This is a genomic window from Crenothrix polyspora, assembly GCF_900163755.1.
Taxonomy (GTDB): Bacteria; Pseudomonadota; Gammaproteobacteria; order Methylococcales; family Methylomonadaceae; genus Crenothrix; species Crenothrix polyspora.
Map to the genome: position 1 here is coordinate 1 of NZ_FUKI01000148.1, position 45069 is coordinate 45069.

45 protein-coding genes are annotated in these 45069 nt (G+C 43.8%); 19 read left to right on the plus strand and 26 right to left on the minus strand.

Annotation, left to right across the window (positions count from 1 at the left end; all coding sequences use genetic code 11):
- Positions 1-125 precede the first annotated feature (125 nt).
- The 3 genes from CRENPOLYSF2_RS15115 (at position 126) to CRENPOLYSF2_RS15125 (ending at position 1139) form a co-directional block, all read left to right on the plus strand.
- On the plus strand, positions 126-434 hold the full coding sequence (locus CRENPOLYSF2_RS15115) for a nucleotidyltransferase substrate binding protein (protein ID WP_087144786.1): 309 nt from the start codon (positions 126-128) through the stop codon (positions 432-434).
- Between the two features lie 175 nt (positions 435-609).
- Entirely contained in the window at positions 610-804 is a 195-nt protein-coding gene (locus tag CRENPOLYSF2_RS15120; RefSeq protein WP_087144787.1) for a nucleotidyltransferase substrate binding protein, read from the plus strand.
- The gene (locus tag CRENPOLYSF2_RS15125; RefSeq protein ID WP_087144788.1) at positions 801-1139 is read left to right on the plus strand and encodes a nucleotidyltransferase family protein; all 339 of its coding nucleotides are present in this window, start codon (positions 801-803) and stop codon (positions 1137-1139) included. The genes CRENPOLYSF2_RS15120 and CRENPOLYSF2_RS15125 overlap by 4 nt, the downstream gene beginning before the upstream one ends.
- 312 nt (positions 1140-1451) lie before the next feature.
- On the opposite strand, the gene ubiB is transcribed toward CRENPOLYSF2_RS15125, so the two are convergent.
- The 9 genes from ubiB to CRENPOLYSF2_RS15170 all read right to left on the minus strand — a co-directional run bounded on the left by ubiB (position 1452) and on the right by CRENPOLYSF2_RS15170 (position 7957).
- Positions 1452-3002: a ubiquinone biosynthesis regulatory protein kinase UbiB gene (ubiB, locus tag CRENPOLYSF2_RS15130; protein WP_087144789.1), complete on the minus strand. Its 1551-nt coding sequence runs from the start codon at positions 3000-3002 to the stop codon at positions 1452-1454.
- Between the two features lie 54 nt (positions 3003-3056).
- Positions 3057-3689, minus strand: a complete 633-nt coding sequence (locus CRENPOLYSF2_RS15135) for a ubiquinone biosynthesis accessory factor UbiJ (RefSeq protein ID WP_087144790.1) — start codon at positions 3687-3689, stop codon at positions 3057-3059.
- Position 3690: 1 nt separating this feature from the next.
- Positions 3691-4437 carry a bifunctional demethylmenaquinone methyltransferase/2-methoxy-6-polyprenyl-1,4-benzoquinol methylase UbiE gene (ubiE, locus tag CRENPOLYSF2_RS15140; protein ID WP_087144791.1) on the minus strand — a complete coding sequence of 249 codons (747 nt, stop codon included), beginning with the start codon at positions 4435-4437 and terminating at the stop codon, positions 3691-3693.
- An 8-nt stretch (positions 4438-4445) separates the two neighbouring features.
- A complete protein-coding gene (locus CRENPOLYSF2_RS15145; protein WP_087144827.1) occupies positions 4446-4835 on the minus strand; it encodes a gamma-butyrobetaine hydroxylase family protein in 390 nt (129 codons plus the stop codon).
- Positions 4836-4879: 44 nt separating this feature from the next.
- Positions 4880-5689: a tetratricopeptide repeat protein gene (locus tag CRENPOLYSF2_RS15150; RefSeq protein ID WP_087144792.1), complete on the minus strand. Its 810-nt coding sequence runs from the start codon at positions 5687-5689 to the stop codon at positions 4880-4882.
- A 57-nt stretch (positions 5690-5746) separates the two neighbouring features.
- Positions 5747-6028, minus strand: a complete 282-nt coding sequence (locus CRENPOLYSF2_RS15155) for an antibiotic biosynthesis monooxygenase (RefSeq protein WP_087144793.1) — start codon at positions 6026-6028, stop codon at positions 5747-5749.
- A 99-nt stretch (positions 6029-6127) separates the two neighbouring features.
- A complete protein-coding gene (locus CRENPOLYSF2_RS15160) occupies positions 6128-6463 on the minus strand; it encodes a hypothetical protein (RefSeq protein ID WP_140396880.1) in 336 nt (111 codons plus the stop codon).
- A 133-nt stretch (positions 6464-6596) separates the two neighbouring features.
- Positions 6597-7091 carry a YqiA/YcfP family alpha/beta fold hydrolase gene (locus tag CRENPOLYSF2_RS15165; RefSeq protein WP_087144795.1) on the minus strand — a complete coding sequence of 165 codons (495 nt, stop codon included), beginning with the start codon at positions 7089-7091 and terminating at the stop codon, positions 6597-6599.
- Positions 7092-7117: 26 nt separating this feature from the next.
- Positions 7118-7957, minus strand: a complete 840-nt coding sequence (locus tag CRENPOLYSF2_RS15170) for a M23 family metallopeptidase (RefSeq protein ID WP_087144796.1) — start codon at positions 7955-7957, stop codon at positions 7118-7120.
- Between the two features lie 316 nt (positions 7958-8273).
- Between CRENPOLYSF2_RS15170 and CRENPOLYSF2_RS15175 the strand changes: the two genes are divergently transcribed.
- Positions 8274-8669 (plus strand): glycine zipper family protein, encoded by a 396-nt coding sequence (locus tag CRENPOLYSF2_RS15175; protein ID WP_087144797.1) that lies wholly within the window; start codon positions 8274-8276, stop codon positions 8667-8669.
- Positions 8670-8728: 59 nt separating this feature from the next.
- Here the strand turns inward: CRENPOLYSF2_RS15175 and CRENPOLYSF2_RS15180 are convergent, their stop codons facing one another.
- The 4 genes from CRENPOLYSF2_RS15180 to CRENPOLYSF2_RS15195 form a co-directional block, all read right to left on the minus strand.
- Entirely contained in the window at positions 8729-9568 is an 840-nt protein-coding gene (locus CRENPOLYSF2_RS15180) for a PHP domain-containing protein (RefSeq protein ID WP_087144798.1), read from the minus strand.
- A complete protein-coding gene (locus CRENPOLYSF2_RS15185; protein WP_087144799.1) occupies positions 9565-11403 on the minus strand; it encodes an ABC transporter ATP-binding protein in 1839 nt (612 codons plus the stop codon). Before CRENPOLYSF2_RS15185 ends, CRENPOLYSF2_RS15180 begins: the two co-directional genes overlap by 4 nt.
- A gap of 55 nt (positions 11404-11458) precedes the next feature.
- The gene (locus tag CRENPOLYSF2_RS15190; RefSeq protein WP_087144828.1) at positions 11459-12343 is read right to left on the minus strand and encodes a carbon-nitrogen hydrolase; all 885 of its coding nucleotides are present in this window, start codon (positions 12341-12343) and stop codon (positions 11459-11461) included.
- 131 nt (positions 12344-12474) lie between these two features.
- Entirely contained in the window at positions 12475-14109 is a 1635-nt protein-coding gene (locus CRENPOLYSF2_RS15195; RefSeq protein ID WP_087144800.1) for an alpha-D-glucose phosphate-specific phosphoglucomutase, read from the minus strand.
- Between the two features lie 75 nt (positions 14110-14184).
- Here CRENPOLYSF2_RS15195 and CRENPOLYSF2_RS15200 point away from each other — a divergent pair, with 75 nt between their 5' ends.
- The 3 genes from CRENPOLYSF2_RS15200 to CRENPOLYSF2_RS15210 all read left to right on the plus strand — a co-directional run bounded on the left by CRENPOLYSF2_RS15200 (position 14185) and on the right by CRENPOLYSF2_RS15210 (position 15374).
- Positions 14185-14727, plus strand: coding sequence for a L,D-transpeptidase family protein (locus tag CRENPOLYSF2_RS15200; protein ID WP_087144801.1), 543 nt, complete (start codon positions 14185-14187; stop codon positions 14725-14727).
- Between the two features lie 81 nt (positions 14728-14808).
- Complete coding sequence (locus CRENPOLYSF2_RS15205) at positions 14809-15066, plus strand: Lpp/OprI family alanine-zipper lipoprotein (RefSeq protein ID WP_087144802.1); 258 nt, start codon at positions 14809-14811, stop codon at positions 15064-15066.
- A gap of 50 nt (positions 15067-15116) precedes the next feature.
- The gene (locus tag CRENPOLYSF2_RS15210; RefSeq protein ID WP_087144803.1) at positions 15117-15374 is read left to right on the plus strand and encodes an Lpp/OprI family alanine-zipper lipoprotein; all 258 of its coding nucleotides are present in this window, start codon (positions 15117-15119) and stop codon (positions 15372-15374) included.
- A 152-nt stretch (positions 15375-15526) separates the two neighbouring features.
- On the opposite strand, the gene CRENPOLYSF2_RS15215 is transcribed toward CRENPOLYSF2_RS15210, so the two are convergent.
- The 11 genes from CRENPOLYSF2_RS15215 to CRENPOLYSF2_RS15265 form a co-directional block, all read right to left on the minus strand.
- Positions 15527-16324, minus strand: a complete 798-nt coding sequence (locus CRENPOLYSF2_RS15215; RefSeq protein WP_087144804.1) for a TSUP family transporter — start codon at positions 16322-16324, stop codon at positions 15527-15529.
- 37 nt (positions 16325-16361) lie between these two features.
- The gene (locus CRENPOLYSF2_RS15220; protein WP_087144805.1) at positions 16362-17306 is read right to left on the minus strand and encodes a Gfo/Idh/MocA family protein; all 945 of its coding nucleotides are present in this window, start codon (positions 17304-17306) and stop codon (positions 16362-16364) included.
- Between the two features lie 245 nt (positions 17307-17551).
- A complete protein-coding gene (locus tag CRENPOLYSF2_RS15225; protein WP_087144806.1) occupies positions 17552-20365 on the minus strand; it encodes a bifunctional diguanylate cyclase/phosphodiesterase in 2814 nt (937 codons plus the stop codon).
- Positions 20366-20858: 493 nt separating this feature from the next.
- Positions 20859-21647, minus strand: coding sequence for an acyl-ACP--UDP-N-acetylglucosamine O-acyltransferase (gene lpxA, locus CRENPOLYSF2_RS15230; protein WP_087144807.1), 789 nt, complete (start codon positions 21645-21647; stop codon positions 20859-20861).
- Positions 21648-21654: 7 nt separating this feature from the next.
- Complete coding sequence (xerD, locus tag CRENPOLYSF2_RS15235) at positions 21655-22539, minus strand: site-specific tyrosine recombinase XerD (RefSeq protein ID WP_087144808.1); 885 nt, start codon at positions 22537-22539, stop codon at positions 21655-21657.
- A gap of 217 nt (positions 22540-22756) precedes the next feature.
- Positions 22757-23488: a type III pantothenate kinase gene (locus CRENPOLYSF2_RS15240; RefSeq protein ID WP_087144809.1), complete on the minus strand. Its 732-nt coding sequence runs from the start codon at positions 23486-23488 to the stop codon at positions 22757-22759.
- The gene (gene birA / locus CRENPOLYSF2_RS15245) at positions 23485-24483 is read right to left on the minus strand and encodes a bifunctional biotin--[acetyl-CoA-carboxylase] ligase/biotin operon repressor BirA (RefSeq protein WP_087144810.1); all 999 of its coding nucleotides are present in this window, start codon (positions 24481-24483) and stop codon (positions 23485-23487) included. Before birA ends, CRENPOLYSF2_RS15240 begins: the two co-directional genes overlap by 4 nt.
- Positions 24484-24656: 173 nt before the next feature.
- A complete protein-coding gene (locus CRENPOLYSF2_RS15250; protein WP_087144811.1) occupies positions 24657-25232 on the minus strand; it encodes a hypothetical protein in 576 nt (191 codons plus the stop codon).
- The gene (locus CRENPOLYSF2_RS15255) at positions 25219-25887 is read right to left on the minus strand and encodes a Bax inhibitor-1/YccA family protein (protein WP_087144829.1); all 669 of its coding nucleotides are present in this window, start codon (positions 25885-25887) and stop codon (positions 25219-25221) included. The genes CRENPOLYSF2_RS15250 and CRENPOLYSF2_RS15255 overlap by 14 nt, the downstream gene beginning before the upstream one ends.
- A 132-nt stretch (positions 25888-26019) precedes the next feature.
- Positions 26020-26910, minus strand: a complete 891-nt coding sequence (locus CRENPOLYSF2_RS15260) for a hypothetical protein (protein WP_087144812.1) — start codon at positions 26908-26910, stop codon at positions 26020-26022.
- 39 nt (positions 26911-26949) lie between these two features.
- A complete protein-coding gene (locus tag CRENPOLYSF2_RS15265) occupies positions 26950-27483 on the minus strand; it encodes a hypothetical protein (protein ID WP_087144813.1) in 534 nt (177 codons plus the stop codon).
- A 470-nt stretch (positions 27484-27953) separates the two neighbouring features.
- Here CRENPOLYSF2_RS15265 and CRENPOLYSF2_RS15270 point away from each other — a divergent pair, with 470 nt between their 5' ends.
- From CRENPOLYSF2_RS15270 to CRENPOLYSF2_RS15285, 4 genes are read left to right on the plus strand one after another with little or no spacing between them, the layout of a single operon-like run.
- On the plus strand, positions 27954-30038 hold the full coding sequence (locus tag CRENPOLYSF2_RS15270) for a TonB-dependent receptor plug domain-containing protein (protein ID WP_087144814.1): 2085 nt from the start codon (positions 27954-27956) through the stop codon (positions 30036-30038).
- Between the two features lie 2 nt (positions 30039-30040).
- Positions 30041-30598 carry a YfiR family protein gene (locus tag CRENPOLYSF2_RS15275; protein ID WP_087144815.1) on the plus strand — a complete coding sequence of 186 codons (558 nt, stop codon included), beginning with the start codon at positions 30041-30043 and terminating at the stop codon, positions 30596-30598.
- Between the two features lie 2 nt (positions 30599-30600).
- Positions 30601-33357: a response regulator gene (locus tag CRENPOLYSF2_RS15280; RefSeq protein WP_087144816.1), complete on the plus strand. Its 2757-nt coding sequence runs from the start codon at positions 30601-30603 to the stop codon at positions 33355-33357.
- Positions 33358-33369: 12 nt separating this feature from the next.
- Positions 33370-35109, plus strand: a complete 1740-nt coding sequence (locus tag CRENPOLYSF2_RS15285; RefSeq protein ID WP_087144817.1) for a putative bifunctional diguanylate cyclase/phosphodiesterase — start codon at positions 33370-33372, stop codon at positions 35107-35109.
- Between the two features lie 150 nt (positions 35110-35259).
- On the opposite strand, the gene CRENPOLYSF2_RS18885 is transcribed toward CRENPOLYSF2_RS15285, so the two are convergent.
- Positions 35260-35427, minus strand: a complete 168-nt coding sequence (locus CRENPOLYSF2_RS18885) for a DUF7230 family protein (RefSeq protein WP_176371135.1) — start codon at positions 35425-35427, stop codon at positions 35260-35262.
- A 61-nt stretch (positions 35428-35488) separates the two neighbouring features.
- Here CRENPOLYSF2_RS18885 and mnmG point away from each other — a divergent pair, with 61 nt between their 5' ends.
- The 8 genes from mnmG (at position 35489) to CRENPOLYSF2_RS15325 (ending at position 42981) form a co-directional block, all read left to right on the plus strand.
- The gene (gene mnmG, locus CRENPOLYSF2_RS15290; RefSeq protein ID WP_087144818.1) at positions 35489-37360 is read left to right on the plus strand and encodes a tRNA uridine-5-carboxymethylaminomethyl(34) synthesis enzyme MnmG; all 1872 of its coding nucleotides are present in this window, start codon (positions 35489-35491) and stop codon (positions 37358-37360) included.
- Complete coding sequence (rsmG, locus tag CRENPOLYSF2_RS15295) at positions 37360-38001, plus strand: 16S rRNA (guanine(527)-N(7))-methyltransferase RsmG (protein ID WP_087144819.1); 642 nt, start codon at positions 37360-37362, stop codon at positions 37999-38001. Before mnmG ends, rsmG begins: the two co-directional genes overlap by 1 nt.
- Positions 37994-38773: a ParA family protein gene (locus tag CRENPOLYSF2_RS15300; RefSeq protein WP_087144820.1), complete on the plus strand. Its 780-nt coding sequence runs from the start codon at positions 37994-37996 to the stop codon at positions 38771-38773. Before rsmG ends, CRENPOLYSF2_RS15300 begins: the two co-directional genes overlap by 8 nt.
- Position 38774: 1 nt before the next feature.
- On the plus strand, positions 38775-39041 hold the full coding sequence (locus tag CRENPOLYSF2_RS15305) for a hypothetical protein (protein ID WP_087144821.1): 267 nt from the start codon (positions 38775-38777) through the stop codon (positions 39039-39041).
- Positions 39042-39168: 127 nt separating this feature from the next.
- Positions 39169-40023, plus strand: coding sequence for a ParB/RepB/Spo0J family partition protein (locus tag CRENPOLYSF2_RS15310; RefSeq protein WP_087144822.1), 855 nt, complete (start codon positions 39169-39171; stop codon positions 40021-40023).
- Positions 40024-40260: 237 nt separating this feature from the next.
- Positions 40261-40488 (plus strand): IS66 family transposase, encoded by a 228-nt coding sequence (locus CRENPOLYSF2_RS15315; RefSeq protein ID WP_087144823.1) that lies wholly within the window; start codon positions 40261-40263, stop codon positions 40486-40488.
- Positions 40489-40976: 488 nt separating this feature from the next.
- Complete coding sequence (locus CRENPOLYSF2_RS15320; RefSeq protein WP_087144824.1) at positions 40977-42032, plus strand: OmpA family protein; 1056 nt, start codon at positions 40977-40979, stop codon at positions 42030-42032.
- A gap of 181 nt (positions 42033-42213) precedes the next feature.
- A complete protein-coding gene (locus CRENPOLYSF2_RS15325) occupies positions 42214-42981 on the plus strand; it encodes an inositol monophosphatase family protein (RefSeq protein WP_087144825.1) in 768 nt (255 codons plus the stop codon).
- An 84-nt stretch (positions 42982-43065) separates the two neighbouring features.
- Here CRENPOLYSF2_RS15325 and CRENPOLYSF2_RS15330 read toward each other — a convergent pair whose 3' ends face one another.
- Positions 43066-44640 (minus strand): DUF11 domain-containing protein, encoded by a 1575-nt coding sequence (locus CRENPOLYSF2_RS15330; protein ID WP_087144826.1) that lies wholly within the window; start codon positions 44638-44640, stop codon positions 43066-43068.
- Positions 44641-45069: the final 429 nt, after the last annotated feature.

Sequence of the window (45069 nt, forward strand, 5' to 3'; positions counted from 1 at the left end):
AGCAAGTTCATGCTTCGACAGGCTCAGCACGAACGGTGGTGGCGTTTAAGTTGTTCAAGTTATTTCATGCACGTTCCTAAGCTTGCGCTATATTGCTGGCAAGCCCACCTGAACTGAGCATTTCTATGAACCTTGATTTTTCACCACTGGCAAACGCCATCGGCCAATTGGAAAAAAGCCTTGCTTACGCCACCTCAGACATAGCAAATAACGATCATGATTTATTTGAGCAATTCCGTAATTCCGTTATCCAGTGTTTTAAATTTACTTATGAACTGAGCCATAAAATGCTCAAACGCTATTTGGAGGAAACGGCAGCAAACCCAGAAGAAATTAATTTAAGTACATTTCAAAACATTATTCGCATAGGTAATGAAAAACACTTGTTGCGTTCTGACTGCCGACATTCCGCACCCCTATTCATAATTTTATGATTAAATTTAATTTAATAATTTCAGTATGTTATAAACTTGTCGAATTTTTGGCGTATTTTCAAAGTCATTTATATCAGCTTATATTTAACAAAAAACAAACGAGAGATGAATTTTTCTTGTTTTAACTCGAAAGTCTAAAATACTAAAATTCATTAAATATCAATATTTTGCTTAAATGCTGAATTTTTATTTAGGGGTGCGGAATGTCGGTGACTGGACAGTATGGCGAGATTACCGTCATGCGCGTAGCAACAGCAGCCATACCTATAACGGTAACAAAGCTGAGGCAGTGTATCAGATCGCCGCTGATTTTTTAGCCGAGGCAAGCTATTTGTATCAACGCTTAATCGACAAAAACCAGCCAACGTGAAGGTAAACAAGCTACCCAAAATTGATCTAGCGCCGCAAGATTGGCAAGAAGTCAACCTCATATTAAAAAACCATATCCCCGAATACACCGTATGGGCATTTGGTTCACGGGTAAAGGGCACAGCTGAAGTTTATTCTGATCTTGATTTAGCTGTCATCACTCAACAACCGTTGTCGATAACCCAAATGGCACGCCTTCAAGAAGCGCTTGATGAATCTAATTTGTCTATTCGTGTTGATGTGGTTGATTGGGCCACAACCAGCGAGGTGTTTCAGAAAATTATTGCGCAAGATAAAGTGATTATTCAACAAGCGCAGCAAGCGCAAGCCACATAAACCATTAAAAACAATCTAACATTTTTGTTCGGTTATATATACAGAGCATATCATACAGCGTTTTCACAGCTCAATAGTTACAGCGTAACCGTTCGCACTGAGCTTGTCGAAATGTGCCGTTCATGCTTCGACAAGCTCAGCACGAACGGTGGCTGTAACTGTCCTAAGTTGAAAACGCTGTAGCTCAATTCAGTAAGGTGTAATTCGGCTTGTCTAAGATCGAACACACCAAAATAATGTACACGGTGCTCTAAAAATACCTTTTACAGCTCACTCTTTTAAATCATCCTGAATCGGCTTGCTACCGTAGGTTTACTGAAAAAATATCGCCCCACCCACCACCAAAGCACTGAGTAACATCGCCCACAATGTCAACTTATGATTACTGTCAATTTGTTGGCGTAATAGTTCCAGTTCTTTATTATGCGCTTCGGCGCGGTGTTGCGCGTTAGCTGCATTATCCAGTGCATTAAACAGCAAACCTGGAATTTCCGGAAAATGCTCAGCAAAGTGCGGAAACTGTTTCATGATTTCCGTGATTTTAGCTTTGGGGCCTAAACGCTCATGAAACCATTTTTCCAGAAACGGTTTGGCGGTTTGCCATAAATCCAACTCAGGATAAAGCTGTCGCCCTAAGCCTTCAATATTCAGCAGCGTTTTTTGCAGTAACACCAGTTGTGGTTGTACGTGCATATCAAACTGACGCGCGGTCTGGAACAAGCGTAACAGCAATTGCCCGAAGGAAATATCTTTGAGCGGCTTTTCAAATATCGGCTCACAGACACTGCGGATGGCCGATTCAAATTCTTCTATGCGCGTAGAGCGATGCACCCAGCCAGATTCAACGTGCATTTGCGCCACTTTACGGTAATCGCGGTTAAAAAACGCCAAAAAATTTTCAGCCAAATAACGTTGATCTGACAGCGACAATGAGCCGACGATACCGAAATCAATGGCAATGTATTTACCCGGTAGATCAACAAAAATATTGCCTGGGTGCATGTCGGCATGGAAAAAATTGTCCCGGAACACCTGGGTAAAAAAGATTTCTACCCCGCGTTCGGCCAGTAATTTAAAATCCGCGCCACCGTCTTTAAGCTGATCTATATTGCCAACGGGTATGCCATGCACCCGCTCCATGACCATGACTTTTTGCCGCGTTAACGCCCAATGTACTTCGGGGATATACAAAATATCCGAATTCTCAAAGTTGCGGCGTAACTTAGAAGCATTAGCGGCTTCACGGACTAAATCCAGCTCGCCCAACGTGGTTTTTTCAAATTCAACCACCACATCCATCGCCGATAAACGCCGCGCATCCGACCAAAATTTTTCAGCAAAACGTGCCAGCTCATACAATAAACCAATGTCGGAACGGATACGTTCTTCAATATTGGGTCGTAACACTTTAACAACAACGTGCTCACCCGTATGCAACACAGCGGCATGGACTTGTGCGATGGAAGCCGATGCTAAAGGTTGTGGGTCAAATTCGGCAAAAGCCTCGGCTATCGACATCTCCAAGGCTTTTTCGATGATACTGATAGACACATCGTTAGGAAACGGCGGTACGCGGTCTTGCAACTTGACCAGTTCATCGGCAATATCCAGCGGTAGCAAATCACGCCGTGTTGATAAAGCCTGGCCAAATTTAACATAAATCGGCCCCAGGTCTTCTAAAGTACGACGGATTCTGACTGCGCGTGAATCGGTATTGGCTTTACGCCAGTAATGCGGTGACAGTGCGGCCAGATAGCGAATCGGCTTAAATAATGGGGTATTGAAGGCAATTTCATCCAAACCGTGTTGGATTAGAACCCAGTTAATATGAAACAGACGCAGCAATAATTTAGGACGAATCACGAGTTACCTTTAGGGTGCAAAAAAATAGTCAGTGCAAGCTGAGATGACAGATAGTTACGGTGCAGTGGTGGGCGGCAGACTCAAAAAGGCTTCCAAACGTGCCAACCGACTGTGCAATCTATCGGTGCTAGTACGTAGCGCATCAATGTGGCGAAAGAAAATATCCAGCTCAGCACCTGGCGGCAGGTCGCGGGTTTCTTCTTGCAGAAATTCCGCTGTGTTTAATCGCAGGGTTTCCAGTGTTTCTGTACTCCAGCTTTGGCTAACATGCACCATGTGAGCAATATCATGGGCAATTTTATCCCCTGCAACACGCGCCAAATGCGCTTCCAGATTAATGTCTAACTTGGCAAATAATTCCTGAAAACGTCGACCGGCGTGCATATCGCCTTCAATTTTCACTTGGCCAGAAAATACCGTGCGCATGGGATTTTTACTCAAACCCATCAAACCAAACGCCCACAATGAGCCGGTTAACGTGGTATCGGCAGGTTCAGTCACTTGATCCAGTAATTGGATAGCATCTGCCGAGCAGCACAAATACGCGGTTTCGTTAAACGGCTGTACGGTAATGGCGATGACTTTTCCGGCCAGCGGCGTTAAGACCGCGTCACGGTTGTCGCCCAGTGCCAAATAGTGGTTTAAAGCCGTTTCCAGTACACTGAATAGCAAGGGTTTAATGGCCATGCTAAATCTTGTAACCTCGGTGGATGGCGACAATGCCTTGGGTCATATTGTAATATTCACAGCGCTCAAAACCGGCGTTGACCATCATGTTTTTCAGCTCATCTTGCTTGGGGTGCATGCGAATGGATTCGGCCAGATAACGGTAGCTGTCTTCATCTTTGGCAACAAATTTGCCGATTTTGGGCAGTAATTTGAAGGAATAAAAATCGTAGACTTTTTCGGTGATTTTGTCGGTCGGGTGGGAAAATTCCAGCACAATCAAACGACCACCGGGTTTTAGCACCCGATACATGGAACGCAAGGCGGCATCTTTATCGGTAACATTACGCAAACCAAAACCGATACACACGCAATCAAAAGTATTGTCTTCAAACGGCAAGCATTCGGCATTGACTTGCGCGTAACGCACGTTGCCCACCAAGCCTTTGTCGATCAAACGGTCACGGCCAGTACGCAACATTTGCGCGTTGATGTCTGCCAATACCACTTGGCCATTTTTACCAACCCGTTTTTCAAACAGTGCAGTTAAATCGCCAGTACCACCGGCCAAATCTAACACGGTTTCATCTTTACGGACATTGCTGAGTTGCACAGCAATACGTTTCCAGATACGGTGGATACCAACCGACATCAAATCATTCATAACATCGTAGCTATCAGCGACCGAATCAAATACGCCGCGCACCAGTTTGACTTTGTCTTTGCTGTCAACCTGTTTAAAACCGAAATGGGTGGTGTTTGTTGTCATGGTTTACCTTAGTTTTTTAGGGATTGTTTGCGCGTATAGCCCGCAGCATCCAGTTTATTTAAGTAGTCTGCCCACAGTGTAGGATATTCTGCGCCTAATTTATAGAGCAAATCCCAGCTATAAATGCCACTGTCATGGCCATCACTAAACGTAGGCGCGATACCGTAATTACCGATGGGACGAATTTCGGTAATGGTAACCTGTTCTTTACCGGTTTGCAGCACTTCTTGCCCTGGGCCGTGGCCGACGGCTTCTGCTGATTGGGTGTAAACGCGCAGGTATTCACAAGGCAACGTGTAGGTGTTGCCATCATCAAAGCTGACTTCCAACAGGTTGGATACCTGGTGTAACTTGATTTCGGTCGGGAAAGTTTGGATGGGTTTTACAGGTAAGCGCATAAAAAAGTAGAGGGAGGGTCTTATAAGTGAATGAAAAAAACAGGCTAACGTTTTGGTTTCCATGCCTGGGCTAATTTATGCGCCTTGCTGATTTGCGTGTCGGTCATGGTTGCCTCTACTTGACTCAGGCTGTTTCGAGCCAGTGCATTACCCAATGCGGCAGCAATGAAAAACCACATATAGGCAGTCACTTCATCTTGCACTACGCCTTCACCGGCGACATAACAACAGCCTAAGTTATATTGAGCTTCAGGCAGTCCTTGCTTAGCCGCCTTGCGATACCAGGTAACAGCCTCCGTATTATTTTGGGAGACACCCTGCCCAGCCTTATAGAGTGTACCCAAGTTAAATTGTCCGTACACATTGCTTTGTTTAGCCGATTTTTTATACCAGTTTATGGCTTCGGCATAATCTTGCGTAGTGCCATTACCCGATTCGTAACACAAGGCCAGATTGCATTGTGCGGTCGCATTGCCTTGCTTTGCAGCCAGTCTATACCATTTAAACGATTCATTATAATCTTGCGCGACACCGACACCTTCTGAATACAACGCGCCCAGGTTATTATGCGCATCAAGGTCGCCTTTTTCTGCTGCCAGACGATACCAATGGATAGCTTGCACGTAGTCTTGTAATACGCCGTTGCCGTGTTCGTAGCACAGGCCAAGACTGTACTGCGCCAATACATTTCCCTGGTCAGCCGCTTTGCGATACCAATTAACTGCCTCGGTATAATCTTGTGGTACACCCTTGCCATTAGCATAATAGTAGCCAAGATTATATTGCGACATATCATGGCCTGTATTAGCTGCCGTGCGATAAAATTTAATGCGTAAGTTTGATACAAATTTCATAGGGAATAACGTTAAGGTATGAGAGGTGTGCCTGCTGTTGGCTACACAATACAGGATTTACAGCACGCCTTCTTCCAAAAGTTGCAGATACATAAATTCTGGCGCTTTTACACCGGCTTGTTTTCTTATCTCAACTAATCTATCAGATTCAAAAAAGGCTTTGGCGTTGGCGATGGATGTCCATTTAGAAAAATGCACGATTTTGTTAGCATCGCTGTCAAATTTTAAAACCTGATAACTGAGTTCACCGGCTTCTTTTCTGATGGTTGCAGCAGCATCGAAGACTTTTTTCCAGGCTTCGTAATTTTCTACTTCGTGAATGATGAGTACGTGTTGCATTTTTCCGTGTATTGTTAGGTGGTTTTCTTTAACGTGTTTGCTTTCATAAGCATAATGGATCGGATGTTTGTGATACAGAAAAATTCGCCCAATTTCCGTTTATCTTTTATGGCATAATTTATAGTCGTTTTTACATTTTTTCTGTGCCATCTTGTCAGGAGTTGGTGTTGCAAGACAATTGGCTAATACTATCTCGCAAGCTGATGTTTGAGACAGCTGGGTATGGTTCGATATATCTGAATACGGATTTCTGGGACGTACAACAGGTTTTTGCAAAACGTCTATTTCCTTAGGTACATCATTAATCTGATCTTGGTATTTCATATACTGACCATAAAAATATATTTGTTTTTCAGCGTCGGCTTCCTGATCGTTTTCTTTAGTGCAGCCTGTTATAAGAATTAAAGCCACAGCAATATAACTTTTAGTATTCATTTTAAATTTATTTTTAATGTATGAAAAAATATTGATATTCTTTAAAATCGTAATGAAAAGCTTGTCCAGCAAAGACTTTAAAAATCGGAAAAAAATCCCATATATTTTCAAATACTTGAAAAATCATCACCGTCTAAATCGCTTCCAAGAAACGATCAAATTCTTCAGCTAATCTGGGCAAATGACTAATTAAACGATGGTCGCCATCCAACATCAGCAATTGGCTATGATATTGTTGACAAAAACGCCACGCATTAGCGGGAGGCACAATATCATCTTGCCAGCCATGTATAACCAAAGTATGTGCCGGTGGCAAAAACGCCTTACACGGATAACCAGGCAAATAAAACGCCGGTGCTAATAAAAATAAATGCTTGGCACCCAACATTGCCGCCGCTACTGTGGCAACATAAGCCCCCATACTGGAGCCTACCAATACAAGCTTGTCATAGCCGGACAAATCCAGTGCAAGCAACTGCTTTACGCGTATATCAGGGTCGTTACTCGCCGTATAGTCAGGACTAATAACATCATAGCCGTAACGTTTAGCCACCTGTGCCATTGCCAGAGCTTTTTCGCCCCACGGTATACTGTCTTTGCCATGATTGTAAACCATCAATTTTTTCATGTGTATTTCCGTTTTTCAATGAATTATTAATGGTGCGCTTTCAGTCGCGGAATGTCTCTGGCAATAAATAACGCGGGGTCAACCTTGGTGTTATTCAGATAAATATTCCAATGTAAATGCGGCCCCGTCACGCGACCAGTTTTTCCAACCGTACCTAACACATCACCCTGTTTTACTTGCTGTCCTGGTTTAACATGAATATCGGTCATATGAAAATAACCCGAAATAAGCCCTTGACCATGATCCAGAAAAACCGTGTTACCGTTATAGTAAAAATTGCCGGTATCAATAACCCGTGCCACAGCAGGGGCTTTAATTAGTGTGCCCGCAGAAGCCGCAATATCCAAACCGCCGTGTGGGTCTTTAGGTTGCTTATTAAAAAAGCGTTTTAAACCAAACAAACTACTCAGCCGACCGTCAACTGGCGCACTAAAATCTGTCTCTACATTCGCCTGCTCTGTCCATGTCGATAGTGCTTTATCGATCACCCCCCGTTCATTACTGATGCGTTTTTCATCGGCAGGATTAGGATTAACCATGCGCTTATTTTTAAGCTTTAAATACTGTGCCGGATATTTTTTATCGCTGATCTGAAAGCTAATGGGCGTGTCACCTTTTGAGGTTTTTACGCTAATATTTTGCTGCCCCACTGTGGCATCCAGCGGAATTCCCACTACTGCCAGCCATTTTAGGTCGTGCTGTACCACGAGTACGCGATGATTTTGGTAAAAGACCTGTGGTAAAGACGTTTTTGTGTCACCCAGTGCAATATGAACGATACCACCCGGTACAGCTAACTGTTCAGGCAAGGTACCTGCCGTAACGCAAACAGGCACAGACACAAGCAACAACAGGCGTTTAAGCATGATTAATATCCTTAATTTGATCAACGTGAAGCACAATTTTAACATTTGCCTATTGTGGCCTGTTCGCTCATACGAATCAACTTTGCAAAGGGATAAAAAATAAATTAGGGGATCACACGAATAACGGAGCAACAAAAGTGTCTACAGATGATGTGTGCTAAATGACTGTGTGATGGTCATTTATTACAAAAAAGGTGTTTAAGAAAGTTAAAAATTCGATGCGATAATATTGTTAATAGCATTCACGCAGCATTCATAAATAATCAGCTAAACTAATCACAACATTTAAATTCTAACTATTATTGCAGGTAACACCATGAAAAAATTAACCAGCAGTGCAATTTTAATCAGTGGCCTTATTTTATCAGGTTGTGCTAGTCAAACGGGCTGGACACCAACAGTAGACGGCTATAACGATCCGAATGCGTATAACATTAACCGCGATATGGCTGAGTGCAAGCAACTTGCAGGTCAATCATCAGGAGGTACTGCAACACAATCTGCTATCGGAGCCGGTGTGGGCGGCTTAGTAGGCGCTGCCGGTGGTGCTATTGTGGGTGCGTTTACCGGCAATCCTGCTGCGGGTGCTGCAATAGGTGCGGCAGCAGGCGGTTTTGGGGGCGGTACTCAACAGGGCTTTAGTGCTGAACAAAAATACAAAAATGCTTACAGCAATTGTATGAGTGGTCGTGGCCATCGCGTTGTAAGATAACACTTTAACGCTGTAGTTAGCGACACAAGGACGTGTTGCTAACGCTGTAGTTTTATCAGTTAATTCAGTAAGTCCCACACGGGTTTAAGCTTATCTGGAAACGGCGCAAGCCGCCCTAACTCCACCCATTGATTAGCCGGATTATGAAAATCCGAACCCATAGAGCCTGCTAAATCAAACTGGGTAGCGTAATGAGTCGCAAGCTTGATGTCATCGGCACTCATACGGCTGACCACCACCTCAATTGCCTGGCCACCGGCTTCTTTAAAAGTGGCCAGCACCCGTTTCATCCACGCGGCGGTTAATTTATAGCGCAGCGGATGCGCTAATACCGCCACCCCACCTGCCGCTGTAATCCAGCTAATGGCTTGCTCCAATTCCGGCCATTCGGTAGCAACAAACGCGGCTTTGCCTTTGCCTAAATACCGGTCAAAGGCTTCTTGCTGGCTATCAACATGGTGCTGCGAGACCAGGAAATCGGCAAAATGGGTACGGGTAATCATGCCGTCACCGGCTTTTTGTTGCACATATTCCAAAGCGCCAGGAATACGTTTTTTGGCCAATTTATCAGCAATTTTAGCAGCACGTTGATCACGGGTTATTTGCATGCTTTCCAATGATGCCAATAACGCGGGATAGCGGGGATCAATACCCAGCCCGACAATATGAAAACAGTGACTTTTCCAGTTTGCTGATAACTCCATGCCATTGATTAAAGTCATACCAACGCTATCCGCGCACAAACGTGCCTCAGCAAGACCTGCCACGGTATCGTGATCAGTTAAAGCCAGCGTAGTCACACCGTGCAGATGGGCGCGTTGCACCACCTCAGTGGCAGATAAAACACCATCCGATGCTCTGGAATGGCAGTGCAGGTCATAGACCTCAGGGCTAATCATTGGTATTCTCCGTACAGTTTTGCATATAGACCGTTATTTTGGATTAACGCCTCGTGTCGGCCTTGTTCACAGATTCTACCACCTTCAAACACATACACATGATCAGCTTGTTTAACGGCGCTTAAACGGTGCGCAATAATAATAGTGGTACGGCCTGTTAAAAAATCGTTGAGTGCAACATGAATATTGCGTTCTGTTTCACTGTCCAAAGCAGAGGTGGCTTCGTCTAAAATCACCACTTTAGGGTCGGCGACTATCATACGAGCAATAGCCATGCGTTGACGTTGCCCGCCCGATAAGCGCATGCCCTGCCGACCGACAACCGTATCCAAACCGGTATCTATGTTTTTAACAACATCGGCCAATTGCGCAATAGCAAGTGCGTGCCAACATTGCTCATCAGTGGCAACGCGTCCTAATGTTAGATTAGCACGGATGCTGTCATTAAACAGTATGGGGTGTTGCAGCACGGTAACAACATTTTCTCTGACTACATCAAGCCCTATCTGTTCAATACTCACGCCGTCAAAATAAATCTGTCCCTGATCAGGCGGATACAAGCCAATCAAGGTTTGTATTAAAGTGGATTTGCCGCCGCCGCTGGCACCGACCAGAGCAACTTTATCACCAGCGTTAATGTGCAGGTTTATACCTTTTAGCACCTCATCTTCTCGGTAACTAAAATGCAGATTTTCGACGCGTATCGCCACCGTGGTTTTATATTGAAAGGGATTGTGCAAGTGCGGGTACTGCGGCTCTTGGCGCAAAGCCGCCAAGCTGTTAATCCGCGCTAGCGCTGCTTTAGCCCCGTAATAAGCATATTGGATATTTAAAATCTCCTGCACCGGTGCCATCATAAACCACAAATAACCAAACACCGCCAGCATTTCACCGATGGTAAGGTCGGAATAAAATACCATCAGCATGGCGCAGGCACGAAAAATATCAAAGCCGAACAGAAAAATCAAAAAACTTAAACGTCCTGCCGCATCGGCTTTCCAGGAAAACGCTGTTGAGGTATCTTTTACCGTCCAAGCTGATTCAATCAACTGTTGACAATAATGCTGTTCACGGTTGCTGGCGCGGATTTGATGAATAGCTTCTAAAGTTTCGGTTAACGCTTGCTGAAAAATCTCATAAGCCGAATTTTCCTTATACTTTAAGTCTTTAACTTTAGAACCCACCACGCGGGTAAAAAATATCACCACCGGATTAAGCAATAAAATAAACAAGCCTAATTGCCAATGCATCCACAACAATATGATCGCCGTGCCAATAATACTTAGAAAAGCCACCAAAAACTTGCTAACCGTAGAGCCAATAAAATTATCGAGGGTATCTAAATCTTTAATCAGGTAAGTGATGACCGTACCTGTGCCTAAGCTTTCGTACTCAGCCATAGAAATACGCTGTAAATGCCCAATCAGATTTTGGCGAATATGAAAAATAATATCTTTGGAAATACAGTAAAACTGCCGCGCCTGAATGATGCCAAAAATGCTGGCTATAATGCGCAAAAACAAACTGACCAACAAAGCAACGCCAATATAAACCACCGGCAAACGCCAATCTACCGGTAAAAATAAATCGGTGGCTGTAATTAATTGCCCTGGCTTATGCAGCAACACCTCATCAATAAGCAACGGCATTAACAAAGGCACAGGCACACTAACGACAGTGGCCAAAATCGCAATAAAATGCGAGAGGATAATCGCCTTTTTATGTTTCAAAGCGATGCGAAAAATAGATTCCCAACTGTACGTTAGCGTGCCACTGGGTAGGGGCAATGGCGCTTTATATTTGCCACCTGGTTTCGTGCGATGTTTGTTTTTCATGCTGCCTCGCACTGAATACTACCTGAGGTAGTGTGGGCTATTAAGTCTAAAAAAATTAATCAATAAAACGTTGGGTTAAACCGGCGTATTCGTCAATTCTGCGGTCACGTAAATACGGCCATATTTGCCGCACATGTTCTGAACGGGCGCTGTCGAGCGTACAGGTTAACAGTTTTGTCTCTGCGGCATTAGCTTGCATGATGATTTCGCCTTGCGGCCCTGCCATAAAACTATTGCCCCAAAACTCGATACCGCTGTCTGAATCCGGCGCTTGCTCAAAACCAACCCGATTACAGGCAATAACGGGAATACCATTAGCAACTGCGTGCGAACGCTGAATAGTCACCCAGGCATCGAGTTGGCGTTGTTGCTCTTCCTTGCTGTCATTACGATCCCAACCGATAGCAGTCGGATAAATCAACAGTTCTGCACCGGCCAAAGCCATCAAGCGCGCACCTTCTGGAAACCATTGATCCCAGCAAATCAATACACCCAGCTTACCAATAGAAGTTTGAATAGGTTTAAAACCAATATCGCCAGGAGTAAAATAATATTTTTCATAAAAGCCAGGGTCATCAGGGATGTGCATTTTGCGGTATTTGCCCGCAATGCTGCCATCCTTGTCAAAAACGACAGCGGTGTTGTGGTACAACCCCGGTGCGCGTTTTTCAAAAATCGTTGAAACGATGACAACACCGGCGTGTTTAGCCACTTTGGCCAGAATTTCGGTCGTTGGCCCTGGTATGGGCTGCGCTAATTGATAATGCTGATAGTCTTCGTTCTGGCAAAAATACGGCCCTAAGTGCAATTCCGGCAGCACCACTAAATCGGCTTTATTGGCGGCCGCTTCGTAGATTTGGGCAATGGAAAAATCCAGATTGCTTTGGCGGTCTTTATCACACGGCTGTTGTACCGCGCTAACAATTATGGTTGATTTCATGGTTAATAACAAAGTCAAGGTTAAGCGTCATTTTATAACGGTTTACTGCGCGATGGCATTAATTACTGGCCAGACCTGGCAGGTTTAAAAACGTGGCAGGTCTGGACGGCATTAGTCGCTAAATAGAGATGTTAAGTCACCACATCAGCAGCGGTTCTGCCTGTACGTTTTTTAATCTCACAGAAGCGTTCCGCTAACTCAGCCAACTCCGCTAAAGCCACTTGTGCGTCTTGGCCATGCAAAGCGGCATCTGGCTCAAATTTTTCCAAATAAATTCTTAAGGTAGCCCCCACCGTACCCGTACCCGATAGACGATAAACAATACGTGAGCCATTTTCAAAACCAATCCGAATACCCTGATTTTTACTAAAACTGCCATCTACTGGATCTTCATAACTGAACTCATCGGCATAATTAACGATGTAATTCCCAAATGCCTGCCCTGCCAAGGTCGGTAATAAATTTCTAAGATCAGTAATCAAAGCATTAGCAATGCTCGACTCCACGGCTTCATAATCATGACGACAATACATATTACGGCCAAAAGTACGCCAATGTTCATGAACAATATCCGCCACCGACTGATGCTTGACGGCAATCAAATTCAACCAGAACAACACCGCCCACAAACCATCTTTTTCACGAATATGATCTGAGCCTGTGCCAAAGCTTTCTTCGCCGCACAAGGTAATTTTGCCCGCATCCAGTAAATTACCGAAAAACTTCCAGCCGGTAGGGGTTTCGTAACACGGAATATTTAGCCGTGCCGCAACCCTATCCACCGCTTGGCTAGTAGGCATAGAGCGCGCAACGCCACTGAGTCCCTGTGCATAAGCCGGAATTAACTGCGCATTAGCCGCCATAATCGCCAAACTGTCGCTGGGGGTGACAAAAATATGACTGCCGGTAATCATATTGCGATCACCATCACCGTCGGATGCCGCGCCAAAAGTGGGCGCAGTCACACTGAACATCACTTGTGCTAGCTCATGTGCGTGTGCCAGATTAGGGTCAGGGTGATGACCGCCAAAATCTTCCAAAGGTTCGGCATTAATCACTGATTCTGGTGTTGCACCGAGCATATCCACTAGAATACGTTTGGCATAAGGCCCCGTAATAGCGTGCATAGCATCAAACAACAGCGTGGTATAACCTGAGCTAATACTGTTTTTAAGTACCTCAAAATCGAAAATCGAGGCCATTAAATCGGCATAATCACTGACGGGGTCAATAATACGGATACTAACACCACTGACTGCCTGGCTACCAATGCAGTCTAAATCAATGTTTTCTATCTGTACCGTCTTATAACGGGTAATGGTTTTACTTCTTGCGTAGAACTCATCGGTATATTTTTCAGGCGCAGGGCCACCGTTACTGACATTGTACTTAATACCAAAATCTTCGTCAGGACCACCAGGATTGTGACTGGCAGATAGTATCAAGCCACCCAACGCATTATTCTTACGAATAATATGTGAGGCCGCAGGGGTAGACAATAGCCCACCTTGGCCTATAATTAGTTCGCCGAAACCGTTAGCAATAGCAATTTTAATAATAACCTGTATTGCTTCGCGGTTAAAGTAACGACCATCGCCCCCTAGGACCAGGGTTTTCCCACTGATATCTTCCAATGAATCGAAAATAGCTTGGACAAAGTTTTCCAAATAACCGGGTTTTTGGAATATTTTGACCTTCTTTCGTAGACCCGATGTACCAGGATTTTGATCAGTATACGGCTCTGTTGACATTATGTTTATTTGCATGCTCTGTCCTTAGTTGTGGTGATAAGTAATGGTGGAATAAAGTACACCAAAACCTTTAACGAGTGTATAGGATTTATGTTACGCATTTTTGTATTGTTATTTTGTAGTTTTTTTTCTTTTAATAGTTTTGCAGATAATAATATTTGGCTGTTGATAGACACTGCCGCCAGAAAGATTGAAATAAAAAAAGGTGAACGCACACTCGAAACATTGTATAAAATTGCGATAGGCAGAGGCGGTGCGGGATTTAAAACCCATCGTGGTGATAATATTACCCCAATGGGCAGTTACAAAATAGGCTGGATTGGTGAAAAAAGTGCTTTTAGGCGCTTTTTCGGTTTAAGCTACCCTTCTGTCGAAGATGCACAAAAAGCGTTGCGTAAAGGTATTATTAATCAATTCACCTACAATCGCATCGCCGATGCGCATTCCTATAACGGCGTGCCACCACAAAACACGCCACTAGGCGGGCAAATCGGTATTCATGGACTGGGCTCGGCTGATCCACACGTACATGAAATATTCGATTGGACACACGGCTGTATCGCTTTAACAAATGCTCAGATTGATCGCCTCTATGATTGGATTGATACAGGAACCGTGGTAAAGATAAAATAAGCTTTATAAAATATAAAAAAACAGTGCTATACTTAATTAAGTATGTCCTTTTGTAAAAAACGTCAGAAATAAGGAAAACACATGAAAAAGCTAATAAAATTGTCCCTGATTGGTATGGCTACTAGCTTGGTTGTAGGTTGTGCTACTAATTCAGATATCGAAAACCTACAATCACAAATTGATGGCTTAAAAACATCTGTTACTCAAGCGTCTGCTGATGCCTCTAGCGCACAAGCAGCAGCCTCTGAAGCGAAAGATGCGGCTAACCGTGCAGCGACAGCATCTGAAGAAGCTAATCGCAAATTGGACAGAATGTTTCAAAAAACAATGCAAAAATAACCAGCTTCTCCCTTTAATCAAACCCAAATCAAAATAGCAAGGAAAAAAACATGAAAACATTAGTAAAATTATCTATGATCGCTTTAGCTTCTAGTTTAGTTGTTGGTTGTGCCACTAACTCAGATATCGAAAATCTGCAATCACAAATTGACGGCTTAAAAACCTCTGTTACTCAAGCGTCTGCTGATGCTTCTAGCGCACAAGCAGCAGCTTCTGAAGCAAAAGATGCCGCTAACCGTGCTGCCTCTGCTTCTGAAGAAGCTAACCGTAAATTGGACAAAATGTTCGAACACACAATGCGCAAATAAAACGCATTAGCTGTTCGCATAACTAAAGCCCAGTTGCTCTGCTCTGGGCTTTTTTATTGGGCAACTCATCCTAAGTACTTGATAACATTTCTAAACAATTTTAGTATAATCTGGCCTATTACAATTAGCCCGTTTCTCCAACACAGTAGCTATCAAACAAAATGTAGCAGTAAACCTTTCATAACATCAAAACCGGTATTCAACTGCTTAAGCAACCCTAAATTGGCTAAACCTAAAGCACTCACCACAACCAAACCACCCCCCAAGCAACGCTTAAACACTAAATCATTACGCATAATAGCTGCATGCGCTTTTAAACCTAACAAATGCCCAATGGCCGCCACAGGAATCAAGCTCAGTGCCGCATAAAAATGCAATGTCACCGAAAGTGCAATAAATGTAGTCATTTTAATACTGACTAAAATGAACCATAGAAAAAATAGAGTATCACGCAGCTTTTCTTTACTGACATGGCGCATGTATACAGCAACCATCAACGGCGCACCAGTCAACGACGTGCCGGCAACATAACCCCCTATTATCAGTAACAGCTTATCAACCCACGTATGATGGCTTTCAATACTGCGATTAAATAACCACATAAAACCGTAAAACAAAGTAATTGAGTAAATAAAGCCATTCAACCATAAAATCGGTAAGTTAATCAGACCAAATACCCCCACAACCGCAGGTGGAATAATATAAACCGATGTCTGGCGCAAATAATGCCAATCGACATTATGCAAACGTGTACGTAACGTTAATCCAGAAAAAAACAGCAAATGCACACTGATGATGGGCAACCACAGGCGCGGATCATTTTGCACAAATAACAGCAGGGGCAAGCCTAAGGCCGCACCACCAAAGCCAAGCCCCGTACGGACAAAACCGGTCCAAACAAACAAACAAGCAACAACCAGCGTTTGGTAAAGTGTAAAATCAAGCAACATAGTATCGAAACAAATACAGATTTGTCGTCATTCGCTATTAGCTCACGCGGCTTTGGGCTAATAACTCACCTATTTTTATTGCCGTTGCTAGGGCGCGTCTTCCTGCAATCCCTGATACTAAGGGATTTTCACCCGTCGAAATACAGCTTACAAAATGTTGAATTTCCGCTAACAACGCATCACCGCTGTCAAATATCGTCTCTTCGGTTTCAATTTCTAAAATACCCGGAAACATTTCTTTGCTGCCAGTGCGATGCTTGGTTAACACCCGATTTTGAAAATCGACTGACACATAAGAAGACGGTCGAAATAAGCGCATTTTACGCTCTAACTTCATACTGATACGGCTGGCTGTAACATTAGCAACACAACCATTTTTAAACAATAATCGCACATTGGCAATATCTGTACCCTTTGTCAGCACCGGTGTGCCACTGGCATCAATACGCGCTATGTCCGAGTCAACCAATGCTAAAATAATATCAATATCGTGAATCATTAAATCCAACACCACACTGACATCATTCGCACGCGGATTAAACGGCGCTAAACGATGGGCTTCAATAAACAGCGGTTTTTCTTCTTGATCTAACCCCAACACAGCCGGATTAAAGCGCTCCAAATGCCCAACCTGTAAAACCAAATGCTTTGCCTGCGCTAAGGCAATCAGCTCATCGGCTTCTGCAACCGTCACGGTAATTGGTTTTTCAACCAGCACATGCGCACCAGCCATCAAAAAATCTTTGGCAACCTGATAATGCAAGGTAGTGGGCACAACAATACTGACCGCATCCACCTTGCCCAGTAACGCATGATAATCTGTCACCGCCATACACCTGTGTTTATCAGCAACCACTTTAGCCGCAACAATATCAATATCAACGACAGCAACGAGTTCACACGCCGGTATTAGCGCGTATTTTTCGGCATGAAATTTGCCCAAATAACCGCTGCCAATAACAGCACATTTTAATTTTTTCATGGGATGTAAGAGAATTTGTAAGTATGTCGTTTTTAATTAAACCTTAATAACCAAGCTAATACTGCCTTAGGAACGTGCATGAAATAACTTGAACAACTTAAACGCCACCACCGTTCGTGCTGAGCCTGTCGAAGCATGAACTTGCTTAAGTTATTTCGTGCGCGTTCCTTAGTCGACTTATTGTAAATAGTGCCTGTTGGCACAATAACACACTGCTTTAATTTTTAAGCGCAACCACCGTGACATCAATCCAGAGGCGCTGGCGCACCAATATAAAAACCTTGTACAAAATCAATACCAATTTCTTTAAGAATCTCCAAGGCTTCTTCGCTCTCAACCGATTCTGCTACAGTTTTTTTACCATAGGCTTGCGCCACACCCGACAAGGCTTTTACAAACACCTTGTCGTCATCGCTTTTATCTATTTTACGAATAAACGAGCCGTCAATTTTGACATAAGCAATCGGGAAGCGATTAAGGTAATACACTGATGAAAAACCCACGCCAAAATTATCAAACGCAATTAAACAGCCTAATTCATTGATCTGGGCAATTAAGCGATCCGCCGCCGCAAAGTTAGAAACAATCGCAGTTTCGGCAATTTCAAAAATAATTTTACCTGGATCAACATTACGATCCCGAATGAGCCAAGAAATGTCATCAAAAATAGTCACGTCGTTAAATAAACGCCCCGACAAATTGATGGTCAATTTATAATCTTTGCCTTGCTGATTTAACTCCATGTGTTTTTGCACCACTTTTTTCAATACCAGGCGATCTATTCTGCCGGCTAAACCCAATTCCTCGGCGTGATTAATAAAATCAGCCGGCATAATCAACTCCCCATCCTCTTTTTGCAAGCGAATCAGGCATTCAAAATGACTTATGACATTGCTTTTAAGATTGCGTATAGGCTGATAATATAAAATAAATTTATCATTGGCAATCGCGTCTTCAATGATTTCACGCCAGTGCAGCATTAAATTGAGCTTATCTTGGTAATCACTGTCAGGCGAAAAAATTCGGTATTGGCCATGCCCTGCGGCCTTGGCTTGATACATAGCACAATCGGCATTTTTAAGTAACTCGCTGGTGACTAAGCCATGCTCAGGAAAAATCGCCACCCCAATGCTGGCGGTCATTTTATACGTCTTACCAGCAATATAAATATCATGCGCCAACAACACACGATTAATTTTCTGCGCCATATGCTCAACACCATTTAAATCGGCATGCGGCATTATTAAGGCAAACTCATCACCACCAACACGCGATAATAAATCGGTCAGGCGCATTGCTTCTTTAAGCACCGTGGCAACTTGAGTTAACACCTTATCACCTGCCTCACGGCCTTCGGTATCATTAATCAGCTTAAATTTATCCAGATCCAAATAAAACAAAGCAATCTGATAACCGTAGCGCTTGGCAGAAGCCAATTCAAGCACAAAATCTTCTTCAAATTTCCGGCGATTACTAAGCCCAGTGACATAGTCGTAAGTCGCCATTTTCAAAAGTTTTTCTTGGGTAATTTTGCTAACACTGATATCAATACCCAAGGTTAATACCACTGCTTCATCAAGAGAACCATTCACTCTTACGATGGTATGCGACCACGAAGTTTCTTTTTGCTTACCTGCTTTGGTCATTAAAAAGCCACTTATCTGAAACTGCTCGTCGCCTTGACCCAATCGTAACTCATTTAATTTTTTTGAATGCTCACGATCAGTCTCCGGTAAAAAAACGTCAAATACCTTACCAACAATTGACAGTCTATCGGCTTCAAACCCATTAACACCGGCCTGATTAATACTCAAAATAATACCGTTTAATTTTTGCGTAACAATAATAACGGGCGCAACTTCAATAAGATGATGAATAAAATCACGTTCTTTGGCTAAATACTGACTTTTTTCCATCAACTCGCAGGTATTAGCGTGTACAGCTTGCTCAGAGTTTTTCAATTGCTTGACCACAGCTAATAGTGTGTGGTCAAGATTGGTCAGCTCGTCATGACCATAACGATTTTTATTACGTGTCAAGCGTTTGCTAAACGCATCATATTGATATTGCTGTAATAATGGAAAAGCCTCGGATACGTTATTTAATCGCCGTAACCAACCGCGCAGTACCCACATAACCAAAGCCAATAACACCGCTAAATCAAACACACCGTACAGCCAAATACGTAATGCCTCGTCTTGAAGGCGTTTAAAATCTGCACTGATATCGTCTATCAATAAAAAATATGCCGTGTTGGACAGATTTGCAGTATTTTGCTGCTGTACGGGGATTAAACTGACATCAAAGAAGCCACCCGACAATGCGATCATTTTGCGACGATTGATAAAGTTGCTAATAGGGTAATGTGTGGCAATAAACTCAAAAACAGGCAAATTATTTTCAGATAAATTTTCTGTGGCTACGGCGTAAGGCCAATGGTGATTTTTTGCGTAAACGGCATCAGTATTTGTCATCAGCATAGTCATATCTGAACCACTGCCGCGTTTGTAATCAGTGATAATATCAGCAAACGAACGTGCCGTACTCACAACGCCTGCCAGCGCTTGCGTACCGACTGGCGTTATCAGTTGCTGAAAGCAACTTTTCTTACAATACACCGTCTGTACTGCTGCTGATTTTTCTAATACCTCTTTAATTATCAGGTCTGGCACTGGAATCTGGCTACCCCATGACCTTACCGTACTACCTTGTTTATCGAAGAGCGTTATATTGTCTAATTGCCACTCCATTTGCCAAGGCAACCAATTTTTATCTATAACGGACACATTCGGCGGCTGGTCTTCTACTTTGTGATTTACCGAAGAGCCAACAGAGATAACCACGTCAGTAAAGTGACGCAAGGCTAAAAATGAATCTTCCGTTAAAATTTTAACCCGGCTGAGATGACTGCTTTGAATACGCTCTCGTTCAGCGAAAAAGCTATTTTTTGCATTAGCATACAAAGCATAAGAAAAAAAACTGTGCAATATAAAAAACACACCCCCTACCCACAGTGCCATTTTCCATTTTAAACTAAAAAGTGCTTGGTTCTTTTCCATTTATTTAATACTCAAAAAATTGCACGTCACACAATTTCCAATCCTTAATCATCCTTTGTTTTATAAAATCGGCCTCGGCTGCTCGTCTAAAAATACACCAGAAACCCACACTAATTTATGACAAAATATAATTCTCACAAGCAATATCGCCACATTAAATTACCTGTACACGCAGTGCTTAAAACCTAATTTAGCTTTATAGCGGCCACACGAACTTTTCCGGTATGAGACGATTTGGCGGCGGGGAGTTAAATTATTATTATCCTCCCTGTTCACGTTAGAGAGGCTGTTTTTTTAATGTAATGGTATTGACTGTCTAAATAGTATCTGTTCACTTCCCCCTTTGAAAAAGGGGGATTGAGGGGGATTTATTTAAAAAATCTCCCCTAACCCCCCTTTTTCAAAGAGGGGAACTGAATAATTACTCTAAATAGAGACGCTAACTGACAATTGAACTTACACAATCACGTCACACGGTAATTATACGGCTCTATTATGCTTGCTCGTGCGCGGCTGCTATAGCAACAAAACCATGCAAACCCCGCTTTGACTTAACCGCCAGCCAATTTTTTAAATAGTCAAGCTCCGCTGTTTCATCCAAATCATCCAGATTTTTTTTGTCTTTTAACCGCCTAAAGGCCTGAGACAACACCGCATAACGTGTACCCGTAATACCTGCACGCCGTAAACCTACGGTATTTAATTTATAGTGTCGCGCTGGGCGACCGCCAATTAACATAAACGGAATAACATCCATATTAAGCCCTGTTGTGCCCTGCACTATGGCAAATGCGCCCACTCTGCAAAATTGATGCACGACCACAGCACCGCCCATAAAAACATTATGACCAATATCAACAAAACCGCCGATAGCCACATTGTTAGCAAAAATAGTTTTGTCACCAATACGGCAATCATGCGCAACATGGCTGTTATTCATAAAATAACAATCACTGCCAATACGGGTTTCGCCATGTTCTTTAGAGGCGCGGTGCGCGGTAAAGCCTTCTCTAAACACATTATTATCACCACATACCAGCCATGACACAGTTGCTGAATTAAAACTGGTATCTTGCGGTAAACCACCCAGCACCGCATGAGGATGTAAAACATTAGCATTACCCATTTTCACATGGCTATGCACCACCGCATGAGCGCCCACCGTACAATTATCGCCCAGTATTGCACCCGCTTCGATCACAGCAAACGGCCCTACCGTGGTATTTTTCCCTAGCGAGACAGCGTCGCCTATATACGCGGTTGGGTGAATGTGCTGTAGCATATTGATTCTATCCTCTGGGATGATATTTTGCATGTAATTCTTTTAGACGTTCGCGGGCGATATGCGTGTAAATTTGTGTGGTGGATAAATTTGAATGCCCAAGCAACAACTGAACAACACGTAAGTCTGCACCATGATTAAGTAAATGCGTTGCAAACGCGTGTCTTAATGTGTGTGGTGATAAATCTTTCTGGATGTCAGATTTTTTAGCATAGCGTTTGATAATATGCCAGAAGGCTTGGCGTGTCATCGCAGTCGCACGGTTAGTGACAAACAAATAATCACTTTGTCGGCCATTCAAGAGCGTTTTTCGGGCATTATCGATATAGGTTTCTAACCAACTCATGGCTTCTTCGCCGATAGGCACTAAACGCTCTTTATCGCTCTTACCGGCAATCCTGACCCAACCTTGATTAAAATTAACCTGCTCAAACTTTAAATTAACCAGCTCCGATACCCGCAACCCTGTCGCATACAAAATTTCCAGCATGGTTTTATCACGGTAACCTAGTAAATCACTGATTTCAGGTGCAGACAGTAACAACTCAACGTCGTATTCAGATAACGCGATCGGCAACGTTTGTACTATCCGAGGAATCTCTATTAGCGCGGTGGGGTCAACGCTGATAAAACTTTCTCTGATGCAATAACCATAAAAGCGCCGCAGACTGGACAAAACACGGGCTAATGAGCGCTTACCCACACCTTCATTATGCCGATACGCCATAAAGTGTAAGATATGGGTTTTGTCGACTTCCAACAGCTTTCCGCCTGCTAACCAACCTGAATAAATATACAAATCACTGGCATAAGCCGACAAAGTATTTTTGCTTAAGCCCTGTTCTACCCAGATTGCATCTAAAAATTGTTTTATTAACTGCTCAGCGTCCATACTTATCGAATGTTAACACGATCAATTGTGTGCGTTTTGTCCATAAAACCCTTTAGTTTTAATTATCACTCACATTCTGGTAATTGATTCAATGCGACACATTTAAGCCACATACAGCGTTTTCAACTTAGGACAGTTACAGCCACCGTTCGTGCTGAGCTTGTCGAAGCACGAACGGCACACTTCGACAAGCTCAGTGCGAACGGTTACGCTGTAACTATTGAACTGTGAAAACGCTGTAACTTAATCCACGTAACACCAAATTGTCATCCACAATACACGCACACGCTAACTGTTCAGCAATGCGCGCGGCATCACCGCCAGTTAAAATCAGTTGTACAGGAAAAGATTGCAGGGCAATAACCCGCTCAATCAAACCACACGCTGCAAACAAAGTACCGCTGTCGATACCCGCCAAAGTATTATTCGACCATCCTGCTATATAATTTTGCTCACTGTAAGGCAATTGCTGCGTACCTGTTGATAGCGCTTGCTTCATCAGTGTCAAACCAGGACTGATCATACCACCCAGGTGCTGTCCATCAGCGTCTATTAAATCGACGGTAATAGCTGTACCACAATCCACTATACAAGCCGCTTGCTGATAAATATTTCGTACCGCAATTAACGCCAGCCAACGATCTACACCTAATTTTTCTGGCTGAGTATAACCATTACGCACACCACATTGCACGATTTGGGTTTGTGCAACAACAACACAACAAGTAGGCCATAAAAATTTCACCACAGAAACAATAAGCGCAAGCGTTTGTGGCGCATTAACACAGGAAACAGCAACAATCTGTGGTATGGGTAATACGTGCCATAGCTCAACCAGAACAGTAAAACTCAACTGACTGTTAAGTACGGCATCGGTTAATACAATACTGCCGTTATCCGACCAAGCCCATTTTAAGCGTGTATTACCACTGTCAATTAATAAACTCATACCGCCGCATTATTAAAACTGACTTCACCGGATGCGTAGCTCTGAATACGACCACCCAGATGCTCTAATAATAATAAACCATTATCATCAATGCCCTGCACAATGCCGTCAATAACTTGGTTACCAACAAACAAACGCGCGGCATTGCCTTTTAAAACATCGTATTGTCGCCATTCCTCCAAATACGTTTTAATGCCTGATTGCTCAAAATCAATAAGCACAGGAATAAGCTCATTTAACAAGCAGGCGGCCAAGGTATTACGACTAATTTTGCGCTGCCCCAGTATTTTGCTTAAATCAGTCCACGGTTGGTTAATTTTTTCTGCTTCAGAACCAGATAAAAACACATTAAGCCCAACGCCAATAACCGCCGCACACGGCCCTGCGGCTTCGCCAGAAACTTCAATCAAGATACCACCGAGTTTTTTGCCTTGATAGCACACATCATTTGGCCACTTAAGGCCAATATCTGGAATTTGCAAATGCTTTAATGCCCTGATTACTGCGACACCTATTGCCAAACTTAAGCCAGCAATTTCACCAAGACCATTGTGCGGGAATCGCCAAAGTATCGACAAATAAATATTACCGCCAAAAGGCGACACCCAATCACGGCCTCGCCTGCCCTTACCGGCTGTCTGATGCTCAGCAAAACAAGCGCTACCTGAAGCCGCACCGTGCAGAGATTTTTGCACTAAATAACTGTTAGTAGAATCGAGTTGATCGTGAATTTCAAACAACACATGACTGGCGCGGCTAAAGTCATTTAAAGCAGCGCTAATTTTGGCATGGTTTAATAATTCCAAACGTCGTTCTAAACGATAGCCTCTACCGCTCACGCCAGTATAGTGTAGACCTAGCTCAGCTAAGCCACTGAGTTGTTTCCAGATTGCTGAGCGACTTAAACCCAACGCCTCGGCCAATTCTTCACCGGAATGAAACTCACCATCCGCGACTAAAACCAGTAATTTTTTTTGCTTATCGGTAATAGCCACACACAGCTCCGGTAAAAATCAAATACATACCTACTTTATAGCACAGGATTTGCAAGCCTTTACTAACTCATGACGATATTAACACAAAGCTGAAGGACGGCTACCCGCTTATATCCCCGTTCTGAACGACGGGGTTTTACGCATTAAATGATAAAGCTTTGATTGTATCGTAATCAATTGGTTTTTTTCGCGGCGTGAGACTTCTCCAAAGACTGATTTAAATCTTCTAACTGGCGCTTTAATTGGTCGCCAAAACTTTCCAAACCTTTTTCAATTAACGGCATTTGTTGCTGTAACTGTTCACCAAAACTTTCACCGATATTTTGTAACTCGTTAACAATACTCTGAAAAGGTAGCATAGAAATATTCATGCGGGTTTGCTGATAATCAACTTTCCAGCCATCATCTTGTTTGAGTAACGCGGTATTAAATGAAACTTTTTTATCGTTTTGGGTTAATAAGGTAACCACTGTCGCACTGTCGCCATCCAGCGTCATCGCTCCCACTTGCACAGCGGCGTATTTTCTACCCTGATCTGCCATTAATGATGCTTGGCTGTCTTTGGTTGCTTGGTTTTGAGCTGCGGGTAGATTGCCAGCAATAACCGCCTGCCAAAACGCTGCGGCCACTTTATCAGGCGCTGTTTCTACACTTGCCTGGCAAGCCGCCAATAAAAACACCACACCGGCCAGCCTAATCAATGAGATCAGGCTGGTAACGCGCACAACCGACGATTTAATCGTCGCCACCAAAAATGCCCAGTATTTGTAACAAGCTAAGGAACAAGTTGTAAATAGAAACATACAAAGACACCGTCGCTAATATGTAATTGGTTTCGCCGCCGTGAATAATTTCACTGGTTTGAAACAAAATCATGCCCGACATCAGCAAGATAAACATGGCTGAAACAGCCAACGATAAACCGGGCACTGAGAACACCATTGCACCAATACCGGCTAAAAATGCCACCAATATACCCACCATCAAAAAACCGCCCATAAAGCTAAAATCTTTACGGGTAGTGAGTGCATAAGCCGAAAGCCCAACAAAAATAACGCCGGTACCGCCTAACGCAGTCATCACTAATTGATGGCCATTACTAAACGCTTGCACATACATGTTGATAATAGGCCCTAAGGTTAAGCCCATAAAGCCGGTTAAGGCAAAAATAGACACCAATCCCCAAGCGCTATTTCTGAGTTTTGTGGTTAAAAACAACAAACCAAAATACATAACCATAGTAATAATCATGCCAGGATGCGGCATATTCATCGTCATGGCAAGACCTGCTGTCATGGCACTGAACAGCAAAGTCAGTGCCAGCAACAAATAAGTGTTTTTTAACATTTTATTGGTGGCCAGAACCTCTGTATCCGACCGAGTTACTGCTGTATTCGCATTCATTTTAAACGCACTCCTTAAGTTAATAACACCGCTAAGACACACATGTTCAGTGCCTACCATAAAAATCAAGGCCTCCAGCACAACACAAGTAAGCCTCAAACAAAGCTAAACTATAAATCTGAAAAAAAATTATTACAACCGATTAATTTTATTGACCGGTTTTGTTTTATTAGAACAGCCCGCCATTGCGCTTATAAAGCTATCAAAGGGCGCTTCATAACGCGGAGTTTTACGTCTGTCATAAGGCGCAAACTCATGCAAATGATCAGGGTAAAGCTGCCAGTATTCATCACCTTCCCTATCGGGTGTATCTGAACACACAATGAGGGGTTTAATACCAAATGTATCTACAATTTTTTGAAAAGCAGGCAAAAATTTTGTTAAAGTAAAATCCATCTCACTGCCTGACAACACAAATGTCTCAAAAAGAATGGCATGTTTTAATAAAAGCTTTAAGTTTGCCAAGTACAAACCTGCTGTTTTAGAGCTGTGCCGTATAATCCAGTCTGAATTATCAGCTATATTATCGGCACTTAACTGAGGAAACTCTTGAAGTAATAAATTATGATGAAATTTCACCAGTGATTGCCCCCTGAGCGTTTGGCATTCGCTTAATGGCCGTCCGTTGCATTCATTAAAATTAATAATGGTACTGTAACGTATTTTTTGGCCACCGTGACGACCGATACCCCCAAAAAAGCCCATTCGCCCTAACGCATGCTTGCAATCATTGTCTGCACTGAACTTGTCCTCCTGAAACGTCAAAATAAGCAAGCTTAACTGATGCTTGTCACACAGCGCCACAACACGACGCATTTCAAAATTAGGCGTAGCAACTTGACGCAACATAATGGCAGTACGAGGCCGATATAAAACCTCAGGCACATCAAAATCAAATAATTCTGAATGCTTTTGTTTTTGTCTAGCATCCAGCAATTGTATGGCTTCTTCAATAGGTGTATAGATATACTGACGCAGAGCATCATGGTCATGCTGTTGTTCTAAATAATCGGATAGGGGCATTAATATTCCTAATTTAACAATTCCGAACCGTCCATGATCTTACGAAGGATAAAAATACATAATTAAATCTATACGCATACTCAACCACTGCCACAAGCTGGCGATACCGTTTCCAAGCAGCGCACAAACGCAAATCCAATACCCATTACTGATCAGTACGCTGTACAAAAAGATACGCCAGTCCTGTGCAGTAAGACCATTAAAACGCCCCTTACGAAAGTAAGCTGTGGTAATAAAGGGATCAGAAAATACACATAAAAAAATAAATACTGCTTTTCGTTTTTTGCTGATCCGACAAAATAACCGACCCAGCAAGCTGTTAGGTTGCTTTGCTAAAAAAGCATTCAAAACGCCCGCCCCTACCCAGTCTATTTGCATTTTTTCATAAAACCGCAACGTTAAGGCGCACTGAATTAAAGAAAATAACGCCATAACACCGCCGCCCAGCACTACGCCCCAAGTGAAGACGGCATAAACATAAATAACATGATCTAACACCCAATTAAAAGCTGCGTACAACAAATGGCCTAAACCAATGCTTGCAAAACGCTTGTAACGACTTTGTAACGTCATCGACAACAAAAGTACGCCTGTACATTAAATAAGAAGACACCCAGACAATGTGGGATTGGAGCGTTTTCGGTAAACATGTTGAACCGTGAGAAGCATATCTGAGCAAACGAATTTTTATCAAAAAAGCAGCTTAAATAAACAACCCGCTTTAATTAAAATTCGTTATTTTCAATCTAACTACTTTGTTTTTACGAAAAAAAGTATAGGCTACGCTTTTATTTTGTCTAGGTTTTAAACGAGATATTAGCGGCTACAACACATGCCTATGCAAGGTTTTAGCCTAGTACTTTAGTCAATATTGATATGTCGGGTATATTTTTGACCAGCGTAAAACCTACAAGGTTTTAAAACCTCGTAGGTTTTTGCAACACCCGACAAAATAAATGTGACTGAGTGCCAGACCAATACGTAACTTTTAATATCGTCTATATTTGTATTTGATTAAGAACTAAATTCAATGTTATTGAACTATGCGCAGCACAAACTATTCAGGAAACATATTAGTCCGCTATGCTTGCTTGCAAATTTTATTCTTTAGTAGCTTACTGAATGGAGGAAAAGCATATTCAGCAGAAGTGGCCGACACACTTTACGATTTACCGCTAGATCAACTGGTCAATGTCGAAGTAGTCTCCGCTTCGCGCTTTAAACAGAAATCATCCGAAGCCCCCTCAGCGGTTGATGTGGTAACAGCCAAAGACATCCAAAATTACGGCTGGCGCACGCTGGCAGATGCACTGACCGCCATGCGTGGCCTATATGTCCGCAACGACCGCAATTATTCTTATTTAGGCAATCGAGGCTTCTCCCATACGGGTGACTATAATTCGCGGGTTTTGTTTATGATAGATGGCCGTCGCATCAATGATGCCATCTTTGATCAAGGTTTTATTGGCGAAGAATTCATGGTTGATATGAATTTAATAGAACGCATCGAATACCTCCCAGGTTCTGGTTCATCGGTTTACGGTGGCAATGCTTTATTAGGCGTTATTAATGTCATCACCAAACAGGGAAAAGACTTCAACGGGCTGAAAGTAAGTGGCGAAGTGGGTAGTTTTGATACATACCGAGGTCGTGCCACCTACGGTAAACAGTGGCGTAATGGTACAGACTTAATAATTAACGGCTCACGTTATTACAGTCATGGCCAAGAGCAGCTGTATTTCTCTGATTTCGACCATAAAAATGGTGGTGTTGATGGCATAGCCCATGATATGGATCACGAAAGAAGCAGCAAGCTATTCGGTAAGCTAAGTTACGGTGATTTTACGCTACGGGGTGGCTACGTAGATCGCTATAAACGTGTCCCTACGGGCGCTTATGAAACTACTTTTGATGATAATACTTATTTCACCGTAGATCAGCAGGCATATATTGACCTAGATTACATTGCTCAAATTAAAAACGATCTAAACCTAGAGCTGCGCGGCTTTCATCACTGGTCAAAATACTATCAATACCAACCAAGCGAACAACAAGGGATAAACACAATTAATTACGATACAGCCAATGCGCGTTGGTGGGGGGGTGAAATCAAATTAACCGGCACGCAGTTTGCCCACCACAAATGGATTCTCGGCCTAGAAGTACAGAATAATGCTCAGCAACAGCAACTTAACTATACTATTTTGCAAAATCCAGTCCCGTACGAAGAATTACTACTATCTGCACACAGCAATGGCTGGCGAACAGGTGTTTATCTACAAGACGAATACCATATCACCGACAGTTTATTATTGAATGTGGGTCTGCGCCTAGATCAACATTACATGCTCAAAAATTTGCAACTGAATCCACGTATAGGATTGATTTGGGATGCTAGCCCCACAATTACCGCCAAATTACTGTACGGCTCAGCTTTTCGTGCCCCCAATGCTTTTGAGCGTTATTACAACATCCCAGTTGAAGAAGCGAGCTACAAAAGCAACCCTAACAACACGGAAGAGCTTATCAAAAGCTATGAAGCCATTGCAGAATGGCGACCAGGTAACGGCCTGAAATTATTGGGCACAGTTTTTTACAACAACTTGCAAAATGTGTTGGAGAAAAATATTACTGAAGCTGATATTGGAAAAAAAGACTCAACTTACGGCATGTATAACAACACGGGGCACTACCAAACTTATGGTTTTGAACTAGGCGCAGAAAAACGTTGGGATAACGGTCGTCAATTTAAACTAAGTTGGACACACAATTACACCCGTGATGAACAAGATGACCAGCCCAGTAATTGGGCGCAAAACTCACCCAAAAATCTAGTTAAGCTACATTACACCGAACCGTTTTTTAATGACACTGTGCGTTTAAGCTTTGAAGAAATTTTCGTTGATCAACGCCGCACGATAAAAATACCCAACGGCATTGCACCTTCCTACCATCTATTAAATATACATTTATCTTTGTCCAAACCCTTACACGGCTTTCAGCCTACGCTTGGCATTTACAACGTACTCGATCAACATTTTGAAGTATTGGGCAGCAACGAGCATAAACAAAACACCTTAGAAATGGACGGCCGTACCGTACGCTTTCGCCTAGAATATGGATTTTAACCATGCCATTTTGGGTAGGTGTGCTAGGACTGACATTGTCATTGGGAATAACAATACCTAAAACAACGCTCGCCAACCCAAGCAGCAGCGAACAAACGTTAACGGTGGCTTTTCTCTATAATTTTTTAAAATTTTCAGAATGGCCCACGCAAAATACACAAAATACACAAAATACACAAAATAACATATTAAACCTCTGTGTTACCGACAATACCGCATTTGAAGCAGAATTAAATGCCATCGATGGCCGCATCGCACAAAATAAAATCGTGCGCATCAACCGTATCGAACTAGGCGAAAGCTTAAAAGAATGTCAACTGCTATTTTTACCGCGTGAAGAAAAGCCAATCCGCATTCGGGAATGGCTTAAAAATGCCAAGAATACGCCAACACTCACGGTCAGCAATATGGACAATTTTTTAGACATCGGCGGCATGATCGCCTTAATAGACGATGGCACTCGCTTGCAATTTGAAATTAACCTAACGCAAGTCAAATCTGCTGACCTTAAATTAAGTGCGCAATTACTGCAAATAGCACGCGCAATAAGGGGAAAATAATCATGCTAAAAGCCATTTTTCAAGATCGCCCTATCGCCCGTAAACTACAAATAATATTACTGGTCAGCATGACCGTATCGCTGGTGGCAGATTTTACACTGCAAACCATCATTGAAGTTAAAAACACTCTACAAATTGAACAAGAAAAACTAGAGGTCATTGCGCGTTTTACCGCACGTAATTTACACGCGGCGTTATCGTTTATGGACGATAAAAACGCCCAGCAAATACTCAATTCCTTACAAGAAATCCCCGACATCAGTGGTGCAACTGTCAGCAGTAAAGATGGCCAACAAATAGCCATCTTTACTCGTAAAGCACGGGTAGAGCTGCCTGAGTTTTTACGCTGGCGCGAAATACGCGTTAGCCAAGTCGTCGCAATAGACGACGAGCAGCTAGGCACACTTAACCTAACTTACGCACTTGGCGCTATCTGGGTTGATTTATGTTTTCACATTGCCAGCTCTGCACTGGCTTTGCTGACAACTTTTTTAGCGGCTTTATTTGTCGCTCGCCGCATCACACTTTTCGTCACTCACCCAATTACCGAATTATCTGAAGCCGTGCGTCAAGTTTCGCAGTCTGGCCAGTACACACTGCAAGTCACTAAACAAAATAACGATGAGGTCGGCACATTGGTCGATGCCTTCAACGCGATGCTCGAACAAATTCACCACCGCGACCAAGAGCTTGCGCGACACCATGCCAATCTTGAACAACAAGTTGAATTACGTACTATTGAATTGCGTCATGCAAAAGAAGCTGCCGAAACCGCTAACGCCGCCAAATCACAATTTTTGGCCAATATGAGTCATGAGATTCGTACTCCCATGAACGGCGTACTGGGCATGGCCGAGTTATTACTTGGCACGTCGTTAACTGAAACGCAACACCGCTTTGCCGCCACCGTACACCGTTCCGGTGAGTCTTTACTGGCGATTATTAACGATATTCTCGACTTTTCCAAAATTGAAGCCGGTCGTTTCGAACTGGAAAACATCGATTTTAACTTGCATAAAACCATTGAAGACGTGGTCGATTTATTTGCCGAACAAGCCCATACCAAAGATTTGGAACTGAGTTACCGCATTGCCCTTGATGTGCCCGAATGCGTTAAGGGCGATGCGGCACGTATCCGGCAAGTGCTGGGTAATTTACTGGGCAATGCCGTCAAATTTACCGGCTATGGCGAGATCGTGGTCGATGTCAGCCTCAATGCGAAAGCACCACAGCCCGCAAACGATCATACCGGTGCTTTTTCGATTGACTTTGCAGTACGTGATACCGGCATTGGCATCAGCAAAGACACTTTGCCGCGCCTATTTCAAGCCTTCTCGCAAGCCGACGGTTCAACCACGCGTAAATACGGCGGCACGGGCTTAGGGCTGGCGATTTCCAAACAATTAGTTGAACTGATGGCTGGCAAACTTACGGTAAATACCCGTGTCGGTTATGGCACCACATTTTCATTTAGCCTGCCCTTGCTGTCAGCAACTAATTTGACCCTGCAACATTCGCTGCCCGTATCTGAATTATCAGGTTTAAAACTATTGATTGTCGAGGACAATGCCACCAATCTAGATATTGTACAAAGCCACGGGCATTCTTGGGGTATGGCTGTCGATGCCGTGCCTAGCGCTTTATCGGCACTGGATTTACTCAGAAAACCGTTCGACCATCAAAAGCCTTACGATCTGATCATTATCGACATGAAAATGTCCGGTATGAATGGACTGGAATTAGGCCGACTCATTAAAACCGACCCATTACTGGCACAAATACCGCTAGTGATGATGACTTCGACTTTGTTTAAAGGCGAGGCAGCTGAAGCCAAGAATATTGGTTTCGCCGCCTATCTTATCAAACCAATACGTAAGAGCGATCTTTACCACTGCTTAAGAAATGCCTTAGTAGCTAGCAGTCAACTGCCAGTTACCGACACAAACCCTGAAATACACAGCACGTCCACAGCTATTTCTGCACGTATCTTACTGGCCGAAGACAATCCTGTTAATCAAGAAGTAGCGCAATACATGCTGCGTGGCTTTGGTTGTACAGTAGACATTGCTCATAACGGCACGGAAGCCCTGCTTGCCGTTGAACAAAAAAATTATGACCTGGTACTAATGGATTGCATGATGCCAGAAATGGATGGCTATAGCGCCACCGCAGAAATTCGGCGCAGACAACTGGCAGGTCAACTTGCGCATTTTCCTATTATTGCTTTAACTGCTAACGCTATTGAAGGTGACCGTGAAAAATGCCTAATCGCCGGTATGGATGATTACTTAGCAAAGCCATTCAAAGCACAATCGTTACTGCGCGTAATTAAATCCTGGTTACCTGCTAGCTTAATAACGCACACCAACAGCGCACCAATACCCGTACAAATCGACGCTGAACCATCAACCGAAGCGCTGCTGGATATTGCCACGCTCGAAAGCATCAGCGCCTTAGATACCAGCGGTAGCAATGATTTACTCAAACGCATACTTTCAATGTATATAGACAATGCCAGCACACTGCTGCAATCTTTGGAACAGGCATGGACAGACGGCAACTTAGACGCTATTCGCGCCGCCTCGCACACACTTAAATCCAGCAGCGGTCAAATCGGTGCGTTTGGTTTAGCTGAACTGTGCCGCGATGTAGAAAATGAATCCAGAAATCAACGCTACGATATCTCCGGCCAACCATTAACACGCATAAAACAAGAATTTATTAACACCCGTACAGCATTAACCGCTTACATTGCCTAATTAAGGATAGCCATGCAAGACCAAACGCATCTACTGATTATTGATGATGATGCCATGATTCGACTTTTGGTCGTCAGGGCGCTGCAAGCGGTCGGACTTCAGTCTATTGAGGCGGGTAGTGGTGAAGAAGGCTTAAGGATGCTTGCACAACACGGCGCCAGCGCTATTTTACTGGATGTGGTGATGCCCAACGGCATGGATGGGTTTGACACCTGCGCCGCACTGCGGCAGCTACCCGATGGCCAGCACATACCGGTATTAATGATGACCGGCCTAGAAGACCTGGATTCAATTAATCGGGCTTTTGAAGCCGGTGCCACTGACTTTATTACTAAACCTGTCAATATTGCGCTACTCGGCCATCGGGTACGCTATATGTTAAGAGCCAGCCACACTACCCGACGTTTATTAGAAAGTGAGCAACGCCTACACCATATGGCTTACTTTGATAATTTGACTAATTTACCCAATCGTCAATTTTTTCGTGAACATTTGCACATTATGATCGCCCTGGCAAAAAGACAGGAGCGCAAACTGGCGGTTTTGTTTTTAGATCTGGATGGTTTCAAACGTATCAACGATACCTTAGGTCATCATGTTGGCGATTTGGTACTACAAGAAACCGGCAAACGCCTGCAAAAAAGCTTACGTGCCAGCGATTTATTAATGCGTCCTGGCAAAGACGAAATTTCTCTGGCACGCTTGGGTGGCGATGAATTCACCGTATTGTTATCGACTATAGAGCGTAATGAAGATGCGGCCACTGTTGCTGAACGTATCCGTCTCAATCTGATGCGGCCGTTTATTTTTGAAGATCAAGAATTGTACATGGCTACCAGTATTGGCATTGCTATTTTTCCTGATGACGGAACTGAAGAAGAAGCCTTGCTAAAAAATGCGGACTTGGCGATGTATCATGCTAAACGCGGCGGCGGTAATCGGTATCAGTATTTTTCCACTAATATGACCGAGTTGGCGTTACGCCGTCTTAGCTTAGAAAATAATTTGCACAGAGCCATTGAACGCAACGAACTTGCACTGCATTATCAGCCCATACTGAATATCAAAACCGGAAAATTTTCGGGTGTCGAAGCTCTATTACGCTGGAACAGTGAAGAATTAGGCTGTATTTCACCTGCTGAATTTATTCCTTTGGCCGAAGAAACCGGTATCATCATCAGTATCGGCGAATGGGTGTTGCGTCAGGCCTGTATTCAGGCAGTTAGCTGGTTAAAGCAAGGTATATCACTTACGCACATGGCCGTTAATGTATCGAGCATACAGTTTTTAAACAAAGGTTTCTCCACGCTGGTCGCCAGCATATTGGCAGAAACCCAGCTCAATCCACAACTATTAGAGCTGGAATTAACCGAAAGCACCTTAATTTTTGATGAAGGCGCTATTTTAATTATTTTACAATCACTGAACGCACTGGGTATTAAGCTGGCAATAGATGATTTTGGCACAGGGTATTCCAGCTTAAGTCGCCTTAAAAATTTCCCTATTAATCGCTTAAAAATCGACCAGAGCTTTGTCAGAGATATAGAAGAAGGCGCAGAAAACGCCGCTATTGTAGTGGCCATTATTGCAATGGCAGAAAGTATGAAAATGAACGTTACTGCGGAAGGTGTTGAAACAGCCGCGCAGCTGAATTTTTTAAAAGATAAACGCTGTCATGAAATACAGGGCTATCTACTGAGTAGACCACTGCCTGCAACAAAAGCAGAAATCTTTCTTAAAAACCAGTCATAACTTATGGCTACCAACTGAAACTGAGACAAAATATAACGTGAATTAACTGTTTTGACTACCCGATTAAAACGGGACACAGTGTAAAATTTAACCTGAAACGATTGTGCGTTAAGTGCTTAACCCATAAAAACAAGCCAATTTCCCAGTGGCTCACGCATAAACCACTGGGAAATCCTCCTGCTTTCCTTGTCTGCCTTTGCGGCTGTATTTGCTTTTGTCGGCGAACACATGCGCCTTCACAAACAGGTGCGCGTATTTCGCCACCGGATTTTGCCGCGCTAGCTCTTCCATTTTGTTCATATTTCTACGTTTTTTCATGACTTACCCTTTATAATATGCTGAAAAGTGATTGTAACAACCCTTAGAGTATATAACGTCCGTGAAATTCAAAAAAGATTTTGATGTGATTGTGGTCGGTGGTGGCCATGCCGGTACCGAAGCCGCCTTGGCAGCGGCGCGCAGCGGTGCCAACACCTTGTTGCTGAGCCAAAATATAGAGACGCTAGGTCAAATGAGCTGCAATCCGGCCATCGGTGGTATCGGCAAAGGTCATCTGGTTAAAGAGATAGACGCGCTAGGCGGCATTATGGCCAAAGCGATTGATTTGGGCGGTATCCAGTTCCGTACCCTCAATGCCAGCAAAGGCCCTGCGGTACGCGCCACCCGCGCCCAGGCGGATCGCAAGCTGTACAAACAGGCCGTCCTGCACACACTGGAAAACCAACCCAAGCTGTCGCTGTTCCAACAAACCGTTGCTGATTTGATCGTTGAAGACGGCAAAGTGGTGGGCGTAAAAACCCAGATGGGGCTGGATTTTAGGGCGCGTGCCGTGGTACTCACCACCGGCACTTTTTTGGCCGGTAAAATCCACATCGGCCTGCAAAACTACAGCGGTGGCCGTGCCGGTGATCCAGCCTCTGTTGCTTTAGCAGAGCGGTTGCGCGAACTGCCGTTCCGTATCGACCGTTTAAAAACCGGCACACCGCCGCGCATCAATGGCAAGACCATCAACTTCAGCAAACTGGCTGAACAGCACGGCGATACACCCAGGCCGGTGTTTTCGTTCATGGGCAACCGTGGCCAGCACCCACGGCAAGTGCCTTGCCATATTACCCGCACCAACGAACGCACGCACGATATTATCCGTGCAGGATTGGATCGGTCACCGCTGTATTCCGGTGTGATAGAAGGCATAGGCCCGCGTTATTGCCCGTCGATTGAAGACAAGGTGGTGCGCTTTGCCGACCGTAACACCCACCAGATTTTTGTTGAACCCGAAGGTTTGGATACCCACGAAATCTACCCGAACGGCATTTCCACCAGCTTGCCGTTTGATGTGCAATACGAATTTGTGCGCTCGATGGAAGGCTTTGAAAATGCCGAAATCATTCGCCCAGGTTATGCGATTGAGTACGATTTTTTCGACCCGCGTGATTTAAAAATGTCGCTGGAAACCAAACACATGGATGGGCTGTTTTTTGCTGGCCAAATCAGCGGCACAACCGGCTACGAAGAAGCCGCCGCGCAAGGTTTAATCGCCGGTTTAAATGCCGCCCGTTTAACGCAAGGTCTGGAAAGCTGGTGTCCGCGCCGCGATGAGGCCTATATCGGCGTGATGATAGACGACCTGATTACCTGCGGTACCCAGGAGCCGTACCGCATGTTCACCAGCCGCGCCGAATACAGGTTGATCTTGCGTGAAGACAACGCCGATTTGCGCCTAACTCCCAAAGGCCGTGAGCTCGGTTTGGTGGATGATGAACGTTGGCAAGCGTTTGAAACCAAGCGTGATGCCGTTACCGAGTTACAGGAAACCTTAAAGAAAAAATGGGTCAGGACGGAAAGCCCACAAGCCGAACGGGTGGCTGAACTGTGGGGCACGCCGCTGCTAAAAGAAGCCAACTTAATGGATTTATTGCGCCGCCCCGAAATTGATATGGCGCAGCTATTGGAATTTCTGGACGGCGGTGAGCTGATTGATGAGCAAGTCGGCGAGCAGGTGGAAATTCAGGCCAAGTACGCGGGTTATATTGTCAGGCAGCAATCGGATATTGATAAGGTGCTGCGTTACGATCATTTGCGCTTGCCAGAAACCCTGGATTACCAAGGCGTTTCAGGCTTATCCAATGAAATCAGCCAAAAACTGAGCGCACAACGCCCTGAAACCTTGGGTCAAGCCTCACGCATTCCAGGCATGACACCGGCGGCGGTATCGTTATTACTGGTGTATTTAAAGAAGAAAAGCGCGTGATGGAACGGTGCAGGGACATTTTAACGGCAGGACTTGAAGCCTTGTCGCTCACACTGACAGACGCGCAAGTTGAGCAACTGTTAGCTTTCATCAAACTGCTGGCCAAATGGAATAAGGCCTATAACCTGACGGCCATTCGCAAGCTGGAAGACATGGTGTCGCTGCATTTGTTAGATAGCCTAGCAATATTGCCGCACATCCACGGCCAGCGGGTGATTGATATTGGCACGGGCGCGGGCTTGCCCGGCATTCCGCTGGCGATCTGCTTGCCCGACCTGCAATTTGTGCTACTGGACAGCAACGCTAAAAAAACGCGCTTTGTACAACAGGCTATACTGGAACTGAAATTAAACAACACCCGTGTGCATCACAGCCGTGTGGAAGATTATCAGCCAGAACTGGGTTTTGATACAGTTACCACCCGCGCTTTTGCCAGTTTGCCGGTTATCATCGATTTAACCAGGCATTTACTGGCTGAAAACGGCGTTGTGTTGGCGATGAAAGGCCAGCAGTTGGCTGAGGAATTGGCATACATAACACAAACCACAACGCTGATTCCGATTCATGTTCCAGGTGTTGAGGCGGAGCGGTATCTGGTGCGCATACAATCAACAAAAAACGAGGAACGCATAAGTGGCTAAAATAATTGCCGTCAGTAATCAAAAAGGTGGCGTGGGTAAAACCACCACCTGTGTCAATCTGGCTGCCGCATTGGCCGCAGCTAAACGCCGTGTGTTATTGGTCGATCTTGATCCGCAAGGCAATGCGGCGATGGGCTGTGGTGTCGATAAGCAGGAAATTCGCCATTCCAGCTACGATTTATTAATGGAACAAGACAGCGTACCGGCATCGGAAACTGTGATTGTTTTGCCAACACTGGGCTTTTCGGTGATTGCCGGTAATGCTGATTTAACCGCTGCGGAAGTTAATTTAATGCACGCTGAGCGCAAGGAATCACGTCTCGCCGATGCCTTGTTGCCCATCAAAGCCGATTATGATTATATTTTAATTGACTGTCCACCGTCACTGAACATGTTGACCTTAAACGCAATGGTGGCGGCCAACAGCCTGCTTATCCCCATGCAGTGCGAATATTACGCGCTGGAAGGCATTTCGTCTTTAATGGGCACCTTGAAAAATATTCAGGAAACCGTCAATCCCGAACTATATTTAGAGGGTATTGTCCGCACCATGTACGACGACAGAAATCGCCTGACCAAAGATGTATCTGAGCAATTGCTCCGCTACTTTGGCGACAAGGTGTTCAGGGCTTGTGTACCAAGAAACATACGCGTCGCCGAAGCGCCCAGCCACGGTTTACCGGTGTTAAACTATGACAAGTCGTCGCGTGGCTCTATCGCTTATGTTGCCTTGGCCAATGAATTAATTAACAACGAGAAATCTAAAAAATAGTATGGTATTAGCAAAACGAGGATTAGGGCGTGGTTTGGAAGCCCTGTTGGTGGAAATGCCAGTGATGGCAGAGAAAGCGTTACACAGCCATGACTTAGAGTCATCGCATAACAATCAACATAACCCGTTTGTGGTGGCCGATTTGCCACATACGCAGAAATTATCAGAGCATAAACAACCGTTAAGCCGTGTATTGCTGGGCGAAGCCGAGGCTTTAAAGGCTTTGTTGGGCGATTTAGAAGCCATCCTTCAGCGCCGTAGCTTATAATACCAACAGTATTATAAAAATCACCCGCAGCTTTTACAGCTGTTATAAAATCTATACCCTTCATGTCCGGCTGGCTCGGATTATCTACAACGGGTTACGGCCCTAATCACTACGTATACACAGACAAATGACGGCAATAAAACGTGGCTTGGGTCGAGGATTGGATGCCTTAATGGGCGATATTTCGGCGAAACCGGATAAAAACCCCTTACAGACGTTACCGATAGAATATTTGCAACGTGGTAAATATCAGCCGCGCAAAGATATGAATCCAGAAAAACTCCAGGAATTAACCGATTCCATAAAAGCGCAAGGCGTTATTCAACCGATTGTGGTGCGCAGTATTGGCGCGGATAAATACGAAATCATCGCCGGAGAGCGGCGTTGGCGTGCGGCACAATTGGCCGGTTTGCAGGACATTCCGGTGGTTATCAGGGAGATTGATGACCGTTCGGCGATGGCGATTGCGCTGATTGAGAACATTCAGCGCGAAGATCTTAATCCTCTGGAAGAAGCATCTGCTTTAAGACGTTTACTGGATGAGTTTACTATGACCCACCAGCAAATTGCTGATGCGGTCGGTAAGTCACGCACCACAGTCACCAATTTGTTGCGACTGATAGATTTACACCCCGATGTTAAAATATTGCTGGTCAATGGTCAGTTGGAAATGGGGCATGCCAGAGCATTATTGTCTTTGGATGATGTTAAGCAAGTAACGATTGCCAATAAAATCGTTAAAGACGGCTTAACCGTGCGTGATACGGAACGCCTGGTGAAAGAAAGTCAGATAGCAACGATGCCTGTTAAACGCAAAACTATTGACAACGATACCTTGCGCCTGCAGCAAGATTTAACCGCGCATCTTGGCGCTAAAGTGATTATCGATCATAAAGATAATGGTAAAGGTAAGCTGGTGATTGCTTATTCTAGCTTGGAAGAGCTGGATGGGATTATTGAGACGATTAAGCGGAATGGATGATTCACTACCAAAACCTTTAGATTTACTACAGCTGCAAAAAAGGCTTAGCTGAAAATAAATATTCCCACTATCCCTGGATAAAATTGACGACGTAACTGTTCAAGCGGACGCAAGACAAGCAATGGCAATCTTTTGTTACTTACAGGTGAATACCTATCGGCCAGTGAAGCTAAACCGAAGCCGCCTTTTGCACAGCGACAGACCTAACCCACCGGCTTATGGCAACCACAGTGAAATCTGCAAACACATTGGGATGGGTTAACCATCTTTGTTACCAACCCAGCAGTAGCCATGAACAATAACTTGGCTAAACGCACTATCCGTGGTGCTATCCTGGGACGCAATAATTACTTTGGTTCCGATGCAATTTGGAGTGCCGAGTTAGCCGCACACAGCTCTTCTCCCTCTTTACCACCCTACAACAATGGAGGATCAACCGACAGCGATGGCTTTATGAATATCTGACAATGTACGCCCAAAACCATTGCAAACCGCCAGATGAACTGACGGATTCCGTTCCCTGGTTTATATCTGATGGGCGACGTGCAGCATTGTCCCATTTGTTGGGGAGCTGTGGAAGGGGGAAATATTTACACGGAACAACCGATAACTGCATGTATCTTTTCAAGATTAATGCCGCGCATTGGGTCTTGACACCATGCACTATATCCCCTATCCTTAGCTTCAGCCATGACCTGATTAACGATCGACTTTGTCATGCTGCAAAAAAATCGCCATGCGCAAGCAGCTAGAAATATTTTAAGGTAATTCAACGTATTTTTAGAATTGCAACAACAACCATTGCCAAACAGGTCTGGCAATAACAATAACTGAAAACACCCTGCGTTTTAACGTGTTTTTAATGTAATAACAAAACCGATTGGCAATGGGATTCACTAGCCCGAATTGCTTTTTTGAGTTGTCGTTTTTTTACACTACCTTAGGAAAATCTTATGATCAAAAAACATATACTTGTACTTGCTTCTTTAGCAAGCCTTGGCGGTCTGTTGCCAGTGGCACATGCCGACGAAGGATTCGCCGATAACCGTTGGTATATAGCGCCTTTTGGCTCTTATGTAAAACCAGGTGGTGACAGAGACGCACATAATCCAGGTTATGGCGCAGGCATGGGTATTGGTAAAATACTCAATGAACACATGAACATTGAATTAAGAGGTTTTTATAACGGTTTTGATGATGATCGTGCTGGCCGTACTGGACAATGGGATCTTGCTGGCGGCACAGCTGATTTACAATACTACTTCTTCCGCAGTAAATTTTCACCTTATGCCGTATTAGCGGCAGGTGCTATGAATAGCTACGTGGGTGGTAATAGTGGTGTTGGTATTATCGGTGAAGCAGGCTTAGGTTTTACTTACGAATTAAATGATAACTTCCTGATTCGCAGCGATGTACGTTACCGTTACAACAACAATCTTAACGCACATTTATTAAACCAAGGTACCGACGAATTCCACGACATGACAGTGAACGTTGGCTTTGTAGTTCCATTCGGCCCAAAACCTGGCGCACCGGTTGCAGAAATCCCTGTAGCGCCGCCAACTGATTGCTCTACATTAGACACTGATTCAGACGGCGTAAATGATTGTTTAGATACATGCCCAGGCACTATCTCTGGTAGCCAGGTTGATGCACAAGGCTGTCCTATCAAACTGGAAATCAAAGGCGTAAATTTCAAATATGACTCGGCAGAATTAACTTCTGAAGCAATGGTTATTTTAGACGGCGTTGCAGAAAGCTTGATTAACTTCCCACAAAAGAATGATATTGAAGTGGCCGGCCATACCAGCAGCGAAGGCTCAAACAGACATAACACCCGTTTGTCACAACGTCGCTCACAATCTGTTGCCGATTACTTAAGCCAAAAAGGTGTTACTAACCGATTAACCGCACGCGGTTATGGTGAAGACCAACCGATTGCTGACAATAATACAGAAGAAGGCAGAATGCAAAACCGTCGTGTTGAATTGGTGTGGAGCGGTAATTAATAACGCCCCAGTCAACACTAACGTAATTACGCGTTAGACACAGCTTATTCGAAACCCAGTTTTTACTGGGTTTCGTTTTTATGGCTCTTTGCTTCTGTAATACACCGTCTCAAGGCTATCAAATGGCATCAGCCCTCTTTACTAAGCCCTGTCTTTTTACCTTCAAAAAACCTTAATCACTATGCCTGTATCCCGTATTATTCTTGAAGAAATTATTCGCGAAGCTGGCGATATTGCTTTAGCACAGTTTAAAAACCTAAAAAATTTACAGATCACTCAAAAAAGTCCGCGCGATTTTGTTACCGAAGCCGATATTGCTGTCGAACAATTTTTAAAAGACAAACTCAGCACACATTACCCACAATTTGGCTTTTGGGGTGAAGAAAGCGGGCAAAGCGCAGATCAGCTATCACGCTGGGTTGTTGACCCTATTGACGGCACGCATTCTTTTACCAAAGGCCAATATTTCTGGGGTATCAGCGTTGCCTTAGAAATTAATCAGCAACTGATTTTTGGCGCAGTCTACGCACCCGCCTTAGATGACTATTACTACGCCGAAAAAGGCAAGGGCGCATGGAAAAACGGCCAGAGCATCACCGTGTCTTCAGAAACGGATCTCGCCAATGCCATGATTGCAACCGGATTTGCTTGCTTACGCGCAGACTTAAAAGATAATAATCTACAACGCTTTTGCAGAATTGCACAAAAAACCACAGGCCATCGACGCTTTGGTTCTGCGGCACTGGACTTATGCTTTGTTGCTGATGGGCAAGTTGATGCTTTTTGGGAGCAAGCCTTAAATTTGTACGACATTGCCGCAGGTGCGTTGATCGCACAAGAAGCGGGCGCTAGCGTCACCGATTTTGCGGGCAATCCCGGTGTTTTTCCTGAGCATATTTTAGTTACTAATGGAAAAATACTCAGCCAAATACTGCCGCTCATGTATTAATATGATTTTTTGGCCGTAAAGACCTGTCAGGCTTTTAAAATTAACAGGTCTCTTTTTATATTAACCGCAATTACATTACTGTATTTACTTCACGATTGTTGATACCGAAACATAATTATTAGCCGGTATCGTATCCACAGGCGCACCGCTCACTGTGATTTGCTGGCTAAAATCTTGGCTATCTGCGGTCACAGCAACGCGCACAGTCACTTGCTTTTTAGCGGCAAGCCCGCCTAAATGACACACTGTTGCCACGGACGAAAGACTGCAACTGCCTTGGCTGGGTTTAAAATTAATCGCTTTAATGTCTGAAACTAAATGCAGTAAAACCACATCATCCACGGTATTTTTACCGTTATTAGTGAGAGTATACAAGTAATCGCCATTAGCCTTAGGCTTTAGGGTATCGACTTTTTGCGTCACCGCAATGCTTAAATTAGCATTACGAGAGGTATCGATCAAGCGATCACGCACAAATATATCAGCTTGATTATTGGTATCGTTAGTCACTAAGTTAGTCGCCTTGGATGCAAACGCAACATGGCGACCATCCGCACTAACACTCATATTTTCACTGTCGTTATTAGCCTGCGTGCCATTAGTTGCGGTACTTATACGCTCTGTTTTATGGGTAAGCCGATCATGAATGAACACATCATTCATTTTATTGCTATCGCCTGCAACCAAATTAGACGCATCAGATATAAATGTGACATAGCGACCATCGGCACTTAATTGAAAAGGAAACATCAATGCATTAACGCTATTACTGTTACTTTGCGCACCATTAGAAGCAACATTAACGCGTTCGGTTTTATGCAGTAACCGATCGTGTACAAAAATATCAGGTTTAGCATTGCTATCGCCGGCAACTAAATTAGATGCACTCGACACAAATGCGACATAACGACCTTCGGCACTGATACTGGCTCTAAACCCTGCACCTGAATTAGCTTGTGCGCCTGTTGATGATACACTCACCCGTTCCGTTTTCAATGTCTGCCGGTCATGAACAAAGATATCCCATGTTCTATTAGTGTCTTCTTTTACTGGATCGGGTGCATCTGCAATAAATACCACATACCGCGCATCGGCACTGAGCGCAAGATTAATACCTGGTATTGCCAATTTAACTTGCTCTGTTTTGTGGCTCAGGCGGTCATGAATAAAAATACCATCACCATCAAACGAAATATACCGAGCATCCGCACTCATATAAATGCCACCACGGGCATTATTAATAACCTGCTGCGTTTTACGTAGACGGCGATCATAAATAAAAAACACAGTCTGTTTGGTTGCGTCTTTAGCCGAATTATCAATAACAGAAAACCCAACATAACGCCCATTTGGACTCAGACTCACATCGGAAACCGCTTGCGCTACCAAGCCGCTTGCTACCGATTCTGTTTTGGTTGTTGTTCGATCATGCGCCCAGATATCAAAAATAGCCGTAGTATTATCTAAGCGAATGCCAGACAAAAACACCACTTTTTGACCATCTGCACTGATAACAGGTAGGCTGCTTTCAGTGTTGTGTTGTATGCCAACAGAAGACACACTAACCCGCGACGTTTGACCCGCAAAAACAGGGTTGCTAAGTCCGCAAAATAAAAGTGCGCTGCAATAAAAAAATGTACGTGGCATAGTAGATAACATAAGTATTCCTTTATAACAAGATTAGTTGAAAAGTCAGTTTGCAGGCAATACCTATTACACCCAAACAGGGCTATTAAAGTGATTTCTAATTATGAATCGACCAAAAAGATTGGCCACGACAAACACAAAATATAAAGCCATTTTTGGTGTTTTTACGCCTTTCGTAAATAAATGACGTTTTATTTGGGATATTCTTTCGCGGAAATCATTTAAGTGTATAAATAACTTATGCTGATGTACAACAGCAATTTTAGCTGTACTAACTGTGCTGGCCGACTTTTGTGAAGTTCAAAACGAGAAGCGTTAAGAATAATTGGTAAACCTGAGACTTATCGTACCAAAAATACATGCAAATTGCACTGCGGCTTTACATACAGCGTTTTCAACTTAGGACAGTTACAGCCACCGTTCGTGCTGAGCTTGTCGAAG

Excerpts from the sequence above, each read along its gene's own strand:
- CRENPOLYSF2_RS15170 (WP_087144796.1), bottom strand. The coding sequence starts at position 7,957 with ATGCTTAAACGCCTGTTGTTGCTTGTGTCTGTGCCTGTTTGCGTTACG.
- CRENPOLYSF2_RS15255 (WP_087144829.1), bottom strand. The coding sequence starts at position 25,887 with ATGAATGCGAATACAGCAGTAACTCGGTCGGATACAGAGGTTCTGGCC.
- CRENPOLYSF2_RS15190 (WP_087144828.1), bottom strand. The coding sequence starts at position 12,343 with ATGAAATCAACCATAATTGTTAGCGCGGTACAACAGCCGTGTGATAAA.
- CRENPOLYSF2_RS15180 (WP_087144798.1), bottom strand. The coding sequence starts at position 9,568 with ATGATTAGCCCTGAGGTCTATGACCTGCACTGCCATTCCAGAGCATCG.
- CRENPOLYSF2_RS15175 (WP_087144797.1), top strand. The coding sequence starts at position 8,274 with ATGAAAAAATTAACCAGCAGTGCAATTTTAATCAGTGGCCTTATTTTA.
- CRENPOLYSF2_RS15160 (WP_140396880.1), bottom strand. The coding sequence starts at position 6,463 with ATGAATACTAAAAGTTATATTGCTGTGGCTTTAATTCTTATAACAGGC.
- CRENPOLYSF2_RS15145 (WP_087144827.1), bottom strand. The coding sequence starts at position 4,835 with ATGCGCTTACCTGTAAAACCCATCCAAACTTTCCCGACCGAAATCAAG.
- CRENPOLYSF2_RS15205 (WP_087144802.1), top strand. The coding sequence starts at position 14,809 with ATGAAAAAGCTAATAAAATTGTCCCTGATTGGTATGGCTACTAGCTTG.
- CRENPOLYSF2_RS15185 (WP_087144799.1), bottom strand. The coding sequence starts at position 11,403 with ATGAAAAACAAACATCGCACGAAACCAGGTGGCAAATATAAAGCGCCA.
- xerD (WP_087144808.1), bottom strand. The coding sequence starts at position 22,539 with ATGGACGCTGAGCAGTTAATAAAACAATTTTTAGATGCAATCTGGGTA.
- CRENPOLYSF2_RS15285 (WP_087144817.1), top strand. The coding sequence starts at position 33,370 with ATGCAAGACCAAACGCATCTACTGATTATTGATGATGATGCCATGATT.
- CRENPOLYSF2_RS15155 (WP_087144793.1), bottom strand. The coding sequence starts at position 6,028 with ATGCAACACGTACTCATCATTCACGAAGTAGAAAATTACGAAGCCTGG.
- CRENPOLYSF2_RS15220 (WP_087144805.1), bottom strand. The coding sequence starts at position 17,306 with ATGAAAAAATTAAAATGTGCTGTTATTGGCAGCGGTTATTTGGGCAAA.
- CRENPOLYSF2_RS15320 (WP_087144824.1), top strand. The coding sequence starts at position 40,977 with ATGATCAAAAAACATATACTTGTACTTGCTTCTTTAGCAAGCCTTGGC.
- CRENPOLYSF2_RS15330 (WP_087144826.1), bottom strand. The coding sequence starts at position 44,640 with ATGTTATCTACTATGCCACGTACATTTTTTTATTGCAGCGCACTTTTA.
- CRENPOLYSF2_RS15210 (WP_087144803.1), top strand. The coding sequence starts at position 15,117 with ATGAAAACATTAGTAAAATTATCTATGATCGCTTTAGCTTCTAGTTTA.
- CRENPOLYSF2_RS15120 (WP_087144787.1), top strand. The coding sequence starts at position 610 with ATGCTGAATTTTTATTTAGGGGTGCGGAATGTCGGTGACTGGACAGTA.
- CRENPOLYSF2_RS15225 (WP_087144806.1), bottom strand. The coding sequence starts at position 20,365 with ATGGAAAAGAACCAAGCACTTTTTAGTTTAAAATGGAAAATGGCACTG.
- CRENPOLYSF2_RS18885 (WP_176371135.1), bottom strand. The coding sequence starts at position 35,427 with ATGAAAAAACGTAGAAATATGAACAAAATGGAAGAGCTAGCGCGGCAA.
- ubiE (WP_087144791.1), bottom strand. The coding sequence starts at position 4,437 with ATGACAACAAACACCACCCATTTCGGTTTTAAACAGGTTGACAGCAAA.
- CRENPOLYSF2_RS15240 (WP_087144809.1), bottom strand. The coding sequence starts at position 23,488 with ATGAGTTTATTAATTGACAGTGGTAATACACGCTTAAAATGGGCTTGG.
- CRENPOLYSF2_RS15195 (WP_087144800.1), bottom strand. The coding sequence starts at position 14,109 with ATGCAAATAAACATAATGTCAACAGAGCCGTATACTGATCAAAATCCT.
- CRENPOLYSF2_RS15305 (WP_087144821.1), top strand. The coding sequence starts at position 38,775 with ATGGTATTAGCAAAACGAGGATTAGGGCGTGGTTTGGAAGCCCTGTTG.
- CRENPOLYSF2_RS15310 (WP_087144822.1), top strand. The coding sequence starts at position 39,169 with ATGACGGCAATAAAACGTGGCTTGGGTCGAGGATTGGATGCCTTAATG.
- CRENPOLYSF2_RS15165 (WP_087144795.1), bottom strand. The coding sequence starts at position 7,091 with ATGAAAAAATTGATGGTTTACAATCATGGCAAAGACAGTATACCGTGG.
- lpxA (WP_087144807.1), bottom strand. The coding sequence starts at position 21,647 with ATGCTACAGCACATTCACCCAACCGCGTATATAGGCGACGCTGTCTCG.
- CRENPOLYSF2_RS15265 (WP_087144813.1), bottom strand. The coding sequence starts at position 27,483 with ATGACGTTACAAAGTCGTTACAAGCGTTTTGCAAGCATTGGTTTAGGC.
- CRENPOLYSF2_RS15280 (WP_087144816.1), top strand. The coding sequence starts at position 30,601 with ATGCTAAAAGCCATTTTTCAAGATCGCCCTATCGCCCGTAAACTACAA.
- CRENPOLYSF2_RS15325 (WP_087144825.1), top strand. The coding sequence starts at position 42,214 with ATGCCTGTATCCCGTATTATTCTTGAAGAAATTATTCGCGAAGCTGGC.
- rsmG (WP_087144819.1), top strand. The coding sequence starts at position 37,360 with ATGGAACGGTGCAGGGACATTTTAACGGCAGGACTTGAAGCCTTGTCG.
- CRENPOLYSF2_RS15270 (WP_087144814.1), top strand. The coding sequence starts at position 27,954 with ATGCGCAGCACAAACTATTCAGGAAACATATTAGTCCGCTATGCTTGC.
- CRENPOLYSF2_RS15115 (WP_087144786.1), top strand. The coding sequence starts at position 126 with ATGAACCTTGATTTTTCACCACTGGCAAACGCCATCGGCCAATTGGAA.
- CRENPOLYSF2_RS15260 (WP_087144812.1), bottom strand. The coding sequence starts at position 26,910 with ATGCCCCTATCCGATTATTTAGAACAACAGCATGACCATGATGCTCTG.
- CRENPOLYSF2_RS15200 (WP_087144801.1), top strand. The coding sequence starts at position 14,185 with ATGTTACGCATTTTTGTATTGTTATTTTGTAGTTTTTTTTCTTTTAAT.
- CRENPOLYSF2_RS15215 (WP_087144804.1), bottom strand. The coding sequence starts at position 16,324 with ATGTTGCTTGATTTTACACTTTACCAAACGCTGGTTGTTGCTTGTTTG.
- CRENPOLYSF2_RS15135 (WP_087144790.1), bottom strand. The coding sequence starts at position 3,689 with ATGGCCATTAAACCCTTGCTATTCAGTGTACTGGAAACGGCTTTAAAC.
- CRENPOLYSF2_RS15275 (WP_087144815.1), top strand. The coding sequence starts at position 30,041 with ATGCCATTTTGGGTAGGTGTGCTAGGACTGACATTGTCATTGGGAATA.
- CRENPOLYSF2_RS15150 (WP_087144792.1), bottom strand. The coding sequence starts at position 5,689 with ATGAAATTTGTATCAAACTTACGCATTAAATTTTATCGCACGGCAGCT.